This is a genomic window from Sorangium sp. So ce590 (assembly GCF_051521365.1).
Classification (GTDB): Bacteria; Myxococcota_A; Polyangia; order Polyangiales; family Polyangiaceae; genus Sorangium.
In genome coordinates, this window is sequence record NZ_CP150346.1 from 2,422,202 (window position 1) to 2,478,852 (window position 56,651).

The 56,651-nt window shown below is 72.4% G+C and carries 49 protein-coding genes and 1 pseudogene (1 of these 50 cut by a window edge); 26 read left to right on the forward strand and 24 right to left on the reverse strand.

Features of this window, described 5'->3' with window-relative positions:
* From WMF28_RS09195 to WMF28_RS09220, 6 genes are all read right to left on the reverse strand, one after another.
* A protein-coding gene (locus WMF28_RS09195) for a HEAT repeat domain-containing protein (RefSeq protein ID WP_437601743.1) crosses the window boundary here: on the reverse strand, positions 1–5,510 show its 5' portion. The gene continues 1,327 nt to the left of window position 1, outside the view; the window shows 5,510 of its 6,837 coding nt (coding positions 1–5,510); its start codon is at positions 5,508–5,510; its stop codon lies off the left edge, out of view.
* Entirely contained in the window at positions 5,507–8,332 is a 2,826-nt protein-coding gene (locus tag WMF28_RS09200; protein WP_437601745.1) for a hypothetical protein, read from the reverse strand. The genes WMF28_RS09195 and WMF28_RS09200 overlap by 4 nt, the downstream gene beginning before the upstream one ends.
* A 211-nt stretch (positions 8,333–8,543) precedes the next feature.
* On the reverse strand, positions 8,544–9,419 hold the full coding sequence (locus WMF28_RS09205) for a WGR domain-containing protein (protein ID WP_437601746.1): 876 nt from the start codon (positions 9,417–9,419) through the stop codon (positions 8,544–8,546).
* 172 nt (positions 9,420–9,591) lie between these two features.
* Positions 9,592–9,888: a DUF2288 family protein gene (locus WMF28_RS09210; protein WP_437601747.1), complete on the reverse strand. Its 297-nt coding sequence runs from the start codon at positions 9,886–9,888 to the stop codon at positions 9,592–9,594.
* A gap of 172 nt (positions 9,889–10,060) precedes the next feature.
* Positions 10,061–11,062, reverse strand: coding sequence for an alpha/beta hydrolase (locus tag WMF28_RS09215; protein ID WP_437601748.1), 1,002 nt, complete (start codon positions 11,060–11,062; stop codon positions 10,061–10,063).
* A gap of 621 nt (positions 11,063–11,683) precedes the next feature.
* Complete coding sequence (locus WMF28_RS09220) at positions 11,684–11,899, reverse strand: hypothetical protein (RefSeq protein ID WP_437601749.1); 216 nt, start codon at positions 11,897–11,899, stop codon at positions 11,684–11,686.
* 97 nt (positions 11,900–11,996) lie between these two features.
* Between WMF28_RS09220 and WMF28_RS09225 the strand changes: the two genes are divergently transcribed.
* Both WMF28_RS09225 and WMF28_RS09230 read left to right on the forward strand, forming a co-directional pair.
* A complete protein-coding gene (locus WMF28_RS09225) occupies positions 11,997–12,308 on the forward strand; it encodes a hypothetical protein (protein WP_437601750.1) in 312 nt (103 codons plus the stop codon).
* An 18-nt stretch (positions 12,309–12,326) separates the two neighbouring features.
* Positions 12,327–13,343, forward strand: coding sequence for a DNA/RNA non-specific endonuclease (locus WMF28_RS09230; protein ID WP_437601752.1), 1,017 nt, complete (start codon positions 12,327–12,329; stop codon positions 13,341–13,343).
* A 19-nt stretch (positions 13,344–13,362) separates the two neighbouring features.
* On the opposite strand, the gene WMF28_RS09235 is transcribed toward WMF28_RS09230, so the two are convergent.
* A complete protein-coding gene (locus WMF28_RS09235; RefSeq protein ID WP_437601754.1) occupies positions 13,363–13,773 on the reverse strand; it encodes a nuclease A inhibitor family protein in 411 nt (136 codons plus the stop codon).
* Between the two features lie 60 nt (positions 13,774–13,833).
* Between WMF28_RS09235 and WMF28_RS09240 the strand changes: the two genes are divergently transcribed.
* Positions 13,834–14,121, forward strand: a complete 288-nt coding sequence (locus WMF28_RS09240) for a hypothetical protein (RefSeq protein ID WP_437601755.1) — start codon at positions 13,834–13,836, stop codon at positions 14,119–14,121.
* Positions 14,122–14,167: 46 nt separating this feature from the next.
* On the opposite strand, the pseudogene WMF28_RS09245 reads toward WMF28_RS09240, so the two are convergent.
* Positions 14,168–14,356: pseudogene (locus WMF28_RS09245) on the reverse strand (glycoside hydrolase family 97 N-terminal domain-containing protein); the annotation flags it as partial.
* Between the two features lie 478 nt (positions 14,357–14,834).
* Between WMF28_RS09245 and fbaA the strand changes: the two are divergent.
* Positions 14,835–15,908: a class II fructose-bisphosphate aldolase gene (fbaA, locus tag WMF28_RS09250; RefSeq protein ID WP_437601756.1), complete on the forward strand. Its 1,074-nt coding sequence runs from the start codon at positions 14,835–14,837 to the stop codon at positions 15,906–15,908.
* A 100-nt stretch (positions 15,909–16,008) separates the two neighbouring features.
* Here fbaA and WMF28_RS09255 read toward each other — a convergent pair whose 3' ends face one another.
* Entirely contained in the window at positions 16,009–16,422 is a 414-nt protein-coding gene (locus WMF28_RS09255; RefSeq protein WP_437601757.1) for a hypothetical protein, read from the reverse strand.
* Positions 16,423–16,538: 116 nt separating this feature from the next.
* A complete protein-coding gene (locus tag WMF28_RS09260; protein WP_437601758.1) occupies positions 16,539–16,952 on the reverse strand; it encodes a hypothetical protein in 414 nt (137 codons plus the stop codon).
* 344 nt (positions 16,953–17,296) lie between these two features.
* Here WMF28_RS09260 and WMF28_RS09265 point away from each other — a divergent pair, with 344 nt between their 5' ends.
* Positions 17,297–17,518 (forward strand): hypothetical protein, encoded by a 222-nt coding sequence (locus WMF28_RS09265; protein WP_437601759.1) that lies wholly within the window; start codon positions 17,297–17,299, stop codon positions 17,516–17,518.
* A 53-nt stretch (positions 17,519–17,571) separates the two neighbouring features.
* Here the strand turns inward: WMF28_RS09265 and WMF28_RS09270 are convergent, their stop codons facing one another.
* The 3 genes from WMF28_RS09270 to WMF28_RS09280 are packed head-to-tail and all read right to left on the reverse strand — an operon-like array spanning position 17,572 to position 21,400.
* Positions 17,572–18,522: an HTTM domain-containing protein gene (locus WMF28_RS09270; protein ID WP_437601760.1), complete on the reverse strand. Its 951-nt coding sequence runs from the start codon at positions 18,520–18,522 to the stop codon at positions 17,572–17,574.
* Positions 18,519–19,163, reverse strand: a complete 645-nt coding sequence (locus tag WMF28_RS09275; RefSeq protein ID WP_437601761.1) for a hypothetical protein — start codon at positions 19,161–19,163, stop codon at positions 18,519–18,521. Before WMF28_RS09275 ends, WMF28_RS09270 begins: the two co-directional genes overlap by 4 nt.
* Positions 19,160–21,400, reverse strand: a complete 2,241-nt coding sequence (locus WMF28_RS09280) for a hypothetical protein (protein WP_437601762.1) — start codon at positions 21,398–21,400, stop codon at positions 19,160–19,162. The genes WMF28_RS09275 and WMF28_RS09280 overlap by 4 nt, the downstream gene beginning before the upstream one ends.
* Positions 21,401–22,000: 600 nt before the next feature.
* Between WMF28_RS09280 and WMF28_RS09285 the strand changes: the two genes are divergently transcribed.
* Positions 22,001–23,773, forward strand: coding sequence for a hypothetical protein (locus WMF28_RS09285; RefSeq protein ID WP_437601763.1), 1,773 nt, complete (start codon positions 22,001–22,003; stop codon positions 23,771–23,773).
* A 54-nt stretch (positions 23,774–23,827) separates the two neighbouring features.
* Here WMF28_RS09285 and WMF28_RS09290 read toward each other — a convergent pair whose 3' ends face one another.
* Positions 23,828–23,983, reverse strand: a complete 156-nt coding sequence (locus WMF28_RS09290; RefSeq protein WP_437601764.1) for a hypothetical protein — start codon at positions 23,981–23,983, stop codon at positions 23,828–23,830.
* A 218-nt stretch (positions 23,984–24,201) separates the two neighbouring features.
* Between WMF28_RS09290 and WMF28_RS09295 the strand changes: the two genes are divergently transcribed.
* A complete protein-coding gene (locus WMF28_RS09295; RefSeq protein WP_437601765.1) occupies positions 24,202–27,006 on the forward strand; it encodes a hypothetical protein in 2,805 nt (934 codons plus the stop codon).
* A 41-nt stretch (positions 27,007–27,047) separates the two neighbouring features.
* Here WMF28_RS09295 and WMF28_RS09300 read toward each other — a convergent pair whose 3' ends face one another.
* Positions 27,048–27,611, reverse strand: a complete 564-nt coding sequence (locus tag WMF28_RS09300; RefSeq protein ID WP_437601766.1) for a hypothetical protein — start codon at positions 27,609–27,611, stop codon at positions 27,048–27,050.
* A 174-nt stretch (positions 27,612–27,785) separates the two neighbouring features.
* On the opposite strand from WMF28_RS09300, the gene WMF28_RS09305 reads away from it, so the two are divergent.
* Positions 27,786–28,121, forward strand: a complete 336-nt coding sequence (locus tag WMF28_RS09305) for a hypothetical protein (protein WP_437601767.1) — start codon at positions 27,786–27,788, stop codon at positions 28,119–28,121.
* 329 nt (positions 28,122–28,450) lie between these two features.
* Here the strand turns inward: WMF28_RS09305 and WMF28_RS09310 are convergent, their stop codons facing one another.
* On the reverse strand, positions 28,451–28,720 hold the full coding sequence (locus WMF28_RS09310; protein WP_437579406.1) for a hypothetical protein: 270 nt from the start codon (positions 28,718–28,720) through the stop codon (positions 28,451–28,453).
* 551 nt (positions 28,721–29,271) lie between these two features.
* Positions 29,272–29,880, reverse strand: coding sequence for a hypothetical protein (locus tag WMF28_RS09315; RefSeq protein WP_437601768.1), 609 nt, complete (start codon positions 29,878–29,880; stop codon positions 29,272–29,274).
* Positions 29,881–30,222: 342 nt separating this feature from the next.
* On the opposite strand from WMF28_RS09315, the gene WMF28_RS09320 reads away from it, so the two are divergent.
* Positions 30,223–30,999: a GNAT family N-acetyltransferase gene (locus WMF28_RS09320; RefSeq protein WP_437601769.1), complete on the forward strand. Its 777-nt coding sequence runs from the start codon at positions 30,223–30,225 to the stop codon at positions 30,997–30,999.
* Between the two features lie 170 nt (positions 31,000–31,169).
* Here WMF28_RS09320 and WMF28_RS09325 read toward each other — a convergent pair whose 3' ends face one another.
* Positions 31,170–31,709 carry an RlpA-like double-psi beta-barrel domain-containing protein gene (locus WMF28_RS09325; protein WP_437601770.1) on the reverse strand — a complete coding sequence of 180 codons (540 nt, stop codon included), beginning with the start codon at positions 31,707–31,709 and terminating at the stop codon, positions 31,170–31,172.
* A 219-nt stretch (positions 31,710–31,928) separates the two neighbouring features.
* On the opposite strand from WMF28_RS09325, the gene WMF28_RS09330 reads away from it, so the two are divergent.
* Positions 31,929–32,396: a hypothetical protein gene (locus WMF28_RS09330; RefSeq protein WP_437601771.1), complete on the forward strand. Its 468-nt coding sequence runs from the start codon at positions 31,929–31,931 to the stop codon at positions 32,394–32,396.
* A gap of 221 nt (positions 32,397–32,617) precedes the next feature.
* Here the strand turns inward: WMF28_RS09330 and WMF28_RS09335 are convergent, their stop codons facing one another.
* Positions 32,618–33,223, reverse strand: coding sequence for an RNA 2'-phosphotransferase (locus WMF28_RS09335; RefSeq protein WP_437601772.1), 606 nt, complete (start codon positions 33,221–33,223; stop codon positions 32,618–32,620).
* 205 nt (positions 33,224–33,428) lie between these two features.
* Between WMF28_RS09335 and WMF28_RS09340 the strand changes: the two genes are divergently transcribed.
* Positions 33,429–34,349 carry a LysR family transcriptional regulator gene (locus WMF28_RS09340; protein ID WP_437601773.1) on the forward strand — a complete coding sequence of 307 codons (921 nt, stop codon included), beginning with the start codon at positions 33,429–33,431 and terminating at the stop codon, positions 34,347–34,349.
* A 25-nt stretch (positions 34,350–34,374) separates the two neighbouring features.
* Here the strand turns inward: WMF28_RS09340 and WMF28_RS09345 are convergent, their stop codons facing one another.
* Positions 34,375–34,716 carry a hypothetical protein gene (locus WMF28_RS09345; RefSeq protein WP_437601774.1) on the reverse strand — a complete coding sequence of 114 codons (342 nt, stop codon included), beginning with the start codon at positions 34,714–34,716 and terminating at the stop codon, positions 34,375–34,377.
* A gap of 448 nt (positions 34,717–35,164) precedes the next feature.
* Between WMF28_RS09345 and WMF28_RS09350 the strand changes: the two genes are divergently transcribed.
* From WMF28_RS09350 to WMF28_RS09390, 9 genes are all read left to right on the forward strand, one after another.
* The gene (locus WMF28_RS09350; protein WP_437601776.1) at positions 35,165–35,626 is read left to right on the forward strand and encodes a Na+/H+ antiporter subunit E; all 462 of its coding nucleotides are present in this window, start codon (positions 35,165–35,167) and stop codon (positions 35,624–35,626) included.
* Positions 35,619–35,891, forward strand: a complete 273-nt coding sequence (locus tag WMF28_RS09355) for a monovalent cation/H+ antiporter complex subunit F (protein ID WP_437601777.1) — start codon at positions 35,619–35,621, stop codon at positions 35,889–35,891. The genes WMF28_RS09350 and WMF28_RS09355 overlap by 8 nt, the downstream gene beginning before the upstream one ends.
* Positions 35,888–36,190: a monovalent cation/H(+) antiporter subunit G gene (mnhG, locus tag WMF28_RS09360; protein WP_437601778.1), complete on the forward strand. Its 303-nt coding sequence runs from the start codon at positions 35,888–35,890 to the stop codon at positions 36,188–36,190. Before WMF28_RS09355 ends, mnhG begins: the two co-directional genes overlap by 4 nt.
* Positions 36,187–37,143, forward strand: a complete 957-nt coding sequence (locus WMF28_RS09365; RefSeq protein WP_437601779.1) for a hydrogenase subunit MbhD domain-containing protein — start codon at positions 36,187–36,189, stop codon at positions 37,141–37,143. The genes mnhG and WMF28_RS09365 overlap by 4 nt, the downstream gene beginning before the upstream one ends.
* Positions 37,140–37,463, forward strand: coding sequence for a cation:proton antiporter subunit C (locus WMF28_RS09370; protein ID WP_437601780.1), 324 nt, complete (start codon positions 37,140–37,142; stop codon positions 37,461–37,463). Before WMF28_RS09365 ends, WMF28_RS09370 begins: the two co-directional genes overlap by 4 nt.
* Positions 37,460–38,884, forward strand: coding sequence for a complex I subunit 5 family protein (locus tag WMF28_RS09375; protein WP_437601782.1), 1,425 nt, complete (start codon positions 37,460–37,462; stop codon positions 38,882–38,884). The genes WMF28_RS09370 and WMF28_RS09375 overlap by 4 nt, the downstream gene beginning before the upstream one ends.
* Positions 38,881–40,374, forward strand: coding sequence for a proton-conducting transporter transmembrane domain-containing protein (locus WMF28_RS09380; RefSeq protein ID WP_437601783.1), 1,494 nt, complete (start codon positions 38,881–38,883; stop codon positions 40,372–40,374). The genes WMF28_RS09375 and WMF28_RS09380 overlap by 4 nt, the downstream gene beginning before the upstream one ends.
* Entirely contained in the window at positions 40,371–42,122 is a 1,752-nt protein-coding gene (locus WMF28_RS09385; protein ID WP_437601784.1) for a complex I subunit 5 family protein, read from the forward strand. Before WMF28_RS09380 ends, WMF28_RS09385 begins: the two co-directional genes overlap by 4 nt.
* A gap of 111 nt (positions 42,123–42,233) precedes the next feature.
* The gene (locus WMF28_RS09390) at positions 42,234–43,523 is read left to right on the forward strand and encodes a hypothetical protein (RefSeq protein WP_437601785.1); all 1,290 of its coding nucleotides are present in this window, start codon (positions 42,234–42,236) and stop codon (positions 43,521–43,523) included.
* 39 nt (positions 43,524–43,562) lie between these two features.
* Here WMF28_RS09390 and WMF28_RS09395 read toward each other — a convergent pair whose 3' ends face one another.
* Positions 43,563–44,105 (reverse strand): DinB family protein, encoded by a 543-nt coding sequence (locus tag WMF28_RS09395; RefSeq protein WP_437601786.1) that lies wholly within the window; start codon positions 44,103–44,105, stop codon positions 43,563–43,565.
* Between the two features lie 288 nt (positions 44,106–44,393).
* Here WMF28_RS09395 and WMF28_RS09400 point away from each other — a divergent pair, with 288 nt between their 5' ends.
* The 3 genes from WMF28_RS09400 (at position 44,394) to WMF28_RS09410 (ending at position 47,614) form a co-directional block, all read left to right on the forward strand.
* Entirely contained in the window at positions 44,394–45,248 is an 855-nt protein-coding gene (locus WMF28_RS09400; protein ID WP_437601787.1) for a class I SAM-dependent methyltransferase, read from the forward strand.
* Complete coding sequence (locus WMF28_RS09405) at positions 45,226–47,151, forward strand: GNAT family N-acetyltransferase (RefSeq protein ID WP_437601788.1); 1,926 nt, start codon at positions 45,226–45,228, stop codon at positions 47,149–47,151. Before WMF28_RS09400 ends, WMF28_RS09405 begins: the two co-directional genes overlap by 23 nt.
* Positions 47,152–47,221: 70 nt before the next feature.
* Entirely contained in the window at positions 47,222–47,614 is a 393-nt protein-coding gene (locus tag WMF28_RS09410) for a DUF4156 domain-containing protein (RefSeq protein ID WP_437579425.1), read from the forward strand.
* 170 nt (positions 47,615–47,784) lie between these two features.
* Here the strand turns inward: WMF28_RS09410 and WMF28_RS09415 are convergent, their stop codons facing one another.
* Complete coding sequence (locus WMF28_RS09415; RefSeq protein WP_437601789.1) at positions 47,785–48,579, reverse strand: sulfite exporter TauE/SafE family protein; 795 nt, start codon at positions 48,577–48,579, stop codon at positions 47,785–47,787.
* 119 nt (positions 48,580–48,698) lie between these two features.
* Here WMF28_RS09415 and WMF28_RS09420 point away from each other — a divergent pair, with 119 nt between their 5' ends.
* The gene (locus tag WMF28_RS09420) at positions 48,699–50,780 is read left to right on the forward strand and encodes a hypothetical protein (RefSeq protein WP_437601790.1); all 2,082 of its coding nucleotides are present in this window, start codon (positions 48,699–48,701) and stop codon (positions 50,778–50,780) included.
* Between the two features lie 47 nt (positions 50,781–50,827).
* Complete coding sequence (locus tag WMF28_RS09425) at positions 50,828–52,609, forward strand: ABC transporter ATP-binding protein (RefSeq protein WP_437601791.1); 1,782 nt, start codon at positions 50,828–50,830, stop codon at positions 52,607–52,609.
* On the opposite strand, the gene WMF28_RS09430 is transcribed toward WMF28_RS09425, so the two are convergent.
* Complete coding sequence (locus tag WMF28_RS09430; RefSeq protein WP_437601792.1) at positions 52,593–53,021, reverse strand: hypothetical protein; 429 nt, start codon at positions 53,019–53,021, stop codon at positions 52,593–52,595. The genes WMF28_RS09425 and WMF28_RS09430 overlap by 17 nt on opposite strands.
* A 358-nt stretch (positions 53,022–53,379) precedes the next feature.
* Here WMF28_RS09430 and WMF28_RS09435 point away from each other — a divergent pair, with 358 nt between their 5' ends.
* A complete protein-coding gene (locus tag WMF28_RS09435) occupies positions 53,380–55,392 on the forward strand; it encodes a hypothetical protein (protein WP_437601794.1) in 2,013 nt (670 codons plus the stop codon).
* 73 nt (positions 55,393–55,465) lie between these two features.
* Here the strand turns inward: WMF28_RS09435 and WMF28_RS09440 are convergent, their stop codons facing one another.
* Positions 55,466–56,401: an SGNH/GDSL hydrolase family protein gene (locus tag WMF28_RS09440; RefSeq protein WP_437601795.1), complete on the reverse strand. Its 936-nt coding sequence runs from the start codon at positions 56,399–56,401 to the stop codon at positions 55,466–55,468.
* Positions 56,402–56,651 lie beyond the last annotated feature (250 nt).

Here is a 56,651-nt window from a genome sequence, read left to right on the forward strand (position 1 = left end):
TCGATGGAGTCCGCGTGGAGCGCCTGCTCGACGCGCTCCGAGGCCCGCTTGCGGAGCTCGGCGCTCCCGAGCTTCGGGGCCATGCGGCCGAGCGCCTCGGTGGCGGCGGCCTGCATGCTCGGCTCGATGGGCGCTTCCTTGGTGCCGCCGGCGGCCACCGCCTCGAGCTCTTCCAGCGCGCGGGCGTCGCCGAGCGTGCCGAGCGCGAGCAGCGCGCGCTCCCGCTCCCCGGGCTCGCCCGCGCGCACGACGAGGAGGAGCGGCCGGAGCGCTGACGCGAGGCCCCGCTCGGCCACCCCCTCCGCGGCGGGCAGCACGAGCTCGCGCGCGCCCGCGCGCAGCACGGCCTCGAGCGGCCCCGAGGGCGCGCGCTCCTGTCGATCGCCCTTCACCCGCTTCGCGTACGACGTCACGGCCGCGACGCGCGTGGGGAGATCGCGATCCGCGAAGAGCGCGACAAGGAGGTCGTTCTGCGCGGGATCATCGCCGAGATCGAGCTCGCGCGCCGCGGCGAGGCGGAGCGCCGGGTCCTTCGCGCGCGCGGCGGCGGCGAGGAAGGCGAGCGCGAGCGCCGTCTCGCGCTTCTCGCGCTCGCGCCCCTTGTCGACGATCTCGAGGCACGCCTTGAGCGCGGCGCTCCGGACCTCGGCCGCCTCGTCGTCGAAGCGCGCCGCGAGCGGGGCGGTGGCCGCGGGGTTCCGCGTGCTCCCGAGCGCGCTCGCCAGCGCGGCGCGGTCCGCCGGCGTGGCGGCCTCATCCATGCGCGCCGCGAGCGCCCGCACCGCCGCGTCGCTCGCGAGCGCGACGAGCGCCTTGCGCGCGCGCGCCGCCGGCGCGGCCGCCCCCTCGCGCAGGAACGCCGAGAGCACGTCGACGGCGCGATCGTCGCGGCTGCGGGCGAGGAGCTCCGCGGCGCGCAGGCGCAGGTCGTCGTGATCGCTCTCCATCGCGCGGCACAGGGCGGGCACGATGCGCGGATCGCTCGACGACGCGAGGCGCTCGAGCACGCCGAGGCGGAGGTCGGCGTGCTCGCTGCCGAGCGCCGCGAGGAGCGGGTCGAGGCTGCCCTTCGGAGAGAGCCGCTCCAGGAGCTCGAAGGCGTAGCGGCGCACGTCGGGCAGCGCGGAGCTCAGCGCGCGCACGATCTCGGGTCGGGCGTCGCCGCCCCGCGCGGCGATCTCGTCGAGCGCGGTCCGCGCCACGTCGGCCGACGCCGACGCGAGCCCGAGCGCGAGCGGCTCGCCCGCCCCCGCGGGGAAGAGCGCCTTGAGCCCCGCGAACGCCGCCTTGCGCACGAGGTGGTGCGGGTCGTCGAGCGCCCGGACCAGCGGCGGGACCGCCGCCGTGCTGCTGACGTGCCCCTTGGCGCAGACGTCGACGATGCGATCGATGGCGTCGCGGCGCGTGCGGTGCGCCTCGTCGTCGCCCGCCGAGACCTGCCGGAGGAGGCCCATGTACGCGCCGAACGCGAGCCAGCGCAGCCGCCGCTGCTCGCCCTCCGGGACCGCGTCGCCGGCCGGCTTGTCGCTCTGCTTCTGGCCGCTCTGCCCGCCCGGCTCGGGCTGCGCGAAGAGGCGGCGGAGCCACCCCTTCGCGGGCTTCGTGTCGCTCTCCTCCGCGGCGCGCGGGGTCGTGTCCGCCACGACGTGGGCGCCCGCCGGGCGCAGCGCGGCCACGCGCTTCGCCTCGCGGAAGTACTCGACCGGCTTGCGCCGGATGCGGAGCACCTGCGCGGCCGCGTAGCGCTGCTGCGGGTCGTCGCTGGCGAGCGCCTCGGCGAGGCCGACGAGGATGCGCCCGCGCGCGACCTCGGGCGGCCAGTCCTTCGTGCCGGCGGGCTTCTCGCCGTCGGCCGCGCGGCCCTGCTCCGCCGTGTCGGGGCGCGGGGGCATCAGCGCCTCGATGAGGTGGGCGAGGTACGCCTCCGGATCGATGCGGAGCTCCAGCGCGCGCGCCGCGGCGAAGCGCACGTCGGAGCGCTGCGACGAGAGCGCGCTCGTCAGGAGGTCCGGCGGGTCGCCGCGGCGGAAGGCCCTGAGGTCGCGCGCGAGCACGATCGCGAAGACGATCTCCTGGACCTCGCGCGAGCTGTCCTCGAGGCCCTGCAGCATGCCGCCGTAGCCCTCGGGCCCGAGCGCCGCGAACGACATGATCGTCGCGACGCGGATGGGCGGGTGCTCGTGGCGCAGCGTGCCCGTGAGCACCGGCAGCGCCCGCACGTCGCCGAGCCGCGCGAGCCCGTCGGCGGCCCACGACCGCACCGCGACGTCGGCGTGGCCCATGGCGTCGAGCAGGTAACCCTCCTCGCCGCGGCGGGCGGCCATCGCGAGCCCGCGCGCGGCCTGCTCGCGCACGTCGGAGTACTCGTCCTTGAGGAGCTCCGTGGCGAAGTACTTGACGAGGCGCGGCGACCCGAGCGTCGCCAGCGCGGTCGCGGCGCGGGCGCGCAGCGGGCCGAGGACCTGGATCGGCAGCTGCTTGAAGAGGGACTGATCGGCGAGGAGCGCCCGCATCGGGTGGATCAGCTGCTCGTCGCGCCGGACGGCGCAGAGCTCGGCCGCGCGCACCCGGAGGTCGAGGTGGCTCGACTGGAGGCCGATGTGGAGCGGCCCCGCCTCGCCTGGCAGGCGCTTGTCGAGCGCCTCGATCGCGGCGGTGCGCGGCCCCGCGTGCTCGTCCTCGAGCAGCTTGCTCAGGGCGCTGCGCGCGGCCTCGCCCACCGGCACGCGCGTGGCGAGCAGCCGGAGCAGGGCGTTGCGCGCGTCGTCGCCCGCCGGCATGTGCGCGGCCCCGCGCGCGCCGCTCTCCCGGACCGAGGGGTGGATCGACGCCATGGCGGCGAGGTGCGGCTCCGCGGCCTCCTTGCCGCGCAGCTTGACGACGGCGTCGTACGCGGCCTGGGCCACGCTCACGTCGCGGTCGCCGATGGCCGCGTGCAGCCGCTCCGCGGCCCACGGCTGCTCGCCGTGCGCCTTGAGCTCCTCGATGGCGCGCAGGCGCAGGTCGGGGAAGCGCGCGAGCTGCGCGCGGTCGAGCGCCGTCTGCGGATCCGAGGCGTGCCACGACCAGAGCGTCCGGAACGCCTCGCGGCGGACCTTGGGCGACTCGTCCTCGATCGCGTCGGCGAGCAGCGCCTCGGCCTCGGGCGGCCTCGGTCCCTTGCCCTCGCCGGCGAGCGCCACGAGCCGGTCGAGCCCGCGGACGCGGATGTCCTCCTGCGACGAGCGCAGCGACGCCTCGGCCACGACGAGCGGGGCCGACGACTCCAGCCGCGCGTAGGCGTCGAGCGCCGCGGCGCGCACCGCGCCGTCCGCGTCGTCGAGCATCCAGATGAGCCGCTTCTCGGCGCGGGTGTCCCGGAGCTCGGCGAGCGCGGTCGCCGCCTGCCTTCTCAGCGACGGGTCCTGCTCGCGCGTGAGCTGCAGCAGCGCGCCGAGGGCGCGCGTGTCGCCTAGCTGCGCGAGGCCGCGCGCCCCACGCACCGCCGTGTCCGGCGTGCGGCACGCCATCGCGGTGAGCAGCGGCTCGAGGTCGGCCTCGGCGGGCTCGGCCCCCGGGCTGCCCACGCCGGGGATCCGGGCGCGCGCCGCCTTGATGGCCGCCTCTTCGGCCGCCTTCGCGGCGTCCTTCGCCCCATCCTTCGCGTTCGCCGCGGGTTTCTCCGCGCCGCCCGCGCCGGCCCGCCGCAGGACCTCGGCCGCGCGCCGCGCGATGTCGATCGCCGCGCGGCCGAGATCCTCGTCGCGCGCCTCGAGCGCGTGGGCGAGCGCTCGCCGCTCGATGACCTTCGCCGCGAACGCGATGCGGCGTACCTCGGCGTCCTCGTCGTCGAGCGCGCGCGCCGCGATCGGCGCGAACTCCGGCGCCGAGAGCCAGCCGGCGAGCGCCGCCCGGATGAGCGCCTCGACCCGGAGGTCGGCCGGGCCGCGCTCGAACGCGGTGCGGAGCGGCTGCGGGCCGTCCGGGTAGATCTGCTGGAGCTGGTCGAGCGCCGTGAGCCGCACCGACGCGTCGCGGCCGGCGAGCTTCTCGGCGATGAGCCCCGGGACGAGCGGCGAGCTGCCGTAGAGCTTCCGGAGCTCGAGGAGCGCCCGGCGCTGCACGTCCGCGGCGCGGGCATCGAGCGCCGCCCGGAGCGGGGCGAGCGGCGTGTCGCGCTCGATCGCGCGGAGCGCCTCGAGCGCGGCCATGCGGACGTTCGGGCTCTCGTCGTCGAGCGCCTCGCGGAGCTTCGCGCGCGCGCCGCGGCGCCCTTTTTCCCCGAGCTCGCGGGCGGCGAGCGCGCGCACCTCGGCGTCGCGGTCCGATCGGAGCGCGGAGAGCGCGGCCTCGAGCGCCTCGGGCTCGTCGAGCGAGGCGAGCGTCTTGACGGCGCTCTCGCGCGCCGGCCGCGCGCCCGACAGCGCCTGGGCGAGGACGTCGAAGCCGTGCGCGAGCTCGGCGGTGCCGTCCGCGGGCGCGCCGGCGGCGTCGATCGGGAAGCGCCATACCGTGCGCCGGTCCCCTGCGGCGAAGACGGCGCCGAGCCCGTCCTTCGCGTCCGCGCCGCCGCGGGCGGCCTGCCCGCGCGCGCCTTTGCGCGCGGCGGCCGGCGCGAGCGCCAGCGCGTGGAGCGCCAGCGCGCTCGTCTCCAGCGTGCGCGGCTTGCGTTTGTCCTCGAGCCGGTGGATGCGGATCGCGCCGTCCGCGCCTGCGGACAGCAGGCGGTCGCCGCTCTCCTTGCCGTCTTCCTGCGGCGGCGGGGTGGGCAGGCACAGGAGCGCGCGGACGCCGCCCGCGTGACCGCTCCCGTCCGCGCCGCGCACCTCGCACTCGACGTCGCCGACGAGGTACCAGAGGCGCACGGTGCCGTCGTCGCCGCCCGACGCCAGCCGTCCGTCGCGCGGCGTGAACGCGAGCGCCGTGACCGGCCCGTCGTGCCCCGGCATGGCGCGGACGGCGCCCGTCGACAGCGTGACCACGCGGACGACGCCGTCGTCGCCCGCCGCCGCGCAGAGCTCGCCGGCAGGATCGAAGGCGACGGCGCGGAGCGGCGCCGCCGAGAGCGCGAACGACGCGATCTCGACCGCGGCGCCGGGCTGCGGGGCAGGGGAGCCGGCGGCCTCGCCGACGCGGAACACCCGCAGCGCGCCGTCGACCCCCACGGTCGCGAGGCGCGCGCCGCCGGGCGTCGCGGCGATCGCCGTTGCGCCGCCCGGGTGCGCATCGATCGCCCGCACGTCGGCCACGCCGCCCGCGACGAGGCGCAGCGCCCCGTCGGAGCACGCCGCGGCGAGCAGGTCGCCCGCGAAGGCGAGGCCGAGCACGTGCGCGGGCACGTCGATCGAGCGCACCGGCTTGTTCGCCACGTGATCGAACAGCGTCACCTGGCTCGCGCCGGCGGGGGATGGCGTGGTCTGCGTCCCGCGCGCCTCGCCCGGCGCCGGCGCGCGCACGCCGCCGACCGCGAGGAGCCGCGGGCCGATCGCGAGCGCGCGGACCTTCTCGTAATGGCCGATCGCGTGGCTCATGCGGTCTCCTGTCCGACGCCGGGGAGCGCCCGGCCTTCGCCGACGGCTCCGAGGCCTTCGATCTCGAGCCCCGGGTGCGCGTGCCTGAGCCGCAGGAGCGCCGCCAGGCACGCCTGCCACTCGCCCTTCGCGATCGACCCGGTGAACTCGGCGATGACGGGGGCGACGAGCGCCGCGAACGCCGCGTCCTCGACCGCCAGATCGCGCACGACCTCGATCACGTGCCGCTTGGCCTCGCTCGCCGAGAGGCGCCTGCGCGAGCCCGCGTCGTCGCCCGGCTCCGGCGACCGCCCCGCGGGGATCCCGGACAGCACGTACCGCAGGAAGCGCCGGAGCGCCTCGACGTCCGCGAACCGCCCGGCGTCCTCGGGCAGCTCCGCCGCGGGGCGCGCGTCGTCTCCGCGCGCCCCGCGCGGCCGCCATCCCGGCGGCAGATGGCGCGGACGGTGCTTCTCCCAGAGCATCCGCACGGCGAAGAGGCGCACCTCGCGGTCGGCGCTCTGCATCAGCCAGCCGAGGCGCTCCGGGCCGCCGAGCCGCGCGTAGTGCTTCAGGATGAGCGAGAGGCCGAGCTCGCGCGCGCTCTTCTTCAGGCTCTCCGTGAGCGCGAAGACCTGCGCCGGATCGAGCTCCTCCGGCGTGAGCGCGATCGCCGGATCGGCCGAGGGATCGCCGACCTTGCGGAGCGCGTCGAAGGCGATGTTGCGCACCTCCTTCGCGTCGCTGTGCGCGAGCTCGTAGACGCGGGTCTGGTAGCCCCACGCCCGGAGCTCGGCGCGCGTGATGAGCGCGGCGAAGCGCCGGACGTCGTCCCGCTTGTCGGAGAGCGCGGGCCAGATGCGCTCGGCGGTGAACGCGCCTCGCTTGAGCGCCGGCTTCAGCTCGAGCTCCTTGGCCTCGCCCTGCTCGGGCCCGAGGACGGGGTGGTGGCAGCGCAGGTACGTCTGCGCGAACGCCCGCATCGGCTCGGGCTCCTTCTCGCCGAGCGCGAGCGCGAACAGCCTCGCCGTGCCCGCCTCGCGGTCGCCGCGGCCGCTCGCGTCCTGCCCCGCGTCGAAGTCCTGCGGCTTCATGTGCGAGAGGAGGTAGCGGCGCGCGAAGCCGTTCAGCGTCGGATCGGCGCGCCGCGCGAGCGCGAGCAGCCAGGGCAGCGTGAGCTGCCGCGGCGACACGATCTTCGGGTTGCCGAGCACCTCCAGCGCCACCGCGCGCGTCTCGGCGCTGAAGACGAGCCCCTTCAGGCGCTCGACGCCCTCGGCCGTCAGGTCGGGCAGGGCGTCGGCCTTCTGGAGCCAGGTCGCGACCGTGGACCCGAGGCGCTTGCGCGTGAGCGCGCCGAGCAGCCACGGCGTCCCGATCGCCGCGATAGGGCACTTGCCGAGCGCGTCGAGCGCGGACTTCGTCGCCTGGTAGTCGTCCTCGTGGCGCGGGTCGTCGAGCACGCGCACCCAGAAGCCCGCCCCGGGCTCGCCGGGCCGGTACTTGGCCTTGAAGTACGCGGCGGCCCACCTCTTCTGCTCGGACTCGCCGTAGAGCATGTCGATGAGGAAGCCCTCGGGCAGCTCGGCGCGGTCGAAGCTCTCGCTCAGGGCCTTGCTGGCCCACGCCTCGGTCTCGCTGTGCGTGAGCAGCCGCCCCAGGAACGCGTGGCCGAGCGCGCGCGGGCTCTTGCCCTGGAGCGCCGACGCCGCGAAGGCGCGCGTGTCCTTGTGCTCGGAGTCGAGCAGCGCCGCGAGGCGCTCCGGGTCGAGGTCGGTCGCGTGCGCGCGGGCGTACTCGATCGCGAACGTGCGCGCCTTCGGGCTCGGGGAGCCGAGCAGCGCGAGCGCCGCGTCGTGCAGCCCGAGGCCCCGCAGCTTGCTCTGGTGGAGCTCCGGCGAGCCGAGCAGCGTCTCGATCAGGAACTCGTGCGCGCTCGCGAGCGGCCGGTGCGCGAGGCGCGAAAGCCACGCGGGCGTGACGCTCCGCAGGGTGTCGGCGAAGTCCTTCTTGAGCCCCTGGATCGCGAACTTGGCCGGCGGATCGGCCTGGCAGGCCGAGAGCAGGAGCATCAGCGGATCGGGCGATCGCTTCCACGCCTCGTCGAAGGCGCGGTGCTTCACCATGTCGTTCGGCGGGACGTTGCCGTGGAACGAGCGCCCGTCGTACTTGCCCGTGCCGTGCGCCCAGATGTGGTTCGCGACCCAGAGGTCGCTGAAGCTCGTGCCCGGCGCGTAGTGGCGGAGGACCTCGACCGCGAACTGCGGGTAGAGCTCCGGCGTGCTCCGCCCGAGCTCGCGCAGGAAGCGCCACGCGCGGCGGCGCATGTAGATCAACGTCCCCCTGGAGACCTCGCGCCGCCGGCTGCGGGAGAGCTCGACGTCGAAGCGGAAGGCGAGCGCGCCGAAGATCTCCGCGTCGAGCCGCGCCTCGGCCAGCTTGTAGATGCGCTTGAGCCCGCCCCACGCGCCGAAGACCAGCGGCGCGCTCGTGGCGATGTCGCGCAGCGCGCTGCGCCCTGCGTCCGTGCCCTCGTCGTAGATGCGCACGAGCAGGTCCGCGAGCTCGAGCCGCGGCGGCGGCGCGGCGTCGACCTGCGCGAGGAAGCGCTTCCACGCGTCGGTCGACTGCTCTCGCCGCTGCTCGGGGGAGCGCATGCCCTGCGCGCGCGAGAGCAGCTGCAGGAACGCCGCGAAGGTGAGCGCCCCCTCGCGCGGCGGCGTCTCCGGTTTTGGATCCGGCTGCTCGAGGTACGCCTCGACGACCTCGGCCAGGGTGGGTGAGCCGCTCGCGGCGAGCTGCTTGACGTTCGCGATGTCGATCGGGTTCGGTGAGCTCGCCAAGTCGCCCTCGCGCTGCGGGATGGGCTGAGAGAATCGCGATCCCTGCGGATCAGGTCAAGGACGAGTCGATCCGGCGATGACGGATGGGCCGCCGCCTCGGTGCGGCGACCCTCGGTGTGGCGTATCCGCCTACGTCTGCGCCGCGCGCTGCGCACATCGGCTCGAGGCGGCGCTCACGGGGCGCGGGCGGCGAGCCCGACGCGCGCGCAGCTCACGCCGCGCGCATCCGGGCGATGCGCTGCGCGACGTGCGGATCGCTGCCTGCGTCGAGGCCCGCGAGGTGCTCCTCGAGCGACCGCCCGCTGCGGGCGAGGTGCGCGGCGAGGAAGGGCGAGAGCGCCTTCCATCGCCGCGCCCACCCGGCCTCGGCGCTCATCGCGCCGTGGTGCGGCCGATCGACGAGCAGCGCGCCGAGCCGGAGGCCGAGCTCCGGGTCGCCGAGCTCCTCGAGCTGCCGCTTCAGGAGCGCGAGCGCGCCGGCGGCCGGCGAGGCCGCGGGCGGGGCCTTCCAGGTGTCGCGCACCGCGCGCGCGAACGCGGCGGCGTCGAGCTCCGACAGCAGCTCGATCGCGCGCACGAGCGGCAGCCGATCGGCCGCGCTCGGCGCGACGACGCGGGCCATGAGCGCGTCCAGCGCGGCCGACAGCGCCGCGTCGGTCGCGGGATCGAGCCCGCCGAGCGGCTCGAGCGCGCGGCGGGCGCGGCGGACGGCGCGGCCGAGGGCCCAGCTCCGCCGGCCGCGCGCGGCCGCGAGCGCGGACAGCGCGTGGACGGCGGCCTTCCGCTGCGCCTCGGTGGCGTCGCCGAGGCGCACGCGCGGCGGCAGCTCGAGCTTCGGCGGCGGCGGGGCGGCGCTCGCCGCGGGCGCGGGGGCGGCGGGCGCGCCGACTTCCTGGTAGCCCTCCCGGAGCTTCTCCGCGATCTTCTTCTCGCATTCGCGCGCCGCGGCCTCCGCGGAGGGGAACGCCTTCTCCTTGCGCTGCCCGGCGGTGCCCAGCCGGCCGTAGACGACGACGAACGTCCTGTCGTCCACGTCGGCCATCCAGAACTTGGCGCTCGTCCCCTGCACGAACTCGAACCGGCGCATGCGGGCGAGGATATCACGGCGCGACAACGGCGCGCCTCGGGTCGCTGCGTCCGAGCGCCGGAGGGCACGTGTGCTCGCGCGTGGGACGAGGATGCAGGTACAAGGCTCCTTGCCTCGATGCGGGTCGCGCGCTCGCGCGGTCGCCCCGACGGGGGGGGCCGCCTCACCCGCCTCAGGAGGGCAGCGGCGAGGCCGGCCGGTGCACCAGCACGAAGGGCGCGACAACGAGGGACACGAAGCGCAGATCGCGCTGGAGCGGCCAGCGCGTGAGATCTTCGGCCGTGGGCTTGGTCAGCTTGCCGGCCGCGATCCAGGCCTCTACCGCGGCGGCGTCGTTCGAGGCGACGGCCTCGCCGACGTCCAGGAGGTCGAGGTCGGCCGCGACGAGGATGATCCCGTCGCGGGCCGCGTGGGCGCGGAGATCGGTCCAGAAGACCTCCCCGAGCGTCTTGGCGAGCCGTTCGCGCATGGGGGCAGCATAGAGCCCGGGCAGCCGCCGCCAAGCCGGCCAGGCGCCGCAGGTGGCGGTGCACCTCGCGAGCGCCGAGCCGCTCCTGGCAGCGCCTCACAGGAAGGGGGGAGGGGGTGACGCGCCGCGCAGCGCCGGCAGCGCGCGACCGGCCAGAGTCTCCCCTCGAGCGCTACCAGCCCATGTTGTGGTGAATCCAGCAGTCGATCTGCTGCCAGCCGACCGGCGTGCCGCGATGGCCATTCAGGATATGGCCCGTGCGAGGGACGATCGCGGTCGTGACGCGCTCGGCGCCGGTGTAGAGCGCCGCGTCGGAGTCCACATAGGACGCCGGCTGCAGCTCGTCCGTCTCCCCGAACTGGATGAGCACCGGGCTCGTCACGCCCTGGATGCCGGAGAGCGAGGGGTCCCCGGAGACGGCGAGGAGGCTCAGGAACTGCCCGCGGGTGTAGGTGTCGGCGATGGTGGCGTTGTCGAAGTCGATCAGCGCGGGGTCGGCGTTCGCCGCGTCGTAGAAGATGTCGGTGCGTATCTCCGGCGGGATCGCGATATAGGGCGTCTGCAGCAGCGCCGAGATCGCCTCCGGGGAGACCGGGATCGGGTGCGGCGTGAAGGCAAAGCCCGTGTTGACGAGGACGTCCGCGTCGTTGTAGGTGCTCTGAACGAGCGTGCTGGTGATGGCGCCGTTCGAGTGGCCGACCAGCGCGATGCGGCTGAAAGGCGTCTTGAAGACCCCGCCGCTGGTGCGCATCTCGGCGATGACCTGGTGCACGCTCTCGGCCGTCTGGGCCAGGTCGAGGAAGTCGCCGTCCGGGCGGCTGCTCTCCCCGGCCCCGAGCAGGTCGAGCGCCAGGACGGCGTATCCCTCCTTGGCCATGTACCGGGCGTAGGAATAGTCGCGTCCGCCCATCGACGGCATATCCCAGTATGCGTGCGTGTAGGTGAGCCCGTGGACGAGCACCTGAAGGGGGCGATACTTGGTGTGGCCGCGATAGTAGAGGTAGCCGACCACCTCGTACGTGTTGCCGTCGGAGAGGGTCACCGGGAACACCAGACGCTCGACCTGGGTGTGCTGGCTCGACGACGACGCCTCGGCCTGGCTCGCAGGCAGAGAGGTGGCCGCGAGCGTCGCCGAGAAGAGAACCGTGCTGAGTGTGCGGGAATACAAATTCATCAGTTGACCCTCATGGTTGCGGTAGGTGATTGGAGGTGAGGCAGCGTCTATCGCGGTGCGATATCTCGTGGTCTCTCAGCTCCAGCACCACCTCGCAATGCTCGCAAACACTGGACCAGAAAGCATCTGAACAACCAAGGTAGCGCACGAACGCCGCTCGTGCCGCCGTTTAACCGTATTTATCAATGCTCTTGGTCCTGGTTGCGTTCTCCGTACGTCGTCCGTGTGAGCCGCCCGAGCCGCGCATCCCGTCGTGCGACGTGGACGCTGCACAAATCGTTGCGTTATCCCGCAATGATTTGCGCCTGTGGATGACGCGGATGCGTGGTCCCGTGCAGATGCCGGAGCCCATCTCCTCGTTTCGGTTGCTGTGCTGGCAATAATTTTGCTGCCACGCTTCACGGATTCTCGCTGTCCGTCATGGCCAGGAGGCGCCGTCTACGCACCGTCCCGGGACAATGCATCGGTATGAGATTTTCGCAGCCATGCTGCATTCGCCGCCCGCGGATGAGCCCGCCAGAGCCGGCGATGACGAGGATCCTCGACCACGGCGCGGGCGCTTCCTCAGGTCCCCCGGCGAGCGCCGCGCGCGCCGCGTCCACCGCGTCCACCGAGGCAAGGTCAATGCCGCTCAGAAGCTCGCTTCGCCGCCGACCCCCAGAGGTCGTAATCGAGCGTCATCGGAATGCCGCTGTAGAACACCGCCCTGCCCCCGAGCTTCCAGCCGCGCCCCAGATCGACCGCGGCGGCGGCGTTGAGCACGTGGCGGCGGTCGAAGGCCGAGTCGAAGGTCTCGCGGCCGACGTGGCGGACCGAGCGCGAGAGGGGGTAGGACACGAACCCTCCGACCCGCTTCGACAGGCTGCGATGCGCGTGGATCTCCAGCCCATGGGTGCTGCCGGTGCCGCGCAGCTCCGCCCGCTGCCCGAGGCCGATGTCGGTGCCGGGCAGCCCGTTGCCGAGTGCCGAGGGCGTCGCCGAGGTCGAAGAAGCCGCTCCGGAACGCCGAGACCGTCGCCTTGATCTCCTCGGGGAGCCGGAGCTCGACGCCGGCGCTCGCGAGCAGCCCTGTCTGCACGCCGCCGCGCAGGCCGCCGATCTGGAGGCCGGGCACGGCGCCGAGGAAGCTCGGCGGCTGGTGGGTCATGCCGAAGGCGCTCGGCAGGGCGACGTTCCGCGTCGCCTGCCGCTATCGCCCGGCACCGGCCGCGCATCGAGCTGGACGCTGGTGCCATCGCTGCCGTAGATAGCCGGAAGCGCTCACGTGGGCTCGAAGAGACGACAACGAAAGTCCAGGGGTTCGCGCGCGCTCGTCGCGCTCGTCGCCCTCGTCGTGACCGGGCTCAGCGCGGCGGGGGTCAAGTGCGGCCTCGAGCGCGGGCTCGAGGGGCTCGGGCTGGACCTCGGCCTGGACCGCCCCCCCGGGCCATCCCCCTCACCGGGCCGATCCACCGGCCCCTCGCCGCCGAAGGGCGCTCCGCCGAAGGGCGCGCCCTCGCCGCGGCCGCCGGCGCAGAGCGCCCATCTCGAGCTCGGCGTGCCGGCCCGCACGGGGGCGCGGGCCGCCCGGGCCGAGGCGCCAGCGTCCGACGATCACCTGATGATCAAGCCCCAGTATGCCCTCTCGTACAACCGCTCCAGGAACGTGGCGAACTGGGTCAGCTGGCGGCTCGACGCCGCCTCGTTCGGCGACACGCCCCGCCATCGGGGCAAGTTCCTCGCCGACGCGGCGCTGCCGGACGGATGGTACCGCGTGCAGCACGACGACTACACCGGCTCCGGCTTCGATCGCGGTCACATGGTCCGCTCCGAGGAGCGGACGCGAACCCCCGACGACAACAAGGCGACGTTCCTCCTCACGAACATCCTGCCGCAGCGGCACGACCTCAACGCCGGTCCGTGGCTCCGGCTCGAGGAGGCGTGCCAGGAGCTCGCGCAGAAGGAGCGGCGCGTGCTGTTCGTGATCGCCGGCGGCCTCTTCGACGAGCGCGGGCGCCCGACCACCCTCGGCAAGGGCGTCGCCGTGCCGGAGGCGTTCTTCAAGATCGCCGTGGTCCTCGAGCCGGGGCAGGGGCCGGACGACATCGGGCCGGCGACGCGGGTCATCGCGGCGGCGATGCCGAACGAGACGGGGATCCTGGAGCAGGGCTGGGGGCAGTACCGCACGACGGTGGACGAGATCGAGCGGCGCGCGGGCTACGACATGCTGACCGCCCTCCCCGAGGCGCTGCAGCGCACGCTCGAGGCGCGCACCGACGACGGGCCCGCAGGCGGCCGCTGAGCGGCGCGCCCTCCGTCGATCACGTCTCGACGACCTTCGTCTTGAGCCCGAGCCACGCGCCCGACGGGTGGCGGCCGAGGACGTAGACGTCGATCGCGACGCGCCCCACGCGGTAGACGCGGAGGTCGGTCAGGTGGCGCTCCAGGAGATCCGCGAGCCGCCGGTACCGCCCGGCCTCGGCCAGCGCCGCCTCGCCCGCGTCCTCGGGCGGCTCGATCACGGGCGCGAAGAAGTCGCCCGCGGTCGTGACCTCGACCGGCGTCTCCGCGGCGAGGCCCTCGGCCGCGAGCAGCGCGTCCGGCGACGACGCGTCCCCGCGCGATCGGAACGGCTGCAGCGGGTGATCGGACTCGCTGGGGAACAGCAGGTTCTGTGCGGCCTCCGCGAGGGAGGCGAGGAGCTCTTCGGGCGACGCGGGTTGGGCCTGCATGCGGATCTCCGGACGGGCGGCGCGGCGAGCGCAATCTTACCGTGAGGTGATCATTCTACCGTGAACCCGAAGACGTACGGCGCCTGCATCGACACGCTGTCCAGGTCGAGGGCGCTCTTCACGTCGGCCACCGTAGACCTCGAGGCTCGCCGTGTCCTCGGGGGTCGCCGGGCGGAGGCGGACCGCCTGGCCGCCGCCGGCCTCCATGGCCGCGACAAGCGTGTCGGCGGGCGTGACAAGGAACCGGCTCCGGGCGACCAGGGTCGGGCGCGTGTCGTAGTCGGCCTCGGCGTCGTCCGTGTACGTCTCGGCGACGAAGGCCCCCTCGCCGAGCCTCGTGGCTCATGAAGTTGGGATACGTGCGCTCCTCCCCGGTCGGCTTATCGGCCTCGTGCAGGGCCACGTAGAGGTCGCCCGGGAGTCGGACCATCATGGGCGTATTGGCATTCTGGACTGCGCTGAGCGCGCCGCGGTTGTACAGCGACTCGTCGCCCTCGAAGTCCGCGCGCGTCCACCAGGCGGTGCCGTCCGAGGCGAAGCGAAACTCGGTGTCCTCGGAGGTGATGGCGAGCTGCCGCCGGATGGGCTGTGCTCGTCATCACCACAACCGGCGACCCCGGGGACGAGCGACGCGGCCAGGCCGAGCCAGGCGACCCGAGTGCGAATCCTTTTCGCGATCGTTGCGCATTCGATGGTCATGGGGCGTGGTCCGCCATGGCCCACCTCCCCGGTGGCGTCCATCGTGAGCCGTCCCCTGGGCCAGTGTTAACATGTTGAAATTGAACGAGTTTTTGCGATCGTGGCGCGGGTGGCGTCCAGGCGTGCTGGTTGCACTTGACATCTCAGGGAGGTTTCGGAGCCGCATCGTCCCGCGCCGGTCACCGGTGGTGACGCGATGCTTCAAGTCTGCAGCTGCGGCACGGGAGAAACCGCTTGCTCCCGGAGCTTCGGCGATGGTACCCGGACGCGCCCGCCCTGGGGATCCGATCCACCCTTCCGCTTTCCGTTGCCGCGTTGCATGCTCAGCGCAACCCGAGCAAGGAACAAGGATTCAAGGTGCCATGTCCAAGTTGAAGCTCAAGCCCGGCGTGATCACTGGTTCCGCTCTTCAGGAACTGTTCGAGTACATGAAGAGCGTGGAGTGCGCGCTGCCGGCCGTGAACGTGATCGGCTCGCACAGCACGGTCGCTGCCCTCCAGGCGGCCCGGGAGGCCAAGTGCCCCATCATCGTCCAGTTCTCGAACGGCGGCGCCCACTTCTTCGCCGGCAAGTTCCTGGACAACAAGGGCGAGAAGGCCGCCGTCGCGGGCGCGATCGCGGGCGCCCACTACGTGCGCAACCTGGCCGAGGCCTACGGCGTGCCGGTCATCCTGCACACGGACCACGCCGCGAAGAAGCTCTTGCCGTGGGTCGACGGCTTGCTCGAGGCCGGCAAGAAGTTCTTCGAGAAGAACGGAGAGCCCCTGTTCTCCTCGCACATGCTCGACCTGTCCGAGGAGCCGCTCCACGAGAACCTCGAGATCTGCCAGAAGTACCTGCGGCAGATGGCGGCCCTCAAGATGACGCTCGAGATCGAGCTCGGCGTCACGGGCGGCGAGGAAGACGGCGTCGACAACAGCGGCATCGACAACTCCAAGCTGTACACCCAGCCGGCCGAGGTCCTCGCGGCCTACGACGCGCTCAAGCCGATCGGCAACTTCACGGTCGCCGCGTCGTTCGGCAACACGCACGGCGTCTACAAGCCGGGCAACGTGCAGCTTCGGCCGCCCATCCTGAAGAACTCCCAGGACGCGATCCAGAAGGAGCGCAAGACGGGCGCGAAGCCGGTCGACTTCGTGTTCCACGGCGGCTCCGGCTCGTCGCGCGAGGAGATCCGCGAGGCGGTGTCCTACGGCGTCATCAAGATGAACATCGACACGGACACGCAGTGGGCCTTCACGCAGCCCATCAAGAAGTTCATGGACGACAAGGGCGCCTACCTGAAGTCGCAGCTCGGCAACCCCGAGGGCGAGGACAAGCCCAACAAGAAGTACATCGACCCGCGCGGCTGGCTCCACCTCGGCGAGAAGGGCGTGGCCGCGCGCCTCGTCGACGCGTGCAAGGACCTGAACTCGTTCGACAAGTTCGAGTTCTGATCCGCGGCGGCAGCGAGGGCCCTGCCCGCCCGGGCGGGGCCGTCGTTCGCCGCGCGGACGCCGGCGATGCGCCGCGCGTCCTCTGATTGTCGGCGCTGGCTCACGAGGGCGACGGGGGCGCCTCGCGCAGCGAGCGGACGGGAGCGGCCGCGGCAGGGTCGCGGCGCGGCAATCGGGAGAGCGGCAGGCCGAAGAGGCCCAGCGCGGTGAGCTCGATCCCGAGCACGGGGAGGAAAGACGACCCCGCGAGCTCGCTGGCGAGGACCTGCACGAGGACGAGCGGGGCCGCGATCGACAGGAGCGCTGTCCGGTAGGGGACGCCGTGCAGCAGCGCGAGCAGCACGCCGACGATCCCGGCGGTCAGGCAGCCTTCGGCGCCGGGGAGCAGCTCCAGCGCGCCCGGGTCGCGCAGCGCGGCGCGGATCCACAAGAGGGCGCCGCTCCCCAGGAGGAGAAGCGCGATCGGCAGATTGCCAGAGGAGCGTGTCGAGAGCGTCCGGGTCTGGAAAGCCATGATCTCGGGCCGAGAGCACGCCATGTTCCATCGAGGCTCCCCGGCGGCGACGGCCGCGCGGCGCGCGGCGCGCGGCAGGGATTGCGCGGCGGCGCATGCCTTGCGTGCCACGCGCGTCAGGGCGCGGGATGGCCGGGCGGCCCGCCGGCGCCGACGTCGCGAGCGCCGGCGTCGCGAGCGCCGGCGTCGCGAGCGCCGGCGTCGCCGGCATCGCGAGCGCCGGCGTGCTCGCCGCGGCGTGCTGGATCGACGGGCGCGAGCCGGATGCCCAGGTTCAGGAGCTTCACGCAGTCCTGCTCGCACGTGGGCACCCCGTCCGGGGCCAGCGAGCACCGCGTGATCTCGACGAGCTCCCCCGTGCGCCCGTCGGCGACCAGCCGGCACCGCGCCGGGGTACCGGTCCGTGGGCACACCAGGGTGACCTCCGAGGCGCGGTAATGCCGCCGGGCGAGCAGGCGTCTTGTACAGACGACCAGCGATCCAACGCCGCCGGCAGTCGCCAGCAGCACGACGAGCCAGTCTGCCATCATGATCCCCTCCGAAGAGCCGCAGTGCACATCACAGCAAACGATGCGCCATCCGGGGCGCCGGCGTGACGGCCCAGCGTGCGCGGCAGATCGCGCTCCTCGCTGGTGCACGCCGTGCGCCCTCCCGCGCACAGCGTGCGTGACGGCAGGCGGACCAGCCGCTCGGCCCGCCGGATGCGCACCGGCGGGTCGGAAGAGGGGGGCGGCGGGACGCGGGATCCACGGCAGACGATGCGACCGCGATAAGCCCCGGACGGCCCGCCTCGCCTGCGCCGCGGTGCACCCTCGCGCGGCTCGGTGATTGCAAAAGACCCTCCATCGGCCGATGGCCGCGGGAGGAGGTCACGATGAACTGTCGTCTGGATGCACCGGAGAAGCTGGCGTGGCTCGAGATCGAAGGTGGCGGCGAGGAGCCACGGCAGGTGAGCTGCCCGCGTCGAGGGGAGGCGACGGACGTGCGGGAGTGCGTCGCGTGCAAGCGCTACGCGACGCTCGCGCTCCATCCGAGCGGGAAGAAGATCTATGTCGTGTGCGAGCCGTTCGACGACGCGCCCGCCGAAGAAGCGTAGCGGCGCGAGGGGCGCCAGCGCCGAGGTCGCTGCATGCAGCGGCAGCCGATTGCTCAGAGGGTCAATCGGGACGATAGGACTCCCGTCCTCGACGCAGGCCCCGCGCGGCGCGGGCGCCTCAGATCGCGCAGCTTCTCCAGCTCGAAGAACCCCGCGAACGCGACGCCGAGCAGCGGGTAGGGGAACAGGATCGCCATCGTCAGCAGCACGCCGAGGTGGAAGAGCCAGGCGGCGCCGCAGAAGACGACGGCGATGCGCCGGCTGAACAGCGCGAGCGGCGCGCCGAGCTCCATGGCCAGGCTGCAGAGCGCGAGCGGCGGGAACAGGAACCGGTAGCGGACCAGCGCGCCGCCGAGCGGAGAATGGGTGTCGCCGAGCGCGATCTTTCGCACGTTGTCGTAAGCGACGTAGTTGCGGAGGATGTCGCTCTGCGCCCAGTCGAGCCCGCTGTTCCGGAGCTTGGTGACCCCCGCGATGAAATACGAAGTCACCGTGATCGCGCAGAACAGCCGGATCGGCCAGCCGTAGCGGCCGTCCGGCGCCGGCGGGGCGACGCCCGCGCGGCGCGCGGCCCGCGCGTCGAGCGAGAACGCGTCGGCCGCCGCGCCGAGGCTCAGCGCGATGACGTGGAGCACGAGGAGGTTCTCGGTGTGGAACACCATGCCCCAGGAGTTCCTGTAGGTCAGCACCCAGAGCAGCAGCGCGCTGAAGAGCGGCCCCGTGACGCGGAACCGGTAGCCGGCCACGAAGGCCGCGCCGGCCGCGATCGCCCCGCCGATCAAGGCGCGCACCGCCCAGAGAGGGAGCGGCGCGGACAGCACCGAGACGACGCCGATCGGCCTGAAGCTCCCCGGAGGCAGGTGGCCCACCCGCTGGAGGTGCACCGCGCGGACGCAGAGGTACACGAGGGCGAAGCCGCCGACGAGGAGCCGCAGGATCGCGAGCCGCTCGGCGGGCGCCTCGGCGAAGAAGGCGCGGTCGAGCCGGTCGAGGAGCCGCCTCATCGCGCGCCCACCTTGCAGGTCGCGTGGAGCTTCGAGTCGACCGGGGCCTCCTGCCCGTCAAAGAACGCCACGGCGTCGAAGGTGTCGGTCCGGATCTCGATCTTGACGACGTCCGCGTAGCGGTCCTGCTCCGCGACGCGCGCCGCGATGCCGCGGCAGAGCGCGCGCGCCGCGCGGGCGCCCTGGCGGATGCTCTGCGCCAGCGTGGCCTTGGCCTGCAGCACCTCCTCGCTGCCCACGAGGCGCGGCGGGATCGGCCGCCGCTCGCCCCGGGAGTCCACGCCGATGGCGCGCTCCACCGGGGTGCGCGCGTCGTGGCGACCCCACGAGAACATCGGGTAGGTCGACAGCGGGAAGCTGTCGACGGGAGGGCGGCGGAACAGCGGGGCGAGCATGAGGAGCACGAGCCCCGCGGTCACGCCGTACGCGTAGGCCTTGCGCTCGCCCCATCGAGCGCCCTCGCCCGGGCGCGCCCCGCCGCCGGCGGCCGCGCTCCCGGCCGCCCCGCCGCCGGCGGCCGCGCTCCCGGCCGCCCCGCCGCCGGCGGCCGCGCTCCCGGCCGCCCCGCCGCCGGCGGCCGCGCTCCCGGCCGCCCCGCCGCCGGCGGCCGCGTCCCCGGCCGCCCCGCCGCCCGCGCTCACAGCGGCCCCGCCGCCGGCGCGCTCCGCCCGGGCACGAGCCCCAGCATCCTGCCCCCGTGGCCGAGCGCGGCCCAGGCGTGCTGCACGTAATCGATGCGGATCCGGGGGGACGCCATGCTCTCGCTGAAGCCGCCCTCGATGATCACGCCGCGGCTGCAGGCGAAGCAGGTCGCGGGCGACCACTGCTGCCGCACGAGGAAGCCGAGCACCCGCTGCATCAGCGCCCGGTCCAGCGCGAGATCCTCGCCGCGCCCCTCCTTCACCGCCATCGCCGCGGCCAGCGCCTCGCCGAACCCCGCCGTCGACGTGTTGTGCGGCGGCAGCACGTTGCCGAACCCGTACCCGCCCACGAGATCGGGCGCCACCTCGCTGTCCTCGTCGAGCACGAGCCGCGACTTGAACGCCACGTAGTCGAGGCAGAACCGCTCGTAGTCGTCCCGGCGGTGGTGGCCGAGCGCCGCGCGCGCCGCGAGGCAGTGCCAGTTCTCTTCCATGTATACGAAATCACTAGCGAAATGGTCCCAGTAGCGGTTCGCGTAGTGGTCCATGGCCCGGTCGACGGCGGCGCGCACCGCGGCGGCGGGCGGGAGCTCGGACCTCGGCTCGCGGGCGGCGAGCGCCTCGAGCAGCGTGAGCGCGAGCACCGACTGGCCACCCTCGTAGAGCTGCGTCGGGCCGAGGATCGGCGCGACGCGCGCGAGGTCGAGCTGCGGCGCGAAGCCGCCGTCGTCCCGCTGCGTCGCGAGCACCATGCGGGCGAGGCGCCCGATGAGCGCGTCGTGCGCGTCGCCGACGACGTCGCGGCACGAGAGGAACGCGACGAGGCTCAGCGCCGTGGGGTTGAGGTTCGCGACCGTCCCGGGGCTGTCGGCGGGGTAGAAGAGCGCGCCGACGGCGCCGCCCTCGCCGGCCTTGCGCTCCAGCTTCGCGAGCAGCCCGAGCGAGCGCTGCACCGCCTTGCCGAGCGCCCGCGGCGCCGGCGCGCCGCCTTCGCCGCTCCCGAGCTCGCACAGGGCGAGCGTGGTGCCGGCCTGCCGCGCGATCGAGAACCCGTCGAACGAGGCGCGCCCGGTGAACGGGTCGACGATGTAGCGGAACATGCCGTCCTTCCGCTGCGCGCCGAGGATGTAGCGCTGGGCCGCGGCCGCCGCCTGCTGGGCGGTCGCCTCGGTGAGCGGCACCGACGGCTCGCCGATCCGGGACAGGAGGTGGAGCTCGCCCGCGGCGTCGACCGCGTAGCTGAGCGTCTCGATCCGCGCGAGGCCGCTCCTCAGCGCGGCGTCGTCGGGGCCGGCGGGGCCGTGGCCGCCGGGCGGCGCGGGCTCGCCGAGGGCGCGGCGCAGGACCGCGAGGTCCACGCCGAAGCGGAAGTCGGGGACGCCGGCGAGCGGCGCGTTCGTGTTGAACGCGTCGAGCGCGATGAGCTGCCACGGCAGGAGACACCGCTCCGCGAGGCAGATGCCGTCGAGCCCGGGGCGCAGCGACAGCCCCGCGAGGCCCGGGCCGGGGGAGTCGAGCGGCTGCACGGCCGAGACGACGTCGATCTTGAGGGGGCCGCGCAGCGCCTCGGCGAGCGCGCCGCGCAGCGCCGCCGCGGGGTCGTCGCCGGGCGCGGGCTGGAGGCAGCGGGTGGCGACGGCGGCGCGCTCGGGCTCCTTCGCGCGGGCGAGGTGGGTGACGACGAGGGTGGGGCGGCCGGGCTCCGGGGGCGCGGCGCACGCGGCCGGCGCCGTGGTCATGAGCGACGGCGCCTTGGCCGGCGGCGCGGGGAGCGCGTCGAAGGACGAGAGCGCCTCGCGCAGCGCCGCCCCGGTGCGCGACGGGGCGCCGCCGGGCACGGGCAGGACGTCGGCCTTGGCGACGCGATGGCGGAAGAGCAGCGAGAGCGCGGCCAGGAGCGCCAGCGCGGCGAGGGCGGCGAGCGCGGGCGAGGGCCGGCGGTTCGGGCGGAGCAGGCGGAGGCCGCCGGTCGAGGCGACGCCCCAGCAGGCGAGCGGCAGCGTGAGGAGCGCGACGACCGCCCAGACCGCGAGCAGCGCCGCGGCGATGCCGGTGCCGAGGCCGCGGTTGAGCGAGGCGACGTAGACGGCGGAGGAGAGGAGCCCGAAGCTCAGGATGGCGAGGTAGCCGAGCGAGGCGAAGGACGTCGCGCGGAAGGCGCGTGGCGCGAGGGGGTGGGGGAGGAGCGAGAGCGCGGCGGTCGCGGCGTGGAGCAGGGCGAGCGCGGCGGTGACCACGGCGAAGAGCGTCCACGGGCGGAAGGGGAGGGAGAGAGCGGCCCAGGCGAAGACGGGGGCGTGGAGGGCGCTGAGCAGCCCGACGGCCCAGCGGCGGGGCGGCGGGGGCGTGGAGGCGGCGGCGCCGCGGTCGGGGCGCGCGGGGGCTTCCGCGGTTCGGGGGGCCGGGGGGGCGCTGTCCTGGAGCGGAGCCGGGGGCGCGGGGGGGTCGCTGTCGGGCGCCTGCATGGTGCGGCGACGCTTATCACGATGGCGGTCGAGGACCCCCGGGGTTCGAGGCGATCGGGGCTCCACGCCGGGGGGGCACCGGCGGACCATCCACGTACTGGATGCGCCTCGCGAGCTGCGCCGTGAGCGTGTGCAGCGGCGCAACCGGGAGCAGGGAGACACCTCGGCTCGCTCGCGGTCGGCGCGAGGGGTTGCCGTCGCTGGTCGGAACAGTACCTGGACTGGGCGATCGAGCCGAGCGACGACGGCGGGCTTCGGAAGCCGGCGGGCGCGACGGGGCAAGCGCTCCGCGCCTGAGCGGCCGGGGCCATCGCGGCCCGCCCCGGGAGGCTCTGCCGCGATGCGCGGCGGGCGATGGGCATCGGACGTCCTATGGATGCGCAGCGCGCAAAGGCGAGGTCCGGCGTCCGGCGCCTGCTCGCGGCCTTGCTCCTCGCAGCGCCGCTCTTCTGGATGAGCTGCGGCCGGCCGCCCGCTCGGGTGCCCGTCGCGCGCCGGGTGGAGCCGCGCGTGCGGGCCGTCCTGGAAGCGTACGTCGCCGCTGGGCGCCCGGCGCCGCCGGCCGAGGGATCGGTCCCGCTGCTGCTCGTCGCCGACGCCACGCCGAGCGCGCCCGCGCCCGCGAAGCGCCCGCCGGGAGCGCTGCCGCCGCCGGAGGTCGTCGTCTCGGCGGCCGTGCCGTTCGCGCCGGGCACGCTGCGCGACGCGCGGCGCCTCCGCCTGCGCGACGGGCGCGGCGCGGCGGTCCCGCTCCGCGCGAAGCCCCTCGCGGTCTGGCCCCGGGGCCGCTCGATCCGCAGCGCGCTCCTCGTCTTCCGCGCCGCGCTCGCGCCCGGAGAGCGCGCGATCTACACGCTGGACTTCGGCGCTCCTCAGCCCGGCTCACCCTCGCAGCGCGCCGACCCGCCGGCCCCTCAGACCCCCCAGGCCGCCCAGCCCTCGCAGCCCCCCCAGGCCTCGCAGCCGACCGCGCTCGACGAGGCGCTCCTGCCGAGCCCGGACGGCCCGATCGCCGCGGTGCTGCCGCCCTCGTGGTACGCGGCGAGCCGGGTGTGCGGGCCGCAGCTCCCCGCCATCGACGATCGCCGCTTCCCCGGGTTCGAGAGCGGCATCGAGCGCGCGCTCGCCCGCATGACGCCCGCCTACGACACGTACGGCGTCAGCTGCTCGGGCGCGCACCGCACGTACTACGACGGCCCGCACGCGCTCTATCAGCGCTTCCTCCGGCACGGAGACGCCGCCCGGTACCGGCGCGCGCGCGCCGAGGCCGTCTGGTACCGGCAGCACGAGCTCCGGTTCTCGCCCGACCGCCGGCTCGCGGTCCACGTGTGCGAGAAAGCCGACTGGACCCCGGCGGCGCCCCTCTCATGGCAGGTCCTCCGGCGCATGCTCGGCCAGGGGATGCTCGACGATTACCTGCTCACCGGCGACCCGGCGGCAAAGGAGGCGGTCCTCGCGATGGGCGAGGCGCTCCGGCTGAACCTGGCCGCCCTCACCGGCGGGAAGAAGGAGGACGTGCTGCGCACGACCGAGCGCAACATGGCCTGGGCGATGATGACGCTGTCGAGCTACTACGCGATCGACCCGCGGCCGGAGCTCCTCTCGGCGCTGCGCGGGCTCGCCGATCGCACGGTGGCGTGGCAGCGGCAGGGCGCGTCGGGCGCGTTCGAGCACGACCTCAATCGCGCCGACCCGTCGGAGTGCGAGCGCGGCCCGCGCGGCGGCTCGCCGTTCATGACCGCGCTGCTCGTCGACGCGCTCATGGACTACCACGCGCTCACCGACGACCCGCGGATCCGCGACGTTGTTGCGCGCGCGGCGGGCTGGCTCGCCGAGCGCGCGATCACGTCGGACCGGCGCGCGTTCCGGTACCTGTGGGGTTGCGAGACCGACGCATACGACGACAGCGGGACCGCCGACCTCAACTTGCTGATCGTGCCCGCGTTCGGCGCCGCCTACGCGCTGACGGGCGATCCGCGGTGGATCGACGTGGGAGACGCGCTGGCCGACGTCGGCGTGAAGGAGATGCGGGCGAAGCAGCCCAAGCACTGGAACCAGGCGATGCGCGCGTTCGGGCGCTACCTCGGGTACCGCGCGGCGCTCGCCGGACCGGCGATGGCAGGGCCGCTGTCGGCCGGCCGCTGAGCGAGGCCTGCGCGCCGGGGCGCAGCCCCCGCCTGCGCCCGGGCCGCGGGTCGCTCAATGCCCGTCCTTGCGCAGGGCAGCGACGCCGTTGCGGGCGCCCTCGCCATCGGCTCTACAGACGGTCGGGTCGTGGGCCAGCTTGAACACGAAGGCGTGAAGCGGGGAGAAAAGATCAATGATCTTCCCGCCTTCCCGCCTTCTCGCCTTCATGTGAATTCTTTCTCGCCAATGTGACACCTGCCGGGGCGCCCGCGGCGACGCCGCGGTGGGTGTGTCGGTGCGAGTGTGCTGAGCTTGGCGATCGTTGGCGCAGCCGCGGCGCGATATTGCAATTCGGATGGACCGTGAATAGCCTCGATCCTTACGATCTTATCGTTCGATTGTTGTCTTCATCATCCCGAGGAAACCCTCATTCCCGGAGGTGGCTCATGGCCTCGCCATCCGTCCTACGCAATATTCTGCCCCGTCTCGCAGCGACTTCAACCCTGCTCGCGTGCCTCGCGGCAGGCGGAGCGGCCCAGGCGGCGTCGCCTTACACGCTCTTCGAGAGCGGCCACGTGCGCCCGCTCGCGCTCTCGCCTGACGGCAAGCTGCTCTTCGCCGTCAACACCCCCGACAATCATCTCGAGGTGTATCGCGTCAAGAACCATGGTATCGAGCATCGCGCCTCCATCCCCGTCGGCCTGGAGCCGGTGGCCGTGGCGGCGCGCAGCGATACCGAGGTCTGGGTCGTCAACCATCTGTCCGACAGCGTGAGCGTGGTAGAGCTCAGTCAGGGCGCGCATGCTGGCCGGGTCGTGCGGACGCTGCTCGTGGGCGACGAGCCGCGCGATATCGTCTTCGCCGGTCCCGGGAAGGGACGCGCCTTCATCACGGCGGCCCACCGGGGCCAGAACGTGCCGTTCGACCCCCAGCTCACCACCCCGGGCGTGGGCCGGGCGGACGTCTGGGTCTTCAACGCCAACAACCTCGGCGCGACGCTCACGGGCACGCCGCTCACGATCATCACGCTGTTCAGCGACACCCCGCGGGCGCTGGCGGTGACCCCGGACGGCAGCAAGGTCTACGCGGCGGCCTTCCACTCGGGCAACCGCACAACCGCGATCCACGAGGGCCTGGTCCCGAACGGCGGGGAGGCGGCGGGGGGCGTGCCCGGGCCGGCGACCAACGTCGAGGGTATTCCGCATCCGGAGACAGGGCTCATCGTCAAGTGGAACGGCGCCCACTGGGTCGACGAGCTGAACCGGCCCTTCGACGACCTGGTCCGGCTCTCGCTGCCCGACAAGGACGTGTTCGTGATCGACGCGAACGGGAGCCCGCCGGCGCAGCTGCCCGGCGCCGCGGGGTTCTACACCGGCGTCGGCACCATCCTCTACAACATGGCGGTCAACCCGGTGAGCGGGAAGGTGTACGTATCGAACACCGAGGCGGGGAACGAGAAGCGCTTCGAGGGGCCGGGGATCTTCGCCGGCCAGACCGTCCGGGGTCACCTGCACGAGAGCCGGATCACCGTCCTCGGCCCGGCCGGCAGCGTCACGCCGAGGCACCTCAACAAGCACATCGATTACGATGCGTGCTGCGCGCCGATCCCGAACGCCGAGAACCAGAAGAGCCTCGCCCTGCCGCAGCAGATGGCCGTCACGAGCGACGGAAAGACGCTGTACGTGGCGACGATCGGATCGTCCAAGATCGGGGTCTTCAGCACCGCCGCCCTCGAGAGCAACACCTTCACGCCGAGCACCGCCAGCCAGATCCAGGTGCCCGGCGGCGGCCCGACCGGGCTCCTGCTCGACGAGGCCAAGCGGCGCCTTTATACGATCACGCGCTTCGATAACGCGATCTCGATCATCAGCACGGTGACGAGGTCCGAGATCGCGCACGTGCCCATGCATAACCCCGAGCCGCCGAGCGTGATCGCCGGTCGCCGGTTCCTCTACGACGCGTCGTTCTCGTCCAGCCACGGGGACTCGTCGTGCGCGAGCTGCCACGTGTACGGCGATTTCGACAGCCTGGCCTGGGATCTCGGGAACCCGGACGAGGTGGTCGTCGACATCCCCGGGCCGTTCGAGTCACACCCGCTGGACTTCGGGATCCCCGACACCCACCACCCGATGAAGGGGCCGATGACGACGCAGAGCCTCCGCGGGATGGCGAACCACGGGCCCATGCACTGGCGCGGCGATCGCACCGCGGGCGCCGAGGAGCCGAGCGCGCACCCGGACAGCGGGACGTTCGACGAGGTGGCGGCGTTCAAGAAGTTCCAGGCAGCGTTCCCGGACCTCTTGGGAAGGAGCGAGTTCATCCCCGACGCCGACATGCAGGCGTTCGCCGACTTCATCCTGCAGGTCACTTACCCGCCCAACCCGATCCGGGCGCTGGAGAACTCGCTCACCCCGGAGCAGCAGGCCGGGCGCGATTTCTTCTTCAACAACGTGTCCGACTTCAGCGAGGAGGGGACCTGCGTCTCCTGCCACGTGCTCGATCCGCACGCGAACGAGGAGCTCGGCGTCGCTGCGCCCGGCTTCTTCGGCGGGGACGGCCGGTATACCTTCGACCTGGAGACGGAGGCCTTCAAGTCGCCGCACTTCCGCAATCTGTACCAGAAGGTCGGCATGTTCGGGATGGCGAACAACGAGCTCTTCCCTGGCAGCGACGATTTCATGGGCGATCAGGTCCGCGGCTTCGGCTTCAACAATGAAGGCGGCGTGCCCACGCTCTTCCGCTTCGTGAGCTCGGCGACCCCCGACATGGGGTTCAACCAGTCTCCGCTCACCCCGGGCGGGTTCCCGCCGGGGCCGGAGGGCGACGTGATGAAGCGCGAGCTGGAGCAGTTCCTGCTCGCGTTCGACAGCAATCTGGCGCCGATCGTGGGACAGCAGGTGACGCTCACCAAGCAGAACGCAGCTGCGGCGGGGCCGCGGATCGATCTCCTGCGCGCGCGGGCCGACGCGGGCGAGTGCGATCTCGTGGTGAAGGGTCTGCACAGCCATGAAGTGGAGGGCTTCCTTTACGTCGGCTCAGGCCTGTTCGTCGGCAACCGGCTCTGCGACCCGCCGATCACCGGGGCCGCGCTGCGGCACCGGGCTTCGCGCAAGCGCGGCGAGCTGACCTATACGTGCGCCCCGCCGGGCTCCGGCGAGCGCATCGGCCTCGATCGCGACGGCGACGGCTTCCGCGACGGCGACGAGGCGGACGAGGGCAGCGACCCGGCAGACCCGTCGAGCACGCCCTGACGGGCCCAGGCGCGTCGCGCGCGGAGCGCGGCGCGCCTGCGCTATCCTGCGGGCCGGAGCCGGAAGGCGCCGCACTCCGGGTGCTCGATGCGCCCGGCGAAGAGCGAGCCGTCGAGCGCGAGGTCGCCCTTCATGCTCACGGTGACGTAGTTGGGAGGGCGCTCGAGCCAGGCGCCGGGCGAGAACGCCGCGGTGCGCGTCTCGGGGTCGTAGCGGCCGCTCATGAGGTACTTTCCCGATGTGCCGGATGCGGCATGATGGAAGTCGAACACGGCCTTGATCCGGTCGCCCTGGACCCGGAGGATCCGGAACGTCATTGCGGTCGTGCCTTGCGGGCAGTCGTAATCGCCGATCCATGTGCGCGTCCGCTCGAACGGGCTCTCGCCGCGGGGCTCGTCCGGCACCCAGCCGTCCGCGGCCACCGCCGCCGCCGGGGGCGGCTCGTGGATGACGATATAGACCGTCTCGGCGGGAGGCGGCGGCTCCGGCGCGCGCGGGTCGCCCAGGGTAGGTGCGGGGCCGCAGGCGGCGAGCAGGAGGGCAGCGCAGGGGGCGCGGCGCAGGGCAGAGCGCCGTGGAGGGGCGGAGGCGTTCGCGGTACCCATGGGCGGGAGGGTACCACAGGGACGCGCGGGGCTCGCGCGCAGACTGGACGAGGATGAGGCGTCCGGTGCTCGGATCGGCACGGGCCGGCGCCCTGTGGATGGCGAACAGGTAAGGGGGAAGGAGACCAGGGGTTTGTCTCGCCCGGGACGAACGTGTTCTATCCGTCGCGGCACTTGCCGCCTGCGAAGTGCAGTTTCCCCGGCCCGCCGGTCACGCGGAGCGTCTCGCCCGATGACATCGAGGCGTACCTGAAGACGCGGGGCTACCTGCCGGCCCTGTCCGTTGAGACCGGCTGGCCCCGCGGCATCGCCTACATGGGGTGGCCGCCGCGGTGGCCGGACCCGCGCGCCTTGATGATCCCCATCATCCCGCGCATGGTCATGGGGACGCGGCTCTGCTCGCACCCGCTGGAGCCCATCGTCGAGACCATCGTACAGAACGAGCGCCGCACCCCAGGCGAGGTCCTGCGCGAGATCTCCGTGATGGCGCTGATCGCCGACGGCGAGTAGGTAGGCCGCCAGTTCCCCGCTATCCCCAGCGACGCACGCTCACCCGGCGAAGGGCCCGAGACACCGCGACGGGCAAGGGCCTGGAGCGCTCGCTTGCTCGTTGCCGACGCGGCGGACGAGCCGGGCGGGTGGACGAGCAGCGGCGGAGCCTCCGTCGGCGCCGCCCGGAGAGCCAGCCGCCCCCATGCCCCCGGTCAGACGCGCGGGCCGGAGCCGCTGCTACCCCTCACAGCCGAGCGAGCCGTCGGTCTTCAAGCAGCACCCCGGGGGCCGAAGGCGAGTACGCCTCGGTTCCGGCTGTGGGCAGACTTGGCGCATCTGCGAGCTGCTCATTCGTCCTCCTTCATTCGCGGCTCGAGGGGCGGATCGAGCGCATCGCCATGGACCCCGCGCAACACGATCGCGGCGTGCTGGGCTCCGTGCTCGACTGCATTGAGAGGATCCATTCCGTATGTGGTGAATGGCCGCCCATCGAGGTCTACAGTGACAGCCCAAGGCCACTCTTTCTCCGGAGGGTTTCGGGTCGGCTCGTGGATCCGAACTAGGATATCGCGCGGCTCGCCGTCGTCGGGGGTCACCCTGAACGTTAGCTCGATCATCACTTACACCTCCTGTCGCAGTCTACGAGACATCGACTGTACTCGTCCATGCACTTCTTCAGACAGTTCGTGTCGCGCCTTGGACAGTTGTCGCGGCAGAGTTCCAATACCCGATCGCACTTTTCCTTGCATGCCTCTTTGCAGTCGGATGAGCTTGAGCCTGTCGCCCACCGACACGCGTCGCACGACTGCGCGCCGGAGCCGTTTCGAACCCCAGAGGCCTCCTCACATCGATCCTTGGCATCGTCCAAACTCGCGTGCTCGCCCTGGTACCGCGTTGTGCAGCTACCGGCCGCGCCCTGGTTACTGCAAACAGCCGACCCCGTCTTCCACGTGACCGTGCATTCCACGGTTTGCGAGCACGGATCTCCATCGAAGCCCGTGTGATCTTGCGGCTCCAGTGGCACATGCCACCCGAAGCCTCCAACCCCTCCTGTCGGCGTGATGATGCTGCCGCCGGCGCCCTCGTTTCCCGAAACCCGGACATAGCATTCCCCTACATCGTAATTGCACGCCGCGAGACCGAAGCACAGAACAAAAAAATAGCCTGTTCATCTCGACTTTACCTCAAGTCTCCAAATGGGCCCAGTGGTCACCATGACGACCAGACTTCCAGGAAGAACGCGACTACTGCCGCCAGCCCAGTCCACATGGGCGCTGGTGGATACGCCCAAGGGCCCGGCGAAGTACCAGTCGGACTGGGCGCGGCCGCCTGGAGCAACCCCCACCACGTGGTCGCAGATCACGGCACCACAAACCGGCATCGAGTAGATCGCCAGGGACGGCCCGAGGCTGACGGTGGTTGTCTTCGCGGCGTACCCAAGAGTGACGGCCGTTCGATCGTAGACCCCTACGCCTGCTCCTGGCACGATGCTGAGCATGTTGTGGACTTCGAGCCGGAAGTCCCCCTCGCTGCGCCAGAGCCACCCGGCGAAGGGACTCACGGCGAGCCTGGGCTCGATCCCGACCTGGATCCCGCCCACGCTCACGCCGCCGCTGAACTCGAGTGCTTGTGCCGGCGCCGGAACACTGACGAGCGCACAGGCACAGCCGCACCGCACGAGCGCGCTCGCCCTCCCCCTGAGCCCGTGCCCCATGCTTTCCCCTGATTCCGGATGCTCTTCCCACCGGAGGGCGGCGTCAACGGTGATCTGGGCCACATTACGTCCTCGCTGCCCCTGCACTGGCGCGCCGAGCGCGGCGGGTCGCATGGGTGCCGGGGCGCCCGCCAGCGAGCGCAGCGCCGTCGCCGTCCACCGGCTGACCGGACGCGACCTGTCCGGGCCTGGCGAGCCCTCCTATCCCGCGCTTACGAGCATCGACCCGGATTCGTCACACCGTGTGACCTCCGTGTGCCCCGACGTCAGGGCACGGGGCTCCACGAGAGGGCACTCGGGTATACCGCGCCACCCCGCTCCGGCTCCAGGCCTCGACAGCCATCGTTTCCTGGACGAGGCCGGGATCTGTTGCGAAGGAGATGGTTCGGTGATGGAGTGCCCCCCGTGGACCACGACTCCGTACTTGCGCTGTTTGACCAGCAGGTCAGACAGGGGCGCTCGGGCGCGCTGGCGACTGAACGATCCGGCTTCGCCCGCCACGCCGTACGGGCGGATGGCTCGGACGGGAGCTGGGCGACCATCGTCTGGTCCGACCTCGACGAGTCGACCGTGGACCTCGCGATCGCCGAGCAGATCGCGCGCTTCGCACCGCTCGGGCGTGCCTTCGAGTGGAAGCTTTACACCCACGATCGGCCGGCAGACCTGGGGCAGCGGCTGGTCGCTGCCGGCTTCCATCCGGAGCCGGAGGAGGCGCTGCTCGTCGCCGATACCGCCGAGCTGCCCACCGAGGTCGTGTTGCCCGAAGGCGTGCGGCTGCTTCCCGTGACCGATGCCGAGGGCGTGCGGCTGGTCGTCCGGGCGCACGAGGCGGCCTTCGGTACGGATCACGCTTCGCTGGAGCGCAGGCTGGTGACCCAGCTGGCAGAGGAGCCCGAGGCGATGGCCGCCGTCGTCGCGATGGCCGACGACGTCCCTATCTGCGCTGGCAGGGTCGAATTCCACCGAGGGACGCAATTCGCCAGCCTCTGGGGCGGTGGGACCGCGCCTGCGTGGCGTGGTCGCGGCGTTTACAGGGCGCTTGTCGCGTACAGGACCCGTCTCGCGGTCGAGCGCGGTTATCGTTACCTCCAGGTCGATGCTCGGCCCGACAGTCAGCCGATCCTGTCGCGGCTCGGCTTTGTCCGACTCGGTGCGACCGTTCCGTACATTTACGAGCGGTAGGCGGCGGGCAGCGCGGTGCGGAAGGGGTGGAATCACGGCCTCGAACACCGACGCCGGCTCACTGCTCCCTCGTGACCCAGGCGATCTGCAATGGCGACTTCTGGTCGCGGCGTGAAGAGCTCGGCGGGCCGGCGCATGCGTCATCATGATCCCCGGGTCCACCGGCGACCTTACCCCCCGGCGAGGAGGCCGGCGGGGCAGTCGACGAACGTGATGTCAGCAGGGAGGACGCCTTCGTCCGTGTTCCCGATCTTCCCGAACGCGGCCGCAGACAGGTCCAGGAATCGCTTGCCGCCGTCATTGAAGGTGTCAGTGCTCCGGTCGATGATCCGCACCGTGACCGATCTGCCGGATCTCTTCGAGGTGACCCGAGCGCACATGGCGCAAGCGCTGTGCTTCCCGAGTCGGTCGAAGTGCGTGCTCTGGAGCGCGCTCACCATGAATCCGAACTTGCTCGGCTCAAACCTGGTATTCCAGTCCGGAACCGAGAAAGCATCGGGAGCGCACGCGACGTGGGCGCCGATTCCAGGATTATTGTATTCCTGGTGAAAGGAGACGAAGCCCGACAGGTGCAACGCCTCTCCCGCTTCCCCGAGAGCCGCCTCAGCCTCGGATTTATCCGTCGAATCGCCGCAGCCGGTGGTCATGGCGACCAGGATAGCCGCGGCGCAAGGGCGCATCGCGCGCACGATGACGAGTCCGCTACTCATGATGAGCCTCCCAGAGAGGGGAAGGCCACCCTCGGCCACCCTTGGTTACAGGGCACGTTCAGCAACAGTCATGCCCGGGGGCGGTGAGCGACGAGGTGCCAACTCCTCGATGAAACGCCGGGCGCACGGCCCGCCCCGTGCCTTCACGGACATGACCTGTGCGAAACGGTCATCGGCGGGTTCACCAGCTGACGCTGACAGATGTAGAAAAGAGGCTTTATGAAGCTGTCCAATGTCGTCTCTTGCGCCGCTGCCATCGCGGCCTTCTGGAGTGGACCGGCGGTCGCTGCGAGCTGGTTCAAGGTGACGTTCTACGGCTGGCCCGACAACGATCCGCCGGGCAACGGCATCGCCAACCCCGTTCTCCATCAAGGCGCCGGCGGGATCGGGACGAGCGACGACCCGATCACGGTGGCGGTCCGCCAAGGCAGGTTTCGGCCTGGTACCCGGATGTACCTTCCTTCGTTAAGGAAATACCTGATCGTGGAGGACATCTGCGCTTCCTGCGGGAGCGAGCAGATCGATATCTGGATGGAGAGCGACGAGAGGTTCCGCGACCAGGTCATTGCGTGTGAAGAGGCCTGGACACCCGAAGGAACCGTCGAGGTGGAGATCGACCCGCCCCCTGGGCGCCCGGTGTCGACGACGCCGTTCTTCGACAAGGACCGCGGCCGCTGCAACAGGTAGGCTTGAAGGAACGAGGCGCGGCCGCCCGATTGACGGATAACGTCGCGAGCTTCAGGTCGCCCTGATGTCGAAGCGAGCAGCGCTCGCCGCGCATGGACCCTCGGGGCGGCTGCACTCCCTCCTGGCGATCGTGATTCCATCCGCCCTCTCCGCTGCGGCGCTGCCGGCGTCCTTCCTCTCCCCGCCTCCACCCTCTCCCCCTCTCCAACCCAGCGCCGCCCTCACCCCCCGGAGATCAGCGCCCGCAGCGCCTCCGCTTCCCGCTTCGCCCGCGCCACGATCGGCGTCAGCCCCACGAGGCACCCCACCGGCACCTCCCGCGCCAGGATCACTCCATTCTGGCTCCGGAACACGCGCACCCCGCGCGCCCTCAGCCGCGCCGGGCTGATCTCGAGCATCACGGCGACGTTCGCGCGCTTGCCCACCGCGCTCTCCGGCGCGTCGGTGCAGTGGACGTGCGTGCGCGCCGCCGGGCGGATCCCCTCGCGCGCGATGCTCCGGACCGCGTCCACGCTTGTGCCGTGCCAGATCGACGCGTCGCCGTGGACCTCCTCCCACGACGCCTCCAGGCCGGCGAGCGTCACCGGCATCCCCTCGCGCGAGTGCCCTTGCGAGGCGCGCACCCGGTCGCCCCGGATCTCCAGGCGGTTCTTCGTGTTGTTCTCCACCGCCTCGTCGAGCTGCGAGCGCCCTATCCCGAGCGCCCTCAGCACGTCGTCCACGGCCACCCAGCCCGCCTCGTCCATGGCGACGCCCAGCGAGGGCGCGCCGTGGCGGAGCAGCCAGGAGAGCTTCTTGCTCGTGTCGGTCAATCGATCGCGGCCCATCGTCAAGCTCCATCCTTTGCAGTGCACCCGGAGCCGCGACCCGCGCACCGCGCGCGTGCCGCTCGACCCGCGCGGGCGGGCTCCGGGAGAGATCCTGATCGGTGCAGGAATCGGAACATCGGACGGAAGGAAGAATAGACACCCCGCTATCCTCCGGAAGAAGTATTTCTGGATGCGCTATCGCGTTTCGCGATAGCGTCCCGGCATGCTCAACCTCGACTGGCTCGGCGCCTTCGTGGTCTTCACCGAGCACCTCAACTTCACCCGCGCGGCGCGGGCGCTCCACATCTCGCAGCCGGCGCTCCACACCCAGATCGGCAAGCTCGGCGAGGCGCTCGGCGTCACGCTCTACCAGCGGCGTGGGCAGCGGCTGGAGCTCACGGCCGACGGCAAGCGCGTCGCCGCCTTCGGGCGCGAGGTGGGCGAGCGGACGCGCTCGTTCCTCGGCGTCCTTCGCGACGGCGAGAGCCGGGAGCCGGTGGTGCTCTGCGCCGGCGAGGGCTCGTACCTGTACCTGCTCGGCGAGGGGATCCGCGCCTTCACCGCGCGCGCCGTCGCCCCGCTCCGCCTGCTCACGCGCGACCGCGAGGCCACGCTCGACGCCGTCGTGACGGGCGAGGCGCACCTCGGCGTCGCGCCGCTCGAGGGCGCGCCGGACGGGCTCGCCGCCGACCGCCTCACCGAGGTCGAGCTGGTCCTGGTCGTCCCCGAGGCGCACCCGCTCGCCCGCAAACGCCGCATCCTGCTGCGCGATCTCGAGGGGGCGCGGCTCGTCGTCCCCGGGCCCTCGCGGCCTCACCGGGCATTGCTCGCGCAGGCGCTGCTCTCGGCGGGCGTCCGCTGGGAGCCGGCGGTCGAGGCGAACGGCTGGGAGCTGATGCTCCACTTCGTCCGGCTCGGCGTCGGCATCGCAGTGGTCAATGCCTGCTGCCGCCTCCCGCGCGGCCTCGTCGCGCGCCCGTTGCCCGAGCTGCCGCGCAAGGTCTTCTATGTCGTCCGCCGGCGCGGGGTCGAGCTCCAGGGCGCGCCGGCGGAGCTCCAGGATGCGCTGCTCGCGCACGGGTCGGCGTGGCAGCGCAAACACGCGCTCGGCGTGACGTCGAGCACGCCGGCGCGCCGGCGCTGAGCGTTCTATACCCGACCTCCGGGGCTCAGGCCGCCTTCCTGGACTTCGACTTGCCCTGCTTCGCCTTCTTGCCGCCCATGTCGTCCGGGCGCCTCACCAGCTTGGAGAAGTTGCTCGGCTCCCCGTCCGCCGTCTCCTCCTGGTACACGAGGGCGAGGTTCGCCTCCTCGAACTTGGCGAAGAAGTCTTCCCACGAGATCTCCTCGAGGGAGCCCTCCCCGCTGTAGCCGGGAAAATCGATGCGGAGGATGCCAGGCTCCCCGTCCTTCTCGGTGCTCTTCACCGTCGCCGGGCGGCCTCCGCGCGATTCGGCCCACTGGCGGATCTCGTCGTGATCGATGGTCGTCTTCGATGAGCTGGCCGGCATGATCGTCCCTCCCGTGCTCGTACGTTGATTCTCGCGAGGAATGGCAACCTGCGTGCCAGAGGGTCAGGCGATGATCCGGACAGGCGATGACGAGCTCGGCCGTGAGCGCGTCTGACGGCGGACGAGCGGGCAGGGTGATGGCTCGACCGGCCGGAGGGCGGCGCCGCGCCGCTCGGGGATACCGCGTCACGCTCTGGATACCGCGTCGCTCTCTCTGGAGGAGGGCGTCGTCCCGTGTCCGCCGTCCAACCTCCTCCTCCTCTTCCGTCGAACCTTTCGTGGAACCGCCAAGCCCGTTGACGTCACGGGCTCCACCCCTAGCTTCCGCGAAGACGTACCGTTCGGCGACGACAGCGTGGAGGAGGAGGGGCCCACGAGGACGAAAATGATTCATGAAGTCCGGGAGCGGCTCGCACAAGGGGGCTGGCGATCCGTCTCCGTCCGAACGTTGGTCCTCATCGGCGGATGGTGGGCGCTGACCGAGGGGGATCGCGCCGGGCTTGCCTTTGGCGTGCCAGTGGTTCTTCTCGCCCTCTTCACGAGCGTGTGTTTGCCGTCGCCCCGCGCGCCTCGGTGGAGCCCGCTCGGCCTGCTGCGGTTCATGCGGTTCTTCCTCGCCGGCTCGCTTCGTGGCGGCCTCGATGTCGCCCACCGCGCGCTCGCGCCGCGGCTCCCCATCTCGCCGGTGATCATCCGGTTTGCGCCTCGCCTGCCCGCGGGTCCGGCCCGGCACCTCTTCATCGGAGCGATGAACGTGATGCCCGGGACGTTGAGCGTGGATATCGAGGTCGATCATCTCGATATTCATGTCCTGGTCGACGGCGGCGATGAGCTTGCCCGGCAGCTGCGAGCGCTGGAGGAGCATATTGCCCGCGCGCTGGGCGAGCGCCTGGAGTGTCCCCGTGCATGACGTGAGGACCGGCGTCGCCGTCTTTCTCTTGCTGAACGTCCTCGCCGGCGTCGTGAGGATCGCGCGAGGCCCCACGCTCGCCGATCGCATCCTTGTCGCGCAGCTCTTCGGCACGACCGGCGTGGCCGTGCTCCTGCTCGCCGCCGCGGATCAGGGGATGCCGGCGCTGCGCAACGTGGCCCTGGTCTTCGCCCTCCTCGCGCCGATCACGGTCGTGGCGTTCGTCAATCACGCCTTCGGGCGGTGGACAGGGGGCGGCTCATGAGGAGCGTGGACGTCGCTTCCGGTGTGCTCTTCGTGGTGGGCGCGTTCTTCTTCTTCGCGGGAACGGTGGGGCTCCTGCGGTTTCCGGATGTCTACACGCGGCTGCACGCGCTGACGAAAGCGGACAACCTCGGCCTGGGCTTCGTCGCGGCGGGCCTCGCGCTGGAGGCCGGCGAGCTCTCGGTGGCGCTCAAGCTCGGGTTCATCTGGGCTCTCGTGCTGCTCTCCAGCGGCATCTCCTGTCAGCTGGTCGCGCGGGCCGCGTTGCGTGGCGGACTCCGACCCTGGAGGCGACCATGAGCGGGGTCGACTGGGCGATGGACGGAGCTCTCGCCTGCGCCCTCCCCCTCCTCGCGTGGCGAGTCCTCGTGACCGATGACCCGCCGAAGGCCGTTGTGCTCTTCATCGCCTTCGGCCTCCTCTCCGCGGTGGGCTGGGCTCGGCTCGGCGCCCCGGACGTCGCCCTCGTCGAAGCGGCGGTCGGCACTGGCTTCACGGGCGCCCTGCTCATGAGCGCGCTCGGGTGGCTCGACCCGGCGCGGCGGGCTCCACCGCCGCCTTCCCGGTACCAGCGAGCGTCGCTCTCGCTGCTGCTCGCCGGGCTCGCCCTCCTCCTCGGCGCGGTCGTGTTCTCCTTGCCAGACCCGAGCCGTGGCCTGCGCGACGAAGTGCTCGCCAATCTCGCGCCGACCGGGGTGTCCTATCCCGTCACCGCGGTCCTCCTCGGCTTCCGTGGTTATGACACTCTCCTGGAGATCATCGTCCTGCTCACAGCGGCGATCGGGGTGCAGTCGCAGGTTCGGCCGGAGGACGCGCTCGGCGACGCTACCCGGGCAGGGCCCTTGCTCCCCGTGCTGATCCGCATGCTCATCCCGGGCATCGTCCTGGTCGCCGGCTACCTGCTCTGGAGCGGCGCGCGCGCGCCTGGCGGGGCGTTTCAAGCGGGGGCGATCCTCGGCGGGGGCGCGATTCTCCTGCTGCTCGCGGGGACGGGTCCACCACGCCGCATGTCTTCGACCGTCGTGCGAGCCGCCTTGCTCGTCGGCCCGGCGGTCTTCCTCGCGGCCGCCGGGGCGCCGCTCTTCGCCGGTAAGCATGTGCTGGAGTACCCGCCCGAATGGGCCGGGGCGCTGATTCTTTGCATCGAATCGGCCCTGACGATCTCGATCGCCCTGGTCCTGGCGATGTTCTTCCCGCCGACGAGGCACCCGGATCGAGCGGGGGTGCGGGCCCGCGAGGAGGACAGGGCGTGAGCCAGTGGACCCTCTATGCGCTCTCAGGCGTCGTCGTGCTGGCCGTGGCGCTGTACGGGCTCTTCTCCTCCGAAGACCTCGTCAGGAAGGTCATCGCCGCCAACCTCGTCGGGAGCGGCGTGTTCCTGTTCCTCGTGGCGCTGGCGCGGCGGGCTTCCGGCGGCATCCCCGATCCCGTGCCCCACACGCTCGTCCTGACCGGGATCGTGGTGTCCGTGAGCGCGACGGCCTTGGCTCTGGCCCTGGCGAGGCGCCTCGGCTGCGCGGCGGATGACACACGGCCATCCGGATCCATCGAGAGAGAAGCGGATGAGCCATGAGCGCCGCGCTCGCCTGGGCGATCCTCGTCCCCCTGATCGGCGCTGTGCTGTGCTTGCTCTCGGGTCCGCGCGGCGAACGATGGATAGCCGGCGCCGCGATCCTGGGGACCCTGGGCCCCGTCTGCGCGGTCGCAGGGGCCGTCAGCACGAGCGGAACGCTTCGCCACGCTGCAGGCGGCTGGGGCGCATCGCTCGGCATCGACCTGCGTGCCGACGGCCTGGCGGCGGTGATGCTGCTTGCCGTCGGCGTCGTCGGCGCCCTGACCTGCGCGCAGGCCATCAGGGATCAGCGAGCCAGCCCTCGCCCGGGAGGTGGGGGCTTTTCGCTCTGGCTCTCCGCGTGGGCGGCCCTCAACGCCCTCGTCGTGTCGGCCGACATCTTCAACCTGTACGTCACGCTCGAGCTGACGACGCTGACGGCGGTCGGGCTCATCACCCTCGGCGGCGACCGCGAGGCCCTCAAGGCGGGGTTACGTTACCTCCTGTTCGCGCTCCCGGGCTCGCTCGTTTACCTGCTCGGCGTCGCGATCCTCTACGGGATGTACGCCACGCTCGACCTGACCGCCCTCGGAGCGCGGCTCGCCCCGGACCCGACGACGTGGGCCGCGCTCGCGCTGATGATGGCCGGGCTCTGCCTCAAGACCGCGCTCTTCCCGGTTCACGCGTGGCTCCCACCAGCCTACGTGAGCGCGGGGTCGACCGTCAGCGCGTTCCTCGCCGCGCTCGTCGGAAAGGGCTCGTTCTACGTCCTCTTGAGGATCTGGCTTGAGGTCCTTCCAGCGGAGGCTGCGCCCCGGGCCGGGCAGGTCCTCGGGATGCTCGGCGCCGCGGGCGTCCTCTGGGGGTCGCTCCTCTCGTTGAGGCAGCGACGACTGAAGGCGCTCACCGCCTATTCGAGCGTGGCGCAGATAGGCTATCTCTTCCTGGTCTTTCCGCTCGGCGTCCCGAGCGCCTGGCCGGGCGCCGTGTACCTCGCGATCTCGCACGCCGCCGCCAAGGCTTCGATGTTCCTGGCAACCGGCGCGATCCATCGCACGCTCGGCCACGACGAGCTCGATGGCCTGCGAGGCCTGGCCCACCGCCTCCCGGTCACCTTCGTCTCCCTGGCGCTCGCGGGCATCAGCCTGATGGGAATGCCGCCCAGCGGTGGGTTCGTCGGGAAGTGGCTGCTCCTTTGTGCGGCCATCGATCGCGGTCAGTGGGGTTCGGCCGCCGTGATCCTGGCTGGCGGGCTGCTCGCCGCTGGCTACGTGTTCCGGGTCCTGCGCAGCGCGTTCCTGCCGCTGCCGCGCGAGGCGCGCCTCCACCCGCTCCCGCGCGGGGCCGAGGTCGCGGCTCTTGCGCTTGCCCTGCTGGCGCTCCTGCTCGGCGTCGCGCCGAGGGTCCCGCTCGAGCTCCTGCGCGTGGGCCTGCCGTCATGAGCCTTCACGACTCCATTCCCCTCCTGGTCGTCCTGAGCTCTCTCGTGCCCGGGATCATCATCTTCCTGCTGGCCGAGGAGCAGCGTACCACCCGGACGGCCCTGAACCTGGCCTCGGCGTTCGTGAAGCTCGCGCTCACGGGCATCCTGGTCTGGGGGGTCGGGCAGGGCCGACGCTACGAGACGCGCCTGCCGTTCCTCCCCGACGCGGACCTGCTCCTTCGTGCCAGCCCTTTCAGCATGCTCTTCGTCACGCTCTCGGCGGTCCTGTGGCTCGTCACGACCGTGTACGCGGTGGGCTACCTCGAGGGGTCGCCGCACCGCAGCCGCTTCTTCGGTTTTTTTTCGCTGAGCGTCTCCTCGACGATGGGCGTCGCGCTCGCCGGGAACCTCCTTACGTTCCTCGTCTTCTACGAGATGCTCACCCTCTCCACGTACCCGCTCGTCGTCCACCGCGGGACCAGGGAGGCGCTCTGTGCAGGCGATCTCTACCTTCGCTACACGTTCCTCGGCGGGGCGTTGCTCCTCGCGGGCGTGGCGGCCCTGTACGCGCTCGTGGGATCCCTGGAGTTCACCGAGGGGGGAGCGCTCCCCCAGCCCGTCGCGGAGCAACACAGGTCCGCGCTCATCGTCGTGTTCGTGCTCCTGATAGGAGGCCTGGGCGTGAAGGCCGCCCTCTTCCCGCTGCATGCCTGGCTGCCCGTGGCCATGGTCGCTCCTGCCCCGGTGAGCGCCCTTCTCCATGCGGTCGCCGTTGTCAAGGCCGGAGCGTTCGGGATCACGCGCGTTGTGTACGACGTGTACGGGGTCCGCCTCGCTCATGAGCTCGGCGTCACCGGACCTCTCGCGGTCCTCGCCGCGACGACGATCCTCTACGGCTCTCTCAAGGCCCTCACGCAGGATGACCTCAAGTCGCGGCTGGCCTATTCGACCGTCAGTCAGGTCTCCTACATCACGCTCGGCGTGGCGGCGGTCGGCACGCTGTCCACCATCGGTGGCATCGTTCATCTCGTCCACCAGGGGCTGATGAAGATCACGCTGTTCTTCTGCGCCGGGAACCTGGCCGAGGAGCTCGGGCTCCACAGGGTGAGCGAGCTGCGCGGCGTGGGCCGGCGAATGCCCTTGACGATGGGCGCGTTCACCCTGGCGGCGCTCGGGATGATCGGCGTGCCGCCGCTCGCCGGGTTCGTGACGAAGTGGTACCTCGGGGTGGGCGCGCTCGAGGCGAACCAGCCGTGGGTCCTCGGCGTCCTGATCGTCAGCAGCCTGCTGAACGCCGCCTACTTCTTGCCGATCCTCTACGATGCGTGGTTCGGGGAGCCGACGGCGACCTGGCCGGCGGCCTCGGGCCGCGCGGAGACGGGGCTGTTCCTGCTGTTGCCCCCGCTGGTCACGGCGGCGCTCTGCCTCGCGGTCGGGGTCTTCGCCGGCACGCCGCTGAGCCCCCTGGCATGGGCGAAGTTGATAGCCGCCCGGGAATTCCTGCCGTGACCCTCGTCGACCTCGCTGCCGGGGCGACGATCGCGGCGTTCGCGTTCCCCCTGCTCCTCGCGGCGGGGGTGCCGGTTCGCCCCGCCCGGCCCCTCGCGGCGGCGCTCGCCCCCTGGGCCGCCTTGCCGGCGCTGATCCTCGCCGTGGGTCTGCACGGTCGCGCGACCATCGACTGGAGCACGGTGCTCCTCGGGATGCGCTTCGGGTCTCAAGGCACGGTGACGCGGGGCTTTCTGCTCTTCACGGCGTGCCTGTGGCTCGTGTCCAGCCTCTTTGCGCGAGCCTACATGGCGGACGATCCGCGTCGCTCGCGCTTCTGGGTCTTCTTCCTCGCGACGTTGAGCGGGAACCTCGGGCTCGTGCTCGCCCAGGACGTGGCGAGCTTCTATCTCTTCTACGCGCTCATGACCTTCGCCGCGTACGGGCTCATCGTGCACGATGGAACCGACGCGGCGCGCCGCGCCGGTCGGGTCTACGTCGTGATGGCCCTCATCGGCGAGATGTCGCTCCTGGCGGCGTTTCTCCTCATCGTCGGCGCCGACATCAACGTTGGCCTGCAGGACGTCCCTCGCGTGGTCGCCGCCTCGGCGCGCCGGGAGCTCGTGGCCGCCCTGCTCCTCGTCGGGTTCGGGGTCAAGGCTGGAGCGCTTCTCCTGCACATGTGGCTGCCGCTCGCGCATCCGGCGGCGCCGGTTCCGGCGAGCGCGGTCCTGAGCGGGGCGATGATCAAGGCCGGCGTCCTCGGCTGGCTGCGGTTCCTGCCCCTCGGCGTCGTGGCGCTGCCCGTCCACGGATCCGTGTGCGTCGTCGCCGGGGTCGCGGCGGCTTTCTTCGGCGTCGCGATCGGGCTGACACAGCGCGAATCGAAGACGATCTTGGCCTACTCCAGCGTGAGTCAAATGGGCTTCGTGACGGCCGCGCTCGGCATCGGCCTCTCGAATCCAGGCGCCGCTGCCGCGGTGGGCACGGCGATCGTCTTCTACGCGATGCACCACGCACTGGCGAAGGGAGCGCTCTTCCTCGGCACCGGAGTCGCCAGGGCGACGGGCTCCGGCTGGCCGGGGCGCCTCGTGGCCCTGGGCCTGTTGTGGCCGGCCCTCGACCTCGCGGGGGCGCCGCTCTCCAGCGGGGCCCTCGCGAAGATCTCTCTCAAGGACGTGGTGGCACAGGCACCCTGGGGAACCACGTCACTGCCCTGGTTTCTCTCCTTCGCGGCCGTCGCCAGCACGCTTCTGATGGTTCACTTCCTGCGTCGTACGATCCCTCGCTCGGCGGACCGCCTCGTTCCCGGGGCGGGGCTGTGGGTCCCCTGGGCGTCGCTGATCCTGCTCGACCTCGTCCTGCTCGTGAGGCCGCCCGTTGCGACGGCGGATTTCGAAGTCTTCGTTGCCCCGGAAGAGCTCTGGTCGGCGGCCTGGCCGGTGCTCGTGGGGGTCGTGATCGCCGCTGTTGCCGGACGGCTGCAAGGCCGAGTACCACACGTCTGTGCGGAGGTCCCCTCTGGAGATCTGCTCTACCTTGTCGATGCCGTCCTGATGAAGCTTCAGCGGGTCCTCCTTGCGGCCCGGGATGCGTGGGTCAGCATGGCGCTCCGGCCATGGCGCGCACGAGTCGTTCTCATCGAGCGGTCCTCGGAGCGCCTCCTGCTGGCAGCGGAGAGGGCCGAAGCGGCCCTCTCGGCGTTCGGAGCGATCGGTTTGTTGTTCCTCCTCCTCATGCTCCTCGTCATGGCCGCGCAGCTTTTCTAGAGCGGCTGCTCGGCCGCGTCGGGCACGGCGACCCGCATCAGGAGGCCAAGAGGCTCCTCCTCTGCTACCTAGAGTCGAGCGGCGCATCGCGCGCCGCCGAGGGCCGAGGAAGTGACCGCCTACCACCTGCTCCTCCGGGTCGCCGCGCTCGTCGCGGCCACGACCACCGCCACGGGCGCGGTCGCGCGCCCGCCCGTGCAGCAGGAGCACGTCCTGCCGGCGGCGCCCGCGCCCGAGCCCGCGGCCTGGCGCGCCCTCGTCGTGGGCGGCGGCCCGCGGCCCACGATGAACCAGGTGGCCATCGAGGCCCACGTCCGGTACTTCCAGTCGCTGCTCCCGCCCACGGTGAAGCGGCGCGTCCTCTTCGCCGACGGGCGCCGGGGCACGCGGAGCGTGCAGTTCCTCGACGGCCACCGCATGCGCTACCGCGCGCCCAGGCTCCCGCGCATCGACGGGGCGACGACCCGCCCGGGGTTCGACGCGATCTGGCGCCGGTTCGTCCGAGCGCGCCCGGCCGACCCGCTGCTCCTGTATTTCGCCGGCCACGGGAGCCCGGATCCGCGGCGCGACCTCGACAACAACGTGTTCGACCTCTGGGGCGGCGGGGCGCTGTCCGTGCGCGACCTCGCCGCCCGCATGGCGGAGCTGCCCGGCGACACGCCCGTCGTCCTCGTCATGGCCCAGTGCTTCTCCGGCGCCTTCGCGAACCTCCTCTTCGAGGGCGGCAGGCCCGACGGCGAGCTCGTCGAGCGCGACGTCGTGGGGTTCTTCGCGGCGACCCGGGACCGCCCCGCGTCCGGCTGCACACCCGAGATCAACGAGGCGGATTACACCGACTTCAGCAGCTATTTCTTCGCCGCCCTCTCGGGCGTCGATCGCCTCGGGAAGCGCGTCCACGGCGCCGATTTCGACCAGAACCGGTTCGTGGGGATGAACGAGGCGTTCGCGTACGCCCTCCTCCACCAGGCGACGGGCGATGTGCCGGTCGCGACGTCCGATGTGTTCCTGCGTCGCTTCGTGAACAAGCCCGATCACGAGACCATGGCGACGCCCTATTCCCGGGTCCTCTCGTGGTCGAGCCCGGCGGAGCGGGCCGCCCTCGAGGGCCTCTCGGACGCGCTCGGCCTCCGCGGCGAGCACCGGCTGCGGGCGGCGTACGACCGCGAGTTCGGGCCCGGCGCGGGCACGAGGGACGTGGAGGACGTGACGTCGGCGCACCGGCTGCGGTTCATCCGGCTCGCCAAGAGCGTGGTGCTGGCGAGGACGCTGCGGCAGAGCGCCGACCGCGCCCTGAGCGCGCGCTTCGAGCGGCTGCGCGCCGCCGAGGCGCGCAACCCGCTCGTCGAGGCCAGGGCGGCGCGCCAGGTGCGGCAGGACCCCCGGCGGCGCGCCGCCCGGTGAGCCGGGGGCGGCCTCGCCCGCCTGCCCCGGGGGCGCCTGTCAGGGCGCGCGGGGCTCGTCCCGCAGCATCGCGATCATATCGGTCACGCCGGGGTCGATTCCCATCTGCGTGAGCAGGGTTGTCACCTGGCCACGGTGATGCGTCTGATGATTGAAGAAATGGCCCACGGCCCACCAGAGCGGATGGGCGTGGACCGTACCGCTCCGCGTGTAGCTGAGGTCGCCCGAGAGCGCCCGCTCGTCGATCTGGTGCACCCAGGCGAGGATGTCGGCGTCCGTCCTGGCGCGCTCGCGGGAGAGAGCGCCGAAGTCCGCGTAGAGCTCCTGCGACATCGCGGTGATCTCGATGGCCTTGCCGCTCGCGTCGCGCGAGGCGAACCGCTCCACGTCGCCGGTGAAGCGCCCCATCCACACGCGGTCGGCGAGCAGAAGATGGTTCAACGTGCCGTGAATCGATCGAAAGAAGGCCCCGCGATCGCGCTTGCGCTCGACGTCATCGAGCTTGCCGACCAGCGCAAAGAGCCTGTCGTTCATCCACACGTTGTAGCGGGCCAACGCGCGGTACTGGTCGATCCAGGTCATGAGCGAACCCTCGTGCAAGAGCGGGCGCGCACCCTACCATGCCCGCCCCCGACGGCGAACCCTGGCCAGCACCGCCGCGATCGCCCGCGGCGTAGCGGACCGCCGCGCGCGACTTCGGCAAACGGCGCGCCTCGGACGCATGGCCTCCACCGCGCGCAGCGGCCGAGATAGCGCTTGCTCGGTCCGCTATGGCGGACTATTGTCCTCGATAACAGACACGTGGTGCTCGGGGAGATCTCCCTCTCGGAGCCGCATTTCCCGATCTCCACCTCCTCACAAGGAGCCGCGATGGTCAGCCTTGCGCTCGATTCAGCTATCCTGGCCGAGACGTACGATCGCGTCAGCGATCGGCAGTTCAACCACGGAAAGCTGCTCATCGAAGAACTCCAGATATCCACGGGCGAGAGCGTCCTTGACGTCGGGTGCGGGACGGGTCGGCTCGGGGCGCATGTCGCCGAGCTGGTCGGCCCCTCCGGTGAGGTGTCCGGGGTCGATCCGCTGCCGCTCCGCGTCGCGCTGGCGAACGGGAAGCGCAGGCCGAACTTCAGCGCCAGCGTCGGCCAGGCCGAGGATCTCTCGCGGTTCGCCGTCGGGAGCTTCGATGTCGTCTTTCTGAACAGCGTGCTCCACTGGCTGCCCGAGAAGCTCGGCCCGCTGCGCGAGGCGCGCCGCGTGCTCAAGCGGGGAGGGCGCCTCGGCATCAGCTCGGCCGCCAGGGAGCGCCCGCACGACTTCGAGCGGGTGCTCGCGGACGTGCTGTCCTCTCTCGGTGTGACCGGCACCGCGGAGGCGCTCGGCAGCACGCCCCACAAGGTGACCTCCGACGATCTGAAAAGCACCCTCCTGCTCGCCGGCTTCGAGGACCCGAAGCTCCAGATCCGCTCCTTCACCGACCACTTCACGGACACGGACGACGTGATCGCGTTCTACCTGGCCAGCTCGTTTGGCAACTTCCTGTCCAACCTTGTTCCGGCGGACGCCGCGCGCGTGAAGCCGGCGCTCGCGGCCGAGCTCGAGCGCCGTCGCGCGCCGGAGGGGATCCGGCTGCAACGTCACCTGATCTTCACCGTCGCGCGCGCGGGCGGCGCTGACGGAGGAGAGCCCGCCTCCCGGAGGGCAGGTGAGCGAACGACTCGACGTTGAGGTGCTGGAGCGCCGCGAGGAGCTCGAGGCGCTGCGGGAGCCGTGGAGCGCGCTGTGGGAGCGCTGTCCGGCGGCGACGGCATTCCAGCGGCCGGAGTGGCTGATCCCGTGGTGCCGCGAGCTCGGGCCCGAAGAGGTGCTGGCCCTTGTCTTCCGGTCGGCGCAGGGGCTCGTCGGCATGGCGCCCCTCGCGATCCACCGTACCGGCGAGGAGCGGGTGGTCGTGCTGCTCGGCGCCGGGCTCACCGACTACAACGACGTCCTGGCCGCGCCCGGGTACGAGCGCGCTGTCGCGGAGGCGGTGCTCGCCTGCCTCGACGAGCGCGCGGACGCCTGGGACGTCGCGGATCTCCACGACCTGCGCGGATCGTCGCCCCTGTTCGCGGCCGAGGCGCCCTCCGGCTGGTCGGACGAGGTCGAGAAGCTCGAGGCGTGTCCGAGGGTGACGATCCCGGAGGGCGCCGGGCCGGACGACCTGTTCTCGCCGGGGATGCGCGCGCGCGTCAGCCGCGCTCGGAGGCGGCTCGCGCGGGCCGGGGCCTTGCGCGTCGACGTGGCCGACGCGGCGAGCGTGGACGAGCTGCTCGACGCGCTGTTCGCGAACCACCGGGCGCGCTGGATCTCGCGCGGCGAGGGCGGCGTGCTGGACGAGGCGCTCCGGCCGTTCCACCGCGCCGTCGCGCGGGGGTTGTGCGCGCGGGGCGCGCTGCGGCTGTTCGGTCTGCGGCTCGACGGGCGGATCATCGCGTCGCTTTACGGGCTGGCCGAGCGGGGCGGGCTCGCGTCGTACATCACCGGCTTCGATCCGGAGCTCGCGTGGTACAGCCCGGGGCTCGTGATGCTCGCCAGCGCGATCGAGCACGCGGCGCGCGAGGGCGCGCGGACCGTGGACTTCCTCCGCGGGCGCGAGCCGTACAAGTACGAGTGGGGCGCCGTCGATCGCTGGACGTACCGCCGGCGGCTGCGGCACCGGGGCGCGCGCGAGGCCGGGCGGCCGGGCGGCCCGGAGGCCGGGCAGGGCGACCTCGAGGGCGCGGTGAGGGCCGTGATGTCCGGCGAGGTGTCGTCGGAGGTCGGCCTTGCGCGGCTGCTCGGCGCCGCCGGGGATCTCGCGGCCGCGGCGCGGGCGATCGAGGCCGCGCGGCCGGCGGCGGGGGAGGGGGAGCCGGCGGCGCGCCTCGAGGCGCTGCGCCGCTGCCTGGACGAGCGGCGCGCCGCGTGCGCGACCGTGGCGGAGATGCTGGGCGCGCACCGGGACGCGGGCGTCGCCGGGGCGGACGCGCCGGCGCGCGCCGCGCGGCTGTTCGACGAGCTCTGCGCGCGCTCGGAGGAGGCGAGCGTCGCGGCGTACTCGCTCGGCGATCCCGAGATCCTCGAGCGGGCGACGCGGGAGGTGGTCGAGCTCCTCGAGCGGTGGGGCGCGCTCGGGGAGGGCCGCGCGATCCTGCAGATCGGCTGCGGGATTGGCCGCTTCGAGGCGGCGCTCGCGCCGCGGGTGCGCGAGGCGTGGGGGCTCGACGTCGCGCCGCGGATGATCGAGGCCGCGCGGCTGCGCTGCGCGGGGCTGCCGAACGTCGTGCTGGCGGTCACGTCGGGCGTCGACCTCGGCGACGTGCCGTCTGCTGGCTTCGATCTCGTGTACGCGGTCGACTCGTTCCCGTACCTCGTGGCGGCGGGCGCGGCGATCGTGGATCGGCACGTCGCGGAGGCGCGCCGGGTGCTGCGGCCGGGCGGGGAGCTCGTCGTCCTCGGCTATTCGTACCGGGGCGACCCCGCGCGCGACGCGGCCGACGTCGCGCGGCTCGCGGCCCGCCACGGGTTCGACGTCCTGGTGAGCGGCGAGCGCGCGTTCTCGCTGTGGGACGGGCGGGCGTACCGGCTGCGGAGGCTCGAGCACCGCTGACGACCTCTCGACGCGCGGCGAGGAAGAAGCGCTGCCGCGCGCCCGTAGCTATCGGCAGAAGGTGCTTGAGATGAAGACCCCGACCTGCCGCGCGTTCGCTCTCGTTCTCCTGTCGTCCCTGTCCCTGCCTGCCTGCGCCGCCGTGGAGCTCAACCCGGGCGCGGAGAGGATCATCGTCACAAAGCAGCCGGCCCCGCAGGGGTGCCGGTTCCTCGGGACGGTGGTGGGAGAGCAGGGCGGCTCGTTCTCCGGAAAATTCACCAGCAACTCGAACCTGCAGAAGGGGGCGGTGAACGACATGAAGAACCAGGCCCACGAGCTGGGCGGCAACTACGTGGTCCTGGAGAACACGAACGCCGGCAACACGATCTCCGGCGATCGGGACAGCCTCTCCGGCCAGCAGACCGACGTCACCCACATGGGCAACGCGTACAGCTGCCCGCCTCAGCTCGTCGGCCTGTAGGATCGTCCGAGCCCACGAGGCCGCTGCGGTGATGGCCCGCAGATGGAGGCTCCCGCCGGAGGCACCGGCGGGAGCCTCGCGTCATTGGGCGGCGCGCCTGATGCCGAGCCAACGTTGGCCCCGGGAGCGGCAACGGCGCGCCTGATGCCGGGCCAACGTTGGCCCGGGCGTCAGGCGCCGAACCGGTCCCAGCCGAGCTTGGCCGTGAGCACGAGCCCGAGCACGACCACGAACCACCGCACCTTCCTCGGCTCGATGCGCCGCGCGACCGAGGCGCCGGCGAGCGAGCCGACCACCGCCGCCGCCATCATGATCGGCGTGGCGACCCGGTCGACCGCGCCCGCGAACAGGAACGCGATCGCGGCCACCCCGTTGATCAGGGTCGCGAGCACGGTCTTGAGCGCGTTCATCCGGTGGATGTCCACGTTGCCCGCGAACGACGAGAGCAGCGCCAGCATCATGATGCCGATGCCTGCGCCGAAGTAGCCGCCGTAGACGCTCACGAGGAACTGGAGCAGGAACACGAGCCACGGCCGCGAGGGCAGGGCGAAGTTTTCCGCCGCGCCCGCGCCCGCGCCGTCCTTCGCCGAAGGCCTCGCCGGGCGCAGGTTCTGCCAGAGCAGGAGCAGCGTCGCGACGAGCACGAGCCCGGGCACCGCGGCGTCGAACACGCGCTGCGGCGTCACGAGCAGGAGCGCCGAGCCCACGATGCCGCCGAGCAGCGACGGCAGGAAGAGGACGCCGAGGATCCGGTAATCCCGGGCGAGCTCGCGGCGGTACGCCCACGCCGACGCGAGCGACGCGGGCGTGAGCGCCACGGCGTTCGTCGCGTTCGCGGAGAGCGGCGAGAGCCCCGCCGCGATCGCCGCGGGGAACGAAACAAGCGTGCCGCCCCCGGCCACCGCGTTGATGACGCCGGCCACGGCGGCGGCGCCGGCGAGGAGCGCGGCTCTCGTCAGATCCACTGTCGCGACATGGCCCGAGCCCGGCCGTGCTGTCAACCTCCGCCCCGAGCTCCTGGGATGGCGTTGCCGCCGATCACGGCGGTCGTTTGTCCTTGGAAATCCGAGGAAATCCGAGCGCCATGACGCGATCCCTTTCGTTCCTCCACGTTGCTTTGCTCTCCACGCTGTCGCATCTCGCCCTGCCTCCGAGCGCCGCCGCCGGCGAGGCGCCGCCGGAGCGCGCGCTCGTCTGGGTGGCCGATGACGGCACGCGCGTCCGCCGGGACGACGTCGGCCTGCCGCTCTCGCGCGGCGAAGGAAACGCGCTCTTCCGGCCCGGCGAGGCGGTCCGGCTCGGCGCGCTCCGCGCGGAGGTCGTCGCCTTCCAGGTGATCGTCGAGGCGGGCGCCGAGCCCGTGCGCGGCGTCACGGTCGAGCTCTCCGGGCTCGCCCCCCCGGCCGGCGCAGGCGCGCCGTCCAAGACGCCGGCGGCGCCGCAGCAGCAGGCGCAGGCCCCCGGGGCGGCGCCCGCGCAGGCGATCTCGATCGATCGCTTCGTTGAGCACTACGTCGAGATCAAGCAGCGCTCGCGCACCGACAAGCGACCCATGGAGTCGCTCGGGTGGAGCCCGGCGGCGCGGCCGCCGGACGACAGGCACCTCGGGTTCCTCCCCGACGCGCTCATCCCCGTCGAGCTCGCGCCGCCCTGGGCGCCCTATCCGCTCGAGGTGGGCGCTCGCGAGACCCGGGCGGTCTGGATCGACCTCCACGTCCCCGAGGGCGCCGTCGCCGGCCTCCACGAGGGCAAGGTGGTGGTGAGCTCGGCCTCGCACGGCGAGCTCGCGTCGCTCGATCTGAGGCTCGATGTCGCCTCGGCGACGCTGCCCTACGGCCCTGTCGACTTCATCGCGTTCTACGAGGCCGGCCGCGTCGCCGAGCGGGTCGGCGACGGGCCTGCCGTCGAGCAGCAGCTCTGGCAGCTGCTCCACGAGCACCACGTCGACGGCTTCGCGTCGGTCCGGAGCCCCGCGGATGTGGAGCGCCTGCGCGCGGCCATCGACGGCTCGCTCTACACGAGGGAGCGCGGCTACCGGGGGCCGGGCCAGGGCGTCCCGCCCGCCGCGGTGGCGCTCGGCGCGTACGGCGGCTTCGGTGACCCGACCGAAGAGGCGCTCCGCCGCGTCGAGGCCGTCGCGGAGCTCCTCCCGCCGGCGGTGGACGACGTGATGCTGTACGCGGTCGACGAGCAGTGCGAGAGCCCCCGCGGGCCCGGGTGGCGCCGGCTGGTCCGCGGCTCGCGCCTGTCGTCGCGCATCCTCGTGGGGCACTCGTGCGGCAACGTTCACCCGGTGGAGCAGGACGTCGACCTCGTGCTCACGCCCGCCAACCGCTTCGACTCCGCGTGGGCGCGGGCCGCGCACGAGGCCGGCAAGCGCCTCTGGGTCTACAACGGCGCGCTGCCGCGGGCCGGCTCCTTCATGATCGACGCGCCGCTCACCGGGCTCATGGCCGACGGCTGGATCGCGGCGACGCACGAGATCGGCCGCTGGTTCCTGTGGGAGACGGCGTTCTGGCACGACGGCAACCGCGGCGGGAAGGGCCCTGTCGACCCGTTCACGGTCGCCGAGAACTTCCACAACCGGGACGGCGACGCCTGCCTCGGCGACGGCATGCTGCTCTATCCCGGCACGCAGCGGGGGAGGTTCGCCTCCCGCTCCGTCGGCTTCGCCGGCGTATTCCCCTCGATGCGCCTGAAGACCCTTCGCCGCGGCATCCAGGACGCCGGCTACATCGCGCTGGCCAGGTCGGCGTCGCCCGGCGCGGTGGACGCGATCGTGAAGGAGGTGATCCCGGCCGCGCTCGACGAGACGCTCGACACCTCGCCCACCGCGTGGAGCAGCGAGGGCGCCCCGTTCTTCGAGGCGCGGGCCGCGCTGCGCGCCCTGATCCCGGCGGACGCCTCGCTCGACGCCGCCGGCGTCCGCCGCGCGCTCGCCGAGGCGGCCGCGGCGCGGCGCGCGCTCGTCCCGCTCGCGCGATCGCAGGGCGCGGGCGACGGGCCGCCGGCGGGGGGTCCGGGGCAGACCGCGCCGGGGCCGCTGCGCCGTTTTCGCGGGACGGGGCTGCTCCTCGCCGCCCTCGCCATCGGCGCCGCGGCGCTCGCGCTGGCCATCGCGCTCTACCGCCGGGGGAGGCCGGGGCGCGGGGCCAGGCGGCGTTGACCCGCGGGACGGCCACCTCCGCGCCGCCTGCTACGCTCGCGCCCCCCATGCAGAACCCACGCAGCGGCCCCCGCCCCGGCCGAGCGCACCTCCGACGTCTCCTCCGCCTTGCCCGCCCCGAGCTCGGCAAGCTCGCGCTCGGCACCCTGTTCCTGGGCGTCGGCAGCGGCATCAGCCTCCTGCTCCCCCAGGGGATCCGGAAGATCATCGACGACGCGCTCGGCCCCGGCACCGGCGTCGAGGCGATCGACGACGCGGCGCTCTGGCTCGCGCTCCTCATCGTCGTCCAGGCCGCCGCCGTCGCGCTGCGGTACGTCCTCTTCTCGACCGCCGGCGAGCGCGTCGTGGCCCGGCTGCGCGCGCAGCTCTTCGAGCACCTCCTCCGGCAGGAGGTGGCGTTCTTCGACGACCACAGGACCGGCGAGCTGACGAACCGCCTCGCGTCGGACACAACGGTCCTCCAGAGCGCCGTCAGCGTGAACGTGTCGATGGCCCTGCGCTTCGCCGCCTCCGTGATCGGCGGCGTCGCGTTCCTCTTCTACACATCCCCGCGGCTCACCCTCCTGATGCTCGCCGTGGTCCCCCTCGTGGCGATCGGCTCGGTGGCGTACGGCCGCCGTGTCCGCCGGCTCTCCCGCAGCGTCCAGGACGCGCTCGCCCGCGCCAGCGAGGTCGCCGAGGAGGCGCTCTCGGGCATCCGCACCGTCCGGGCCTTCGCCGCCGAGAAGCACGAGGCGGAGCGTTACTCCGGCCGGGTCGCCGAGTCGTTCGACCTCGCCCGGAGGCGCATCCGCGCTTCGGGGAGCTTCATGGGCGTTGTCACGTTCGCCGGCTACAGCGCCATCGCCCTCGTGCTCTGGTACGGCGGCCACCTCGTCGTCGCCGGGCGCATGACGCTCGGCGGGCTCACCTCGTTCCTCGTCTACACGATCGTCGTCGCCTTCGCGCTCGGCGGCCTCAGCGACCTCTGGGCCGACTTCATGAAGGCCACCGGCGCCGCCGAGCGCATCTTCGACCTCCTCGACCGCGAGCCGGCGATGGCGGACGCCGGCGGCGCCCAGCCCCGCGCCGTCGCGGGGCGCCTCGAGCTCCAGCGCGTGCGTTTCAGCTATCCGACGCGCAAGGATGTACCGGTGCTCAAGGGCATCGACATCTCGGTTCGCCCCGGAGAGGTCATTGCCCTGGTCGGGCCGTCCGGGGCGGGCAAATCCACGATCGCCTCGCTGCTCCTCCGGCTCTACGACCCCGACGAGGGCAGCATTCTCCTCGACGGGCGCGACCTCCGCGAGCTCTCGCCGACCTGGCTTCGCCGGCAGATCGGCATTGTCGCGCAGGAGCCTCTCCTCTTCGCAGCGAGCGTGGCCGACAACATCCGTTATGGACGGGAGGGCGCCTCGGACGCGGAGGTCGAGGCGGCGGCGCGCGCGGCGAACGCGCACGATTTCATTCTGCGGTTCCCGGCGGGGTATCGCACGCTCGTCGGCGAGCGCGGGGTGCAGCTGTCCGGCGGGCAGAAGCAGCGCGTGGCGATCGCGCGCGCGATGCTCAAGGACCCTCGGCTGCTCGTGCTCGACGAGGCGACGAGCGCGCTCGACGCCGAGAGCGAGCACCTCGTGAAGGGGGCGCTCGACGCGCTGATGAAGGGGCGAACGACGTTGATCATCGCTCACCGGCTCTCGACGGTGATGGGCGCCGACCGCGTGCTCGTGATGGATGGGGGGACGATCGTGCAGAGCGGGGCGCACGCGGCGCTCATCGCCCAGGACGGTCTCTATCGCCGGCTTGTCGAGCGGCAGTTCGTGAGCGCCCAGCTCACGACGACTGCATGATGAGCTGCTGCGCCGCCCTGCGCTCGCCCACGATGGAGACGGCCGTCTCCGAGGCGAGCCCCGCCGCGCTCTGCGACGTGCGGCGGAGCGTGCCGAGCAGCGCGTGCCAGCCATGCTGGCTGTTCGTGAGGGCGCGCGCGCTGATGCCGTCCATGCGGACGAGCGCCTTGCGCGCGACCCGGAACACGCCGCTGTTGATGCCCTCCACGAGATCGAGCGTGGCGCCGAGCCGCTCCTGGGTCTCGACGCGCACGTCATCGAGGAGGCCGAACCCCGCGCGCACGACCTCTTCGACGACGCCGAGGCTGCCGTCAACCCACGTGTAGATCAGGCCCTCTCGCGGGTCGCCGAGCTGCGCGCGATCAGAAACCTTGCTGCCGGCCGAGATCTTGCCGGAGATGCTCTCGTCCATATCGAGCCCCCTTCGTTACGGTAGTTGGCAGGCTGCTCGCCTGCTGCGAACTCACTATCAACAACCGAGGTCTCGGATGGGTTATCACAGGGCAACAAAGGTGTGAACTCTTTCTTTTGTCATCGCCCCCCTTTCGGCGGCGCCGCGCGGAGATGAGCCCTGGGCGAGCCCTCCCAGACGTCCTGATGAGCCCCGCGATACTTCAATGAAAACGTACGATAAGCGGCCATCGCGGCGGTGGCGTAAGCTGGCGGCCACGGGAAGATCCTTAGTCCTTGGCAGGCGCGTCCCGGCTAGCTAGGGTCTCACGGTGCCCACGAGGCCCACGAATACCGGGCGATTCATGAGGGGAACCACCTTGTCAACGCTTCTTGCCGCCTCCTGCGTCTCCGGCGCGCCGCACGGCGAGGCGCCCTCGGCGCCGCCGGATCCTGAGCTCCTGGCCTTCGAGCTGCACGAGGGCCGGATTCGCAACCACTTCTTCCGTCGTGGCCATATCGCCGCTCATGTCCTGGCGACCTCGGGCGTGTCGCCGCGGCTCATCGTCGCCTTTCCGGCGGGGAACATGGGAATCGCTGTGTGGTTCGACGCGCTGCCGGCGCCTGTCGAGCTCTCGGTGGAGGGGGCTCTCTCGGGCGTGGAGCGGCCCGGTGGGATGCGCGGCGTCTCGGCGCGCCTCGCGAGCACGGCCCCGGCGCTGCGCGTCCATCGGCTGGTCCTCGGGAGCATCCGCACCGTGCGCGAGGTGGGCCGCGACGCCGAGCTTCCGGCCTGGCTGCGCAGCGACGTCCAGGCCGGCGCCTCGGCGGGCGGCGCGTCGATCGCCGTGCGGCGCACAACGCGGGACGGCGAGCACCACATCGAGCTCCTCATCGAGCCGGAGGGCGGCACGACGGCCACGCTGGAGCCGGACGGGCGGATCGCCCTCACGGCGGGGCCGGGGGGCGTCCGGGTCCGGGTGACGGCGCTCTCGGACGAGCCGCCGCTCACGCCGGTGCCCCTCGACGAGATCGTCACGGAGCGCGCCGCCGACGACCCGCGCCAGCGGCAGGCGCTCGCCTTCCTCGCGTACCGGGAGAAGCTGCTGGCCGGGTCCTGGCGCTTCCTCACGTACTTTGGCCGGGACACCTTGCTCGCGGTGAGGATGCTCCTGCCGGTCCTCGAGCCGGCCGTGGTCGAGGCGGGCATCGGCTCGGTCCTGGATCGGCTGAGCGCGACCGGGGAGGTCGCGCACGAGGAGGCGATCGGCGAGTACGCGGCGCTCCTGCACCTCGCGGCGGGCCGCACCGGGGCGCTGCGCGAGCCGGTCTACGACTACAAGATGATCGACGACGACTTCCTCCTCGCGCCGCTGGCCGCCGAGTACCTCCTCGGCAGCGCGCCGGGCCGGGAGCGCGCGGCGGCGTTCCTGTCGCGCCGGACGCCGGGCGGCGACACGTATGCGCAGGCGCTCGCGCGGAACGTGTCGCTCGTGCTCCGCCTCGCCGCCCCGTTCGCCGAGACGGGGGATCCGAGGGCGTTGATCGCGCTCAAGGCGGGAGCGTCGGTCGGCGAGTGGCGCGACAGCGAGGAGGGCCTCGCCTACGGCCGGATCCCTTACAACGTGAACGCCGCGCTCGTGCCGGCCGCGCTCCGCGCCTCGGCGCGGCTCCTCGCGAGCCCGCTGCTCGGCGCGGACGGGGAGGGCGCCGGCCGGGCGGAGCGATTCGCGCGCGCGTGGAAGGACGCGGGCGTGTACTTCCGGGTGGAGCTGCCGGAGCGCGAGGCGAAGCGGCGCGTCGCGGCCTATGCGGCGTCGCTGGGCCTGGACGCCGCGCCGGCGCTCGCGTCGCTCTCGGGGACGCTCTCGTTTCCGGCCGTCGCGCTCGACGGGGAGGGCCGGCCCCTTCCCATCATGCACTCCGACGACAGCTTCGTCCTCCTGTTCACGGAGCCGCCGCCCGGCGCCCTCGAGGAGATCGCGGGCCGCCTGCTCCGCCCTTTCCCGGCCGGCCTGCGGACGCCGGTGGGCATCCTTGTCGCGAACCCCGCGTTCGCGCCGGATCCGGCGCTCTGGCGGCTGTTCACGTCGAGCCACTACCACGGCACGGTCGCCTGGTCGTGGCAGCAGGCGATGCTCGCCGCGGGCCTCGACCGGCAGCTCGGTCGCGGCGACCTGCCGGCCCGCGCGCGCGACGCGCTCGAGCGCGCGCGACGTGCGCTCTGGGAGGTGATCCAGGCCTCGCGCGAGGCGAGGACGCGGGAGCTCTGGAGCTGGGCAGTCGAGGAAGGGCGTTACCGGCTGGTGCCGTTCGGCGCCGAGAGGACGCACCACGACGAGTCGAACGCTGTGCAGCTCTGGAGCACGGTGTACCTCGCCGTGCGCCCGTGAGCGGCGCAGGGCGGGATGGCGTTCCGTCCGCTCGGGCAGGCCTCCCCAAGGAAGGCGAGCCCGCGACGTCGCCTCACGGCAGCAGATCGCCGATCGCCGTGTACCAGACGTCCGCCATGCGCGCGTAGCCGGGCCCGTTCGGGTGGATCCTGTCCGGGAGCTCCGACGCCGGAAACCCGGTGTGCATATCCACGAGCAGCACGTGCTGCCCCGCGGACGCCCTGGCTTCGACGATCCCCACCAGCGCCTGATTGTAGGTGACCACCGCGGGATCGGCGAAGGTGACCGGAATGAGCTGCGCCGCGACCACGAGCGCGTCGGGCGCCGACGCGAAGATCTTGTCCAGGAGCGCTCCCAGGCGCTGCGGCGCCGAGGAAAGATTATCGTTCTGGGTCACATCGTTGGTCCCCGCCATGAGCAGCACGATGTGCGGGCGATCCGCGAGCGCGGGCGTCGGCACGAGCCCTGCGATCTGGTTGATCTTCCAGCCGCTGTGCCCCTCATGAGCCCGCGGAAACGCGGCGCCGTCGACCGTCGTCGGCCCGTTGAGCAGAGAGCCGACGAACGTGATCTTCTGTCCCGCGGCGCGCGCCTTGCGGAACAGCTCGATCCGATAGCCGCCGCCGCCCTGCACCCCGACCCCGTCCGTGATGGAGTCGCCGAGCGGCAGGATCTTGCAAGGCTCCCCGTTCGTCGGGCATGGCGTGAACCCGCCCGCGCCGCCCGCGCCGCCCGCTCCTCCCGCGCCGCCGCCGCCCTGGGCACCGGTGCTGGCGTCGCCACCGCCGTCGCCGCCGCCCGAGCCCGTCGCTCCGCCCGTTGTGACCCCGCCTCCACCGCTCCCGCTGGTGACCCCGCCTCCACCGCTCCCGCTGGTGACGGCGCCGCTCGTCGCGTCCCCGCTGGTCACGCCCGAGGCAGCGTCCCCGCCGGTCCCGGAGCCGGTCGACGCCTCTCCCGGCTCATCGGCACACCCGCTGAACAGCGCCGCCAGCGCGACGGCCGCCACCCGCGCGGCCCACGTCGAACGGCGCGCCCTGCGGCGCTCCGCATCGCTCCGCTCGCGCGATCCGCGCCGAGAACGATGTGTTTGAGCCAAATTCATCGCAGTCGAGAGGGGCATCTGGAGTCTCCGAGAAGGCGCGCAGCGCCGTGACGTGATGAAGTGGACATCTCTTCGAGCCTCCGTATCCGGGAGAACGCCGATGTCCGCGAGATGCAAGGCCGGGCGAGCGTGCTCCGCTCGATGGACACAGCCC

Bases quoted from the DNA above. Each gene is read 5' to 3' on its own strand.
- WMF28_RS09205 (WP_437601746.1), bottom strand. From the start codon at position 9,419: ATGCGCCGGTTCGAGTTCGTGCAGGGGACGAGCGCCAAGTTCTGGATG.
- WMF28_RS09210 (WP_437601747.1), bottom strand. From the start codon at position 9,888: ATGCGCGAACGGCTCGCCAAGACGCTCGGGGAGGTCTTCTGGACCGAT.
- WMF28_RS09215 (WP_437601748.1), bottom strand. From the start codon at position 11,062: ATGAATTTGTATTCCCGCACACTCAGCACGGTTCTCTTCTCGGCGACG.
- WMF28_RS09225 (WP_437601750.1), top strand. From the start codon at position 11,997: ATGTCGGTGCCGGGCAGCCCGTTGCCGAGTGCCGAGGGCGTCGCCGAG.
- WMF28_RS09235 (WP_437601754.1), bottom strand. From the start codon at position 13,773: ATGCAGGCCCAACCCGCGTCGCCCGAAGAGCTCCTCGCCTCCCTCGCG.
- fbaA (WP_437601756.1), top strand. From the start codon at position 14,835: ATGTCCAAGTTGAAGCTCAAGCCCGGCGTGATCACTGGTTCCGCTCTT.
- WMF28_RS09255 (WP_437601757.1), bottom strand. From the start codon at position 16,422: ATGGCTTTCCAGACCCGGACGCTCTCGACACGCTCCTCTGGCAATCTG.
- WMF28_RS09260 (WP_437601758.1), bottom strand. From the start codon at position 16,952: ATGATGGCAGACTGGCTCGTCGTGCTGCTGGCGACTGCCGGCGGCGTT.
- WMF28_RS09265 (WP_437601759.1), top strand. From the start codon at position 17,297: ATGAACTGTCGTCTGGATGCACCGGAGAAGCTGGCGTGGCTCGAGATC.
- WMF28_RS09270 (WP_437601760.1), bottom strand. From the start codon at position 18,522: ATGAGGCGGCTCCTCGACCGGCTCGACCGCGCCTTCTTCGCCGAGGCG.
- WMF28_RS09285 (WP_437601763.1), top strand. From the start codon at position 22,001: ATGGATGCGCAGCGCGCAAAGGCGAGGTCCGGCGTCCGGCGCCTGCTC.
- WMF28_RS09290 (WP_437601764.1), bottom strand. From the start codon at position 23,983: ATGAAGGCGAGAAGGCGGGAAGGCGGGAAGATCATTGATCTTTTCTCC.
- WMF28_RS09295 (WP_437601765.1), top strand. From the start codon at position 24,202: ATGGCCTCGCCATCCGTCCTACGCAATATTCTGCCCCGTCTCGCAGCG.
- WMF28_RS09300 (WP_437601766.1), bottom strand. From the start codon at position 27,611: ATGGGTACCGCGAACGCCTCCGCCCCTCCACGGCGCTCTGCCCTGCGC.
- WMF28_RS09310 (WP_437579406.1), bottom strand. From the start codon at position 28,720: ATGATCGAGCTAACGTTCAGGGTGACCCCCGACGACGGCGAGCCGCGC.
- WMF28_RS09325 (WP_437601770.1), bottom strand. From the start codon at position 31,709: ATGAGTAGCGGACTCGTCATCGTGCGCGCGATGCGCCCTTGCGCCGCG.
- WMF28_RS09330 (WP_437601771.1), top strand. From the start codon at position 31,929: ATGAAGCTGTCCAATGTCGTCTCTTGCGCCGCTGCCATCGCGGCCTTC.
- WMF28_RS09335 (WP_437601772.1), bottom strand. From the start codon at position 33,223: ATGGGCCGCGATCGATTGACCGACACGAGCAAGAAGCTCTCCTGGCTG.
- WMF28_RS09340 (WP_437601773.1), top strand. From the start codon at position 33,429: ATGCTCAACCTCGACTGGCTCGGCGCCTTCGTGGTCTTCACCGAGCAC.
- WMF28_RS09345 (WP_437601774.1), bottom strand. From the start codon at position 34,716: ATGCCGGCCAGCTCATCGAAGACGACCATCGATCACGACGAGATCCGC.
- mnhG (WP_437601778.1), top strand. From the start codon at position 35,888: ATGAGGAGCGTGGACGTCGCTTCCGGTGTGCTCTTCGTGGTGGGCGCG.
- WMF28_RS09365 (WP_437601779.1), top strand. From the start codon at position 36,187: ATGAGCGGGGTCGACTGGGCGATGGACGGAGCTCTCGCCTGCGCCCTC.
- WMF28_RS09375 (WP_437601782.1), top strand. From the start codon at position 37,460: ATGAGCGCCGCGCTCGCCTGGGCGATCCTCGTCCCCCTGATCGGCGCT.
- WMF28_RS09380 (WP_437601783.1), top strand. From the start codon at position 38,881: ATGAGCCTTCACGACTCCATTCCCCTCCTGGTCGTCCTGAGCTCTCTC.
- WMF28_RS09395 (WP_437601786.1), bottom strand. From the start codon at position 44,105: ATGACCTGGATCGACCAGTACCGCGCGTTGGCCCGCTACAACGTGTGG.
- WMF28_RS09400 (WP_437601787.1), top strand. From the start codon at position 44,394: ATGGTCAGCCTTGCGCTCGATTCAGCTATCCTGGCCGAGACGTACGAT.
- WMF28_RS09410 (WP_437579425.1), top strand. From the start codon at position 47,222: ATGAAGACCCCGACCTGCCGCGCGTTCGCTCTCGTTCTCCTGTCGTCC.
- WMF28_RS09420 (WP_437601790.1), top strand. From the start codon at position 48,699: ATGACGCGATCCCTTTCGTTCCTCCACGTTGCTTTGCTCTCCACGCTG.
- WMF28_RS09425 (WP_437601791.1), top strand. From the start codon at position 50,828: ATGCAGAACCCACGCAGCGGCCCCCGCCCCGGCCGAGCGCACCTCCGA.
- WMF28_RS09430 (WP_437601792.1), bottom strand. From the start codon at position 53,021: ATGGACGAGAGCATCTCCGGCAAGATCTCGGCCGGCAGCAAGGTTTCT.